This window comes from Pseudomonas citri (genome assembly GCF_025336485.1).
Classification (GTDB): domain Bacteria; phylum Pseudomonadota; class Gammaproteobacteria; order Pseudomonadales; family Pseudomonadaceae; genus Aquipseudomonas; species Aquipseudomonas citri.
In genome coordinates this window covers 57,672-114,816 of record NZ_JAODAB010000014.1, presented here as the reverse complement: position 1 = coordinate 114,816, position 57,145 = coordinate 57,672, and the positions used below count along the sequence as shown (strand labels likewise).

General features: G+C 63.3%; 50 protein-coding genes (2 of these 50 only partly in view). 21 read left to right on the top strand and 29 right to left on the bottom strand.

All coding sequences use genetic code 11. The annotated features are described in order from the left end of the window. The 16 genes from gltB to N4Q37_RS16715 all read left to right on the top strand — a co-directional run. Positions 1–3,582, top strand: the 3' portion of a protein-coding gene (gltB, locus tag N4Q37_RS16790; RefSeq protein ID WP_260959557.1) for a glutamate synthase large subunit. The gene continues 867 nt to the left of window position 1, outside the view; 3,582 of the gene's 4,449 nt are visible here — the last part of the coding sequence; its start codon lies off the left edge, out of view; the stop codon is at positions 3,580–3,582. Positions 3,583–3,615: 33 nt separating this feature from the next. Further along, positions 3,616–5,034, top strand: coding sequence for an FAD-dependent oxidoreductase (locus N4Q37_RS16785; protein ID WP_260959555.1), 1,419 nt, complete (start codon positions 3,616–3,618; stop codon positions 5,032–5,034). A 269-nt stretch (positions 5,035–5,303) separates the two neighbouring features. Beyond that, positions 5,304–6,371, top strand: a complete 1,068-nt coding sequence (hemE, locus tag N4Q37_RS16780) for a uroporphyrinogen decarboxylase (RefSeq protein ID WP_260959552.1) — start codon at positions 5,304–5,306, stop codon at positions 6,369–6,371. 343 nt (positions 6,372–6,714) lie between these two features. Then, positions 6,715–8,181, top strand: a complete 1,467-nt coding sequence (gene gbpA, locus N4Q37_RS16775; RefSeq protein WP_260959550.1) for an N-acetylglucosamine-binding protein GbpA — start codon at positions 6,715–6,717, stop codon at positions 8,179–8,181. A 68-nt stretch (positions 8,182–8,249) separates the two neighbouring features. Beyond that, positions 8,250–8,783 (top strand): cytochrome b, encoded by a 534-nt coding sequence (locus N4Q37_RS16770; RefSeq protein WP_260959699.1) that lies wholly within the window; start codon positions 8,250–8,252, stop codon positions 8,781–8,783. An 8-nt stretch (positions 8,784–8,791) separates the two neighbouring features. Next, the gene (locus tag N4Q37_RS16765; protein ID WP_260959545.1) at positions 8,792–9,319 is read left to right on the top strand and encodes a type II secretion system protein N; all 528 of its coding nucleotides are present in this window, start codon (positions 8,792–8,794) and stop codon (positions 9,317–9,319) included. 8 nt (positions 9,320–9,327) lie between these two features. Next, entirely contained in the window at positions 9,328–11,250 is a 1,923-nt protein-coding gene (gene gspD, locus N4Q37_RS16760; protein WP_260959543.1) for a type II secretion system secretin GspD, read from the top strand. After that, a complete protein-coding gene (gene gspE / locus N4Q37_RS16755; protein ID WP_260959541.1) occupies positions 11,247–12,719 on the top strand; it encodes a type II secretion system ATPase GspE in 1,473 nt (490 codons plus the stop codon). The genes gspD and gspE overlap by 4 nt, the downstream gene beginning before the upstream one ends. Positions 12,720–12,723: 4 nt before the next feature. Further along, positions 12,724–13,932 (top strand): type II secretion system inner membrane protein GspF, encoded by a 1,209-nt coding sequence (gene gspF, locus N4Q37_RS16750; RefSeq protein ID WP_260959539.1) that lies wholly within the window; start codon positions 12,724–12,726, stop codon positions 13,930–13,932. A gap of 3 nt (positions 13,933–13,935) precedes the next feature. After that, positions 13,936–14,391, top strand: a complete 456-nt coding sequence (gene gspG / locus N4Q37_RS16745; RefSeq protein WP_260959537.1) for a type II secretion system major pseudopilin GspG — start codon at positions 13,936–13,938, stop codon at positions 14,389–14,391. A gap of 2 nt (positions 14,392–14,393) precedes the next feature. Next, positions 14,394–14,861, top strand: a complete 468-nt coding sequence (gene gspH, locus N4Q37_RS16740; protein ID WP_260959536.1) for a type II secretion system minor pseudopilin GspH — start codon at positions 14,394–14,396, stop codon at positions 14,859–14,861. Next, positions 14,854–15,228, top strand: a complete 375-nt coding sequence (gene gspI, locus N4Q37_RS16735) for a type II secretion system minor pseudopilin GspI (protein WP_260959534.1) — start codon at positions 14,854–14,856, stop codon at positions 15,226–15,228. Before gspH ends, gspI begins: the two co-directional genes overlap by 8 nt. Further along, a complete protein-coding gene (locus N4Q37_RS16730; RefSeq protein WP_260959524.1) occupies positions 15,221–15,748 on the top strand; it encodes a type II secretion system protein GspJ in 528 nt (175 codons plus the stop codon). Before gspI ends, N4Q37_RS16730 begins: the two co-directional genes overlap by 8 nt. Further along, positions 15,745–16,590, top strand: a complete 846-nt coding sequence (locus N4Q37_RS16725; protein WP_260959522.1) for a type II secretion system protein GspK — start codon at positions 15,745–15,747, stop codon at positions 16,588–16,590. Before N4Q37_RS16730 ends, N4Q37_RS16725 begins: the two co-directional genes overlap by 4 nt. Then, the gene (gene gspL / locus N4Q37_RS16720) at positions 16,590–17,696 is read left to right on the top strand and encodes a type II secretion system protein GspL (protein ID WP_260959520.1); all 1,107 of its coding nucleotides are present in this window, start codon (positions 16,590–16,592) and stop codon (positions 17,694–17,696) included. Before N4Q37_RS16725 ends, gspL begins: the two co-directional genes overlap by 1 nt. Beyond that, entirely contained in the window at positions 17,693–18,148 is a 456-nt protein-coding gene (locus N4Q37_RS16715) for a type II secretion system protein M (RefSeq protein WP_260959519.1), read from the top strand. Before gspL ends, N4Q37_RS16715 begins: the two co-directional genes overlap by 4 nt. Positions 18,149–18,174: 26 nt before the next feature. Here N4Q37_RS16715 and N4Q37_RS16710 read toward each other — a convergent pair whose 3' ends face one another. Continuing rightward, positions 18,175–19,416 (bottom strand): MFS transporter, encoded by a 1,242-nt coding sequence (locus tag N4Q37_RS16710; protein WP_449301165.1) that lies wholly within the window; start codon positions 19,414–19,416, stop codon positions 18,175–18,177. A 147-nt stretch (positions 19,417–19,563) separates the two neighbouring features. Here N4Q37_RS16710 and N4Q37_RS16705 point away from each other — a divergent pair, with 147 nt between their 5' ends. Next, positions 19,564–20,451 carry a LysR family transcriptional regulator gene (locus N4Q37_RS16705; RefSeq protein WP_260959515.1) on the top strand — a complete coding sequence of 296 codons (888 nt, stop codon included), beginning with the start codon at positions 19,564–19,566 and terminating at the stop codon, positions 20,449–20,451. Between the two features lie 52 nt (positions 20,452–20,503). On the opposite strand, the gene N4Q37_RS16700 is transcribed toward N4Q37_RS16705, so the two are convergent. From N4Q37_RS16700 to N4Q37_RS16605, 20 genes are all read right to left on the bottom strand, one after another. Then, entirely contained in the window at positions 20,504–24,580 is a 4,077-nt protein-coding gene (locus N4Q37_RS16700; protein ID WP_260959513.1) for a dermonecrotic toxin domain-containing protein, read from the bottom strand. Positions 24,581–24,765: 185 nt separating this feature from the next. Beyond that, the gene (locus N4Q37_RS16695) at positions 24,766–25,992 is read right to left on the bottom strand and encodes a beta-ketoacyl-ACP synthase (RefSeq protein WP_260959511.1); all 1,227 of its coding nucleotides are present in this window, start codon (positions 25,990–25,992) and stop codon (positions 24,766–24,768) included. Beyond that, positions 25,992–26,720, bottom strand: coding sequence for a 3-oxoacyl-ACP reductase FabG (gene fabG, locus N4Q37_RS16690; protein WP_260959509.1), 729 nt, complete (start codon positions 26,718–26,720; stop codon positions 25,992–25,994). Before fabG ends, N4Q37_RS16695 begins: the two co-directional genes overlap by 1 nt. Continuing rightward, a complete protein-coding gene (locus tag N4Q37_RS16685) occupies positions 26,717–27,184 on the bottom strand; it encodes a hotdog family protein (RefSeq protein WP_260959507.1) in 468 nt (155 codons plus the stop codon). Before N4Q37_RS16685 ends, fabG begins: the two co-directional genes overlap by 4 nt. After that, positions 27,181–28,377: a beta-ketoacyl-[acyl-carrier-protein] synthase family protein gene (locus N4Q37_RS16680; protein ID WP_260959506.1), complete on the bottom strand. Its 1,197-nt coding sequence runs from the start codon at positions 28,375–28,377 to the stop codon at positions 27,181–27,183. The genes N4Q37_RS16685 and N4Q37_RS16680 overlap by 4 nt, the downstream gene beginning before the upstream one ends. Further along, on the bottom strand, positions 28,374–28,856 hold the full coding sequence (locus N4Q37_RS16675; RefSeq protein ID WP_260959491.1) for a DUF3261 domain-containing protein: 483 nt from the start codon (positions 28,854–28,856) through the stop codon (positions 28,374–28,376). The genes N4Q37_RS16680 and N4Q37_RS16675 overlap by 4 nt, the downstream gene beginning before the upstream one ends. Continuing rightward, complete coding sequence (locus tag N4Q37_RS16670) at positions 28,853–29,581, bottom strand: class I SAM-dependent methyltransferase (protein ID WP_260959488.1); 729 nt, start codon at positions 29,579–29,581, stop codon at positions 28,853–28,855. The genes N4Q37_RS16675 and N4Q37_RS16670 overlap by 4 nt, the downstream gene beginning before the upstream one ends. A 10-nt stretch (positions 29,582–29,591) precedes the next feature. Then, positions 29,592–30,839, bottom strand: a complete 1,248-nt coding sequence (locus N4Q37_RS16665; protein ID WP_260959487.1) for an NAD(P)/FAD-dependent oxidoreductase — start codon at positions 30,837–30,839, stop codon at positions 29,592–29,594. An 81-nt stretch (positions 30,840–30,920) separates the two neighbouring features. Next, on the bottom strand, positions 30,921–33,263 hold the full coding sequence (locus tag N4Q37_RS16660; RefSeq protein WP_260959485.1) for an MMPL family transporter: 2,343 nt from the start codon (positions 33,261–33,263) through the stop codon (positions 30,921–30,923). Then, complete coding sequence (locus tag N4Q37_RS16655) at positions 33,247–33,840, bottom strand: outer membrane lipoprotein carrier protein LolA (protein WP_260959484.1); 594 nt, start codon at positions 33,838–33,840, stop codon at positions 33,247–33,249. Before N4Q37_RS16655 ends, N4Q37_RS16660 begins: the two co-directional genes overlap by 17 nt. Continuing rightward, positions 33,837–34,262 carry an acyl-CoA thioesterase gene (locus N4Q37_RS16650; protein WP_260959482.1) on the bottom strand — a complete coding sequence of 142 codons (426 nt, stop codon included), beginning with the start codon at positions 34,260–34,262 and terminating at the stop codon, positions 33,837–33,839. The genes N4Q37_RS16655 and N4Q37_RS16650 overlap by 4 nt, the downstream gene beginning before the upstream one ends. Next, a complete protein-coding gene (locus N4Q37_RS16645; protein ID WP_260959479.1) occupies positions 34,255–35,799 on the bottom strand; it encodes an HAL/PAL/TAL family ammonia-lyase in 1,545 nt (514 codons plus the stop codon). The genes N4Q37_RS16650 and N4Q37_RS16645 overlap by 8 nt, the downstream gene beginning before the upstream one ends. Further along, entirely contained in the window at positions 35,780–36,724 is a 945-nt protein-coding gene (locus N4Q37_RS16640) for an LpxL/LpxP family acyltransferase (RefSeq protein ID WP_260959477.1), read from the bottom strand. Before N4Q37_RS16640 ends, N4Q37_RS16645 begins: the two co-directional genes overlap by 20 nt. After that, positions 36,721–37,455, bottom strand: coding sequence for a glycosyltransferase family 2 protein (locus N4Q37_RS16635; protein WP_260959468.1), 735 nt, complete (start codon positions 37,453–37,455; stop codon positions 36,721–36,723). Before N4Q37_RS16635 ends, N4Q37_RS16640 begins: the two co-directional genes overlap by 4 nt. Beyond that, positions 37,448–39,127, bottom strand: a complete 1,680-nt coding sequence (locus N4Q37_RS16630; protein ID WP_260959466.1) for an AMP-binding protein — start codon at positions 39,125–39,127, stop codon at positions 37,448–37,450. Before N4Q37_RS16630 ends, N4Q37_RS16635 begins: the two co-directional genes overlap by 8 nt. Beyond that, positions 39,124–39,669 carry a COG4648 family protein gene (locus tag N4Q37_RS16625; RefSeq protein ID WP_260959465.1) on the bottom strand — a complete coding sequence of 182 codons (546 nt, stop codon included), beginning with the start codon at positions 39,667–39,669 and terminating at the stop codon, positions 39,124–39,126. The genes N4Q37_RS16630 and N4Q37_RS16625 overlap by 4 nt, the downstream gene beginning before the upstream one ends. Then, a complete protein-coding gene (locus N4Q37_RS16620) occupies positions 39,666–39,920 on the bottom strand; it encodes an acyl carrier protein (protein WP_030140951.1) in 255 nt (84 codons plus the stop codon). The genes N4Q37_RS16625 and N4Q37_RS16620 overlap by 4 nt, the downstream gene beginning before the upstream one ends. 12 nt (positions 39,921–39,932) lie before the next feature. Beyond that, a complete protein-coding gene (locus N4Q37_RS16615) occupies positions 39,933–40,190 on the bottom strand; it encodes a phosphopantetheine-binding protein (RefSeq protein WP_260959455.1) in 258 nt (85 codons plus the stop codon). Next, the gene (locus tag N4Q37_RS16610; RefSeq protein ID WP_260959452.1) at positions 40,171–40,980 is read right to left on the bottom strand and encodes a lysophospholipid acyltransferase family protein; all 810 of its coding nucleotides are present in this window, start codon (positions 40,978–40,980) and stop codon (positions 40,171–40,173) included. The genes N4Q37_RS16615 and N4Q37_RS16610 overlap by 20 nt, the downstream gene beginning before the upstream one ends. Continuing rightward, positions 40,956–41,684, bottom strand: a complete 729-nt coding sequence (locus tag N4Q37_RS16605; RefSeq protein ID WP_260959450.1) for a beta-ketoacyl synthase chain length factor — start codon at positions 41,682–41,684, stop codon at positions 40,956–40,958. Before N4Q37_RS16605 ends, N4Q37_RS16610 begins: the two co-directional genes overlap by 25 nt. Before the next feature lie 351 nt (positions 41,685–42,035). Between N4Q37_RS16605 and N4Q37_RS16600 the strand changes: the two genes are divergently transcribed. Beyond that, positions 42,036–42,806, top strand: a complete 771-nt coding sequence (locus tag N4Q37_RS16600) for a ParA family protein (protein WP_260959448.1) — start codon at positions 42,036–42,038, stop codon at positions 42,804–42,806. Positions 42,807–42,832: 26 nt separating this feature from the next. Here the strand turns inward: N4Q37_RS16600 and trxC are convergent, their stop codons facing one another. Beyond that, complete coding sequence (gene trxC / locus N4Q37_RS16595) at positions 42,833–43,267, bottom strand: thioredoxin TrxC (protein ID WP_260959446.1); 435 nt, start codon at positions 43,265–43,267, stop codon at positions 42,833–42,835. 350 nt (positions 43,268–43,617) lie between these two features. On the opposite strand from trxC, the gene N4Q37_RS16590 reads away from it, so the two are divergent. Continuing rightward, positions 43,618–44,019: a helix-turn-helix domain-containing protein gene (locus tag N4Q37_RS16590; RefSeq protein ID WP_260959444.1), complete on the top strand. Its 402-nt coding sequence runs from the start codon at positions 43,618–43,620 to the stop codon at positions 44,017–44,019. 78 nt (positions 44,020–44,097) lie between these two features. On the opposite strand, the gene N4Q37_RS16585 is transcribed toward N4Q37_RS16590, so the two are convergent. The 5 genes from N4Q37_RS16585 to N4Q37_RS16565 form a co-directional block, all read right to left on the bottom strand. Then, the gene (locus N4Q37_RS16585) at positions 44,098–44,430 is read right to left on the bottom strand and encodes a DUF6124 family protein (RefSeq protein ID WP_260959442.1); all 333 of its coding nucleotides are present in this window, start codon (positions 44,428–44,430) and stop codon (positions 44,098–44,100) included. A gap of 418 nt (positions 44,431–44,848) precedes the next feature. Beyond that, entirely contained in the window at positions 44,849–46,312 is a 1,464-nt protein-coding gene (selO, locus tag N4Q37_RS16580; protein WP_260959439.1) for a protein adenylyltransferase SelO, read from the bottom strand. Between the two features lie 37 nt (positions 46,313–46,349). Next, positions 46,350–49,712 carry a mechanosensitive channel MscK gene (gene mscK, locus N4Q37_RS16575; RefSeq protein WP_260959438.1) on the bottom strand — a complete coding sequence of 1,121 codons (3,363 nt, stop codon included), beginning with the start codon at positions 49,710–49,712 and terminating at the stop codon, positions 46,350–46,352. Between the two features lie 34 nt (positions 49,713–49,746). Then, entirely contained in the window at positions 49,747–51,489 is a 1,743-nt protein-coding gene (locus N4Q37_RS16570) for a potassium/proton antiporter (RefSeq protein WP_260959436.1), read from the bottom strand. A 142-nt stretch (positions 51,490–51,631) separates the two neighbouring features. Beyond that, a complete protein-coding gene (locus N4Q37_RS16565; RefSeq protein ID WP_260959417.1) occupies positions 51,632–53,257 on the bottom strand; it encodes a methyl-accepting chemotaxis protein in 1,626 nt (541 codons plus the stop codon). A gap of 403 nt (positions 53,258–53,660) precedes the next feature. Between N4Q37_RS16565 and N4Q37_RS16560 the strand changes: the two genes are divergently transcribed. Then, positions 53,661–53,891, top strand: a complete 231-nt coding sequence (locus N4Q37_RS16560) for a hypothetical protein (RefSeq protein WP_260959415.1) — start codon at positions 53,661–53,663, stop codon at positions 53,889–53,891. Then, positions 53,888–54,190 carry a cell division protein ZapA gene (locus tag N4Q37_RS16555; protein WP_260959413.1) on the top strand — a complete coding sequence of 101 codons (303 nt, stop codon included), beginning with the start codon at positions 53,888–53,890 and terminating at the stop codon, positions 54,188–54,190. The genes N4Q37_RS16560 and N4Q37_RS16555 overlap by 4 nt, the downstream gene beginning before the upstream one ends. A 148-nt stretch (positions 54,191–54,338) precedes the next feature. Here N4Q37_RS16555 and N4Q37_RS16550 read toward each other — a convergent pair whose 3' ends face one another. Both N4Q37_RS16550 and putA read right to left on the bottom strand, forming a co-directional pair. Beyond that, positions 54,339–56,141 (bottom strand): acyl-CoA dehydrogenase, encoded by a 1,803-nt coding sequence (locus N4Q37_RS16550; protein ID WP_260959411.1) that lies wholly within the window; start codon positions 56,139–56,141, stop codon positions 54,339–54,341. A 212-nt stretch (positions 56,142–56,353) separates the two neighbouring features. Further along, a protein-coding gene (gene putA / locus N4Q37_RS16545; RefSeq protein WP_260959409.1) for a trifunctional transcriptional regulator/proline dehydrogenase/L-glutamate gamma-semialdehyde dehydrogenase crosses the window boundary here: on the bottom strand, positions 56,354–57,145 show its final stretch. It continues 3,162 nt past the right edge of the window; 792 of the gene's 3,954 nt are visible here — the last part of the coding sequence; its start codon lies beyond the right edge, outside the window; the stop codon is at positions 56,354–56,356.

Here is a 57,145-nt window from a genome sequence, read left to right as displayed (position 1 = left end):
CTCGAGCTGATGGTGACCGGCGGCATCGACCTGTTCCGTGGCGTGCGGATGCTGGTTCCACCGGCGTGGCAGAACGTCGAGACCATGGACCCGGACCTGCGGGCCTTCTACGAATACAACTCCATGCACATGGAGCCGTGGGACGGCCCGGCCGGTATCGTCATGACCGACGGTCGCTATGCCGTGTGCCTGCTCGACCGTAACGGCCTGCGTCCGGCGCGTTGGGTCACCACCAAGAACGGGTTCATCACCCTGGCTTCGGAAATCGGCGTCTGGAATTACCAGCCCGAGGACGTCATCGCCAAGGGCCGTGTCGGCCCGGGCCAGATCTTCGCCGTGGACACCGAGACCGGCCAGATCCTCGACACCGACGCCATCGACAACCGGCTCAAGTCCCGTCATCCGTACAAGCAATGGCTGCGCAAGAACGCCCTGCGCATCCAGGCGACCATGGAAGACAACGACCATGGTTCGGCTTTCTACGACGTCGACCAGCTCAAGCAATACATGAAGATGTACCAGGTGACGTTCGAAGAGCGTGACCAGGTGCTGCGCCCGCTGGGCGAGCAGGGCTACGAAGCGGTCGGCTCCATGGGCGACGACACGCCGATGGCCGTGCTGTCGCAGCGCGTGCGCACGCCATACGACTATTTCCGCCAGCAGTTCGCCCAGGTGACCAACCCGCCGATCGACCCGCTGCGCGAAGCGATCGTGATGTCCCTGGAAATCTGCCTGGGTGCCGAGCGCAACATTTTCCAGGAGTCGCCGGAACACGCCTCGCGGGTGATCCTCAGCTCGCCGGTCATTTCCCCGGCCAAGTGGCGCTCGCTGACCAACCTCGATCGTCCGGGCTTCTCCCGCCAGGTCATCGACCTGAACTACGACGAGAGCGTCGGCCTCGAAGCGGCGATCCGCAATGTGGCCGACCAGGCTGAAGAAGCCGCGCGTGCCGGTCGCACCCAGATCGTGCTCAGCGACCGTCATATTGCCCCGGGCAAGCTGCCGATCCACGCCTCGCTGGCCACCGGTGCGGTGCATCACCGCCTGACCGAGAAAGGCCTGCGCTGCGACTCCAACATCCTGGTGGAAACCGCCACTGCCCGCGATCCGCATCATTTTGCGGTGCTGATCGGTTTCGGTGCCTCGGCGGTCTATCCGTTCCTGGCCTACGAGGTGCTGGGCGACCTGATTCGTACCGGTGAAGTGTTGGGCGACCTCTACGAGGTGTTCAAGAACTATCGCAGGGGCATCACCAAGGGCCTGCTCAAGATCCTGTCGAAGATGGGTATCTCAACCATCGCCTCGTATCGCGGTGCGCAACTGTTCGAGGCCATCGGCCTGTCCGAAGAAGTCTGCGATCTGAGTTTCCGTGGTGTGCCGAGCCGCATCAAGGGCGCGCGTTTCGTCGACATCGAAGCCGAACAGAAGGCCCTGGCGGCCGAAGCCTGGAGCCCGCGCAAGCCGATCCAGCAGGGCGGCCTGCTGAAGTTCGTCCATGGCGGCGAATACCACGCCTACAACCCGGACGTGGTCAACACCTTGCAAGCGGCCGTGCAGCAGGGCGACTACAGCAAGTTCAAGGAATACACCGCGCTGGTGGACAACCGTCCGGTGTCGATGATCCGCGACCTGCTCAAGGTCAAGACTCTCGACACGCCGCTGGACATCAGTGAAGTGGAACCGCTGGAGTCGGTGCTCAAGCGCTTCGACTCCGCCGGTATTTCCCTGGGCGCCTTGTCCCCGGAGGCCCACGAAGCCCTGGCCGAAGCCATGAACCGCCTCGGTGCGCGTTCCAACTCCGGTGAAGGCGGCGAAGACCCGGCACGCTACGGCACCATCAAGAGCTCGAAAATCAAGCAAGTGGCCACCGGCCGTTTCGGCGTGACGCCTGAATATCTGGTGAACGCCGAGGTCCTGCAGATCAAGGTGGCCCAAGGCGCCAAGCCTGGCGAAGGCGGCCAGTTGCCGGGTGGCAAGGTCAACGGTCTGATCGCCAAGCTGCGCTACGCGGTACCGGGCGTGACCCTGATCTCGCCACCGCCGCACCACGACATCTACTCGATCGAAGACCTGTCGCAGCTGATTTTCGACCTCAAGCAGGTCAACCCGCAGGCGCTGGTCTCGGTGAAACTGGTGGCGGAAGCCGGCGTCGGTACCATTGCCGCTGGCGTGGCCAAGGCCTATGCCGACCTGATCACCATCTCCGGCTACGACGGTGGCACCGGTGCTTCGCCGCTGACCTCGATCAAATACGCGGGCGCGCCGTGGGAACTCGGCCTGGCCGAAACCCACCAGACCCTGCGCGGCAACGACTTGCGCGGCAAGGTCCGGGTGCAGACCGACGGTGGCTTGAAAACCGGCCTCGACGTGATCAAGGCCGCCATCCTCGGCGCCGAGAGCTTCGGCTTCGGCACCGCGCCGATGATCGCCCTGGGCTGCAAATACCTGCGTATCTGCCACCTGAACAACTGCGCCACTGGCGTGGCGACCCAGAACGAGAAGCTGCGCAAGGATCACTACATCGGTACCGTCGACATGGTGGTGAATTTCTTCACCTACGTGGCCGAGGAGACCCGTGAGTGGCTGGCGAAGCTGGGCGTGCGCTCGCTTGGCGAACTGATCGGCCGTACCGATCTGCTGGAAGTGATCGAGGGCCAGACCGCCAAGCAGCATCACCTGGACCTGACCCCGTTGCTGGGCAGCGACCTGGTTCCGGCGGACAAGCCGCAGTTCTGCGAGGTCGATCGCAACCCGCCGTTCGACAAGGGTGAGCTGGCCGAGAAGATGGTCGACATGGCCGCTACGGCGATCAACGACCTGAGCGGTGCCGAGTTCAACCTGGACATCTGCAACTGTGACCGCTCCATCGGCGCACGGATCTCCGGCGAAATCGCGCGCAAGCACGGTAACCAGGGCATGGCCCATGCGCCGATCACCTTCCGCTTCAAGGGCACTGCCGGCCAGAGCTTCGGTGTCTGGAACGCCGGTGGCCTGAACTTGTACCTGGAAGGCGATGCCAACGACTACGTGGGCAAGGGCATGACCGGCGGCAAGCTGGTCATCGTGCCGCCCAAGGGCAGCGCCTACAAGACCCAGGACAGTGCCATCATTGGCAACACCTGCCTGTATGGCGCCACGGGCGGCAAGCTGTTCGCCGCCGGCACCGCGGGCGAGCGTTTTGCCGTGCGTAACTCCGGCGCCCACACCGTGGTGGAAGGCACCGGCGATCACTGCTGCGAGTACATGACCGGTGGTTTCGTCTGTGTTCTGGGCAAGACCGGTTACAACTTCGGCTCTGGCATGACCGGCGGTTTCGCCTACGTGCTCGACCAGGACAACACCTTCGTTGACCGGGTCAACCACGAACTGGTGGAAATCCAGCGGATCAGCGGCGAGGCGATGGAAGCCTACCGCAGCCACCTGCAACGCGTACTGGATGAGTATGTCGAGGAAACCGACAGCGAGTGGGGTCGTGAACTCGCCGAAAACCTCGATGACTACGTGCGGCGTTTCTGGCTGGTCAAGCCCAAGGCGGCCAACCTGAAATCGTTGCTTTCCAGCACCCGTGCCAACCCGCAGTGATATGCGCCTGAAGAGTTTGATGAGGTTTTAACAATGGCTGAACGTCTGAATAACGACTTCCAGTTCATCGATGTCGGGCGCAAGGATCCGAAGAAGAAACTGTTGCGTCAACGCAAGAAAGAGTTCGTGGAGATCTACGAGCCTTTCAAACCCCAGCAGTCGGCCGACCAGGCCCACCGCTGCCTGGGTTGTGGTAACCCGTATTGCGAATGGAAGTGCCCGGTGCACAACTTCATTCCCAACTGGTTGAAGCTGGTGGCCGAGGGCAACATCCTCCAGGCCGCCGAGCTGTCCCACCAGACCAACACCCTGCCGGAAGTCTGCGGCCGGGTGTGCCCGCAGGATCGCCTGTGCGAGGGCGCCTGCACCTTGAACGACGGTTTTGGCGCGGTGACCATCGGTTCGGTGGAGAAGTACATCACCGACACCGCGTTCGCCATGGGCTGGCGCCCGGACATGTCCAAGGTCAAGCCGACCGGCAAGCGCGTGGCGATCATCGGTGCCGGCCCGGCGGGCCTGGGCTGCGCCGACGTGCTGGTGCGCGGTGGCGTGACCCCGGTGGTGTTCGACAAGAATCCGGAAATCGGTGGCCTGCTGACCTTCGGCATCCCGGAGTTCAAGCTGGAAAAGACCGTGCTGAGCAATCGCCGCGAAGTCTTCACCGGCATGGGCATCGAGTTCCGCCTGAACACCGAAGTGGGCAAGGACGTGACCATGGAGCAACTGCTCGAAGAATACGATGCGGTATTCATGGGCATGGGCACCTACACCTACATGAAGGGCGGCTTTGCCGGTGAGGACTTGCCGGGTGTCTACGACGCCCTGGATTTCCTGATCGCCAACGTCAACCGCAACCTGGGCTTTGAAAAGTCGCCGGAAGATTTCGTCGACATGAAAGGCAAGAAGGTCGTGGTGCTCGGCGGTGGCGACACGGCGATGGACTGCAACCGCACCTCGATCCGCCAGGGCGCCAAGTCGGTGACCTGTGCCTACCGTCGTGACGAAGCCAACATGCCGGGCTCGCGCAAAGAGGTGAAGAACGCCAAGGAAGAAGGCGTGAAGTTCCTCTACAACCGCCAGCCGATCGCCATTGTCGGTGAAGACAAGGTCGAAGGCGTGAAGGTGGTCGAGACCCGTCTCGGCGAGCCGGACGCCCGTGGTCGCCGCAGTCCCGAGCCGATTCCCGGTTCCGAAGAGATCATCCCGGCCGACGCCGTGGTCATCGCCTTCGGTTTCCGCCCGAGCCCGGCACCGTGGTTCGAGCAGTTCAGCATCCAGACCGACAGCCAGGGCCGCGTCGTGGCTCCGGAAAAAGGCCAGTACAAGCACCAGACCAGCAACCCGAAGATCTTCGCCGGCGGCGACATGGTCCGTGGTTCCGACCTGGTGGTGACGGCGATCTTCGAAGGCCGCAATGCGGCTGAGGGGATTCTGGATTACCTGCAAGTCTGACCGAGCGACACAAAACCCTGTGGGAGCGAGCTTTTGTGGGAGCAAAGCTTGCTCGCGATCCAGGCGCCGCGGTACTCAAGAGACCGCGGTGTTCTCATCGCGGGCAAGCCTTGCTCCCACAAAAGCTGCTCCCACAGTTGTTTTGTGGCGTTGCTGGATATTATGCGGCACCGCGACAAATTGCCCCGATAGATAAAAGGCACGGCTCTTGCCGTGCCTTTTGCGTCGCGCTCTGAGAAAATGCCCGCACTTTTTTTCCGGATGCCGACATGACTGCCCTGAAGAACGATCGTTTCCTTCGCGCCCTGCTCAAGCAACCCGTAGACGTCACCCCGGTGTGGATGATGCGCCAGGCCGGCCGCTATCTGCCGGAGTACCGCGCCAGCCGCGCCAAGGCCGGTGATTTCATGAGCTTGTGCATGAACCCCCAGTTCGCCTGCGAAGTCACCCTGCAACCGTTGGACCGCTACCCGCAACTGGACGCGGCGATCCTGTTCTCCGACATCCTGACCATCCCCGACGCGATGGGCCAAGGCTTGTATTTCGAGACCGGCGAGGGCCCGCGCTTCAAGAAAGTCGTCAGCACCCTGGCCGATATCGAGGCGCTGCCGATTCCCGATCCGCAAAAGGACCTGGGTTACGTCATGGATGCGGTCAGCACCATTCGCCGTGAACTCAACGGTCGTGTGCCGCTGATCGGTTTCTCCGGCAGCCCCTGGACCCTGGCCACCTACATGGTCGAAGGTGGCTCGTCGAAAGACTTCCGCAAGACCAAGGCCATGCTGTACGACAACCCGCAGGCCATGCACCTGTTGCTGGACAAGCTGGCCCAGTCGGTTACCGCCTACCTCAACGGCCAGATCCTCGCCGGCGCACAAGCGGTGCAGATCTTCGATACCTGGGGCGGCAACCTGTCGGCGGCGGCGTACCAGGAGTTTTCCCTGGCCTACATGCGCAAGATCGTCAGCGGTTTGATTCGCGAACATGAAGGTCGCCAGGTCCCGGTAATCCTCTTCACCAAGAACGGCGGCCTGTGGCTGGAAAGCATCGCCGATGCCGGCGCCGACGCCCTGGGCCTGGATTGGACCTGCGACATCGGCAACGCCCGCGAGCGCGTCGGTCATAAAGTCGCCTTGCAGGGCAACATGGACCCGACCGTACTGTACGCCAAGCCTGAGGCCATCCGTGCCGAAGTCGCTCGGATCCTTGCCAGCTATGGCAGCGGCAGCGGCCACGTGTTCAACCTCGGCCATGGCATCACGCCGGAAGTCGACCCCGAGCACGCCGGTGCCTTCCTGCGGGCAGTGCACGAGTTGTCGGCGCAATACCACGTCTGATTGCAGACCTGTCACCCAGCCTGTCCGGACTTGCGCCGGACAGGCTTTTTAATGTCCGCGTATTAATACGTCCTGCATGAAACCAGGTAGTTGTACTTGTCTGGTATGTCTGTTTGTGTGTGTTTGACAGCTATTTCTCTTTGTAAGAGTTTTCTCTAATTGTGTAAGACAAATAGATTAGGAGATCTTTCCTTCTATGTTGGACGATTTGTCCTACATAGGGATCGTTAAACTTTCTATAAGGTTCCGGGCACTTGAAAGGTCAGGCGCTGTGCCGGTCTGGCAGGTCTTTCAAGAAGACGGTGATACGTCGTTCTAATTTGATGACTAGTCTGGAACTTATATGAAAAACAACTTCAACAAGCGTCGAGTGCTAACAGGGTGTGCATCGTCGTTAGTTCTGTTTTCGGCCATGATGGCTTCCCAGGGGGCACTGGCTCATGGTTTCGTCGAAGTACCGCCTTCTCGTGCACTGTTGTGCCAGAAAGGGGTCAACAAGAACTGCGGCGGCGCGCAATACGAGCCGCACAGTACCGGCGAGACCTTCAAGGGCTTCCCGAATGGAGCAGGTGGCGGGCCGCTGCAAGGCCCTATCGACGGCAAGATCGCCAGCGGTGGCAACGCCAACTTTTCCGCTCTTGATGCGCAATCGGCTTCGCGCTGGCACCTGACCGAAATCAGGGACCGCAACATTACCTTTCAATGGAAATACGACGCAGCGCACCGGACGAGCAAACACGAATATTTCATCACCCGCGACGGTTGGATGCCGAACGAGGAGCTCAAGCGCGCCTCATTCGACAGCACGCCGTTCTGTACGGTGGATGGCGGTCATCAAATTCCGGTAAGCGGTGCCCCGCACAACTGCGTCATTCCTGACAGTAAATCGGGTCATCACGTCATCTTGGCTGTCTGGACAGTGGGTGACACTGATAACGCCTTCTACAACCCGGTGGATGTGAACATTCTCGCCGAAGCCGCATTGCCAGGCGGCTGGTTGCCGGTAGGCAACATTACCCCATCGACTCCGTTGCTGGCGGGTGACAAGGTCAAGGCCCGGGCATTTTCCGCCACCGGCGAAAATGCTGAGTACAGCGTAGAAATCAGCATCGACAACGCTGAAGAAGGCAAGCCTGAGAATTGGTCGTTCAAGCTGGCCGAAGCTATCAACAAAGCCCATGCTCTGATTCGTGCCGGTATTCGTGATGAAGACGGCAATATCACGCCGGTCAAGGGCAGCAACAGGCTGTACGCCCAGAAAGAAAGCGGTGTGACCGGCTATCAAGTGCAATTGGACATGCAGGAAGACGCCAGCGCCAGCCTGGAAATTTCTTCCCTGCAACCGGAGTACGTCCTCGACAAGGGCCGGGTCAGCATGGCGTTCACCGCGCAGACCAACCGCCGGATGAACCTGGAAGCCACACTGTTCGATGAGAAGAACAAGCAGGTCGGTGCTGTCGGCCAGACCGTGGGAGAGGGCGGTACCGGCCTGAGCCTGGACGTGCGCAGTGCCCCAGGCGCTCACACCCTGACGTTGGTGGGGACCACCGAAGACGGGCGCACCACGCGCCAGCAAACCCAGGCCGTCACCCTGACCGGCGAAGGCGCGGGCATCGAGTACGACTTCGTGTTCCCGGAAGGCATCGCTGAATACACCGCCGGCACGAAAGTGCTGCAACCCAAGACCGACGAAGTGTTCGAGTGCAAGCCGTTCCCGGCGTCCGGCTACTGCAAACAGTACAGCCCGACGGCGAATGGTTTTGAGCCGGGTGTCGGTGCTGCGTGGCAAAGCGCCTGGGACAAGTTGTAAGTCCTGACAGGCACGGCTCCAGGTGATCCGCATGGGTTGCCTGGAGCCTTCAGACGAGGGGCGCGGTGATGCATGTTCTTTATTCCGGGCGACGGGTGCTGCTGCACTGGTTGTCTGCAGTCATTATTCTGTGGGCGTTGGCGTCAGGTTTCTATGTGACGTACTACCCGGTGTCGGCTTCGACCGAGCACTGGGTCGGGTCACTCAATGTATCGTTGACCACCCTGTTCATTCCGTTTTTTTCCTGGCGGGCCTGGTTGTTTGTCCGCGAGTTGGAACCCCGGGGAGCGGCGCGTGCATCGGGTAAGGGATTGGCGACGTCGGTGCACGCGCTGATCTACCTGAGCATTGGCGTCGTGCTGGTGACCGGTGTGCTGATGATGAAAAGTGCCATCAGCGTCTTCGGCCTCGTTCGGATCCCCCAGCCGCTGAGCGATCTGTCGCTGATCGAGCTGGCCAATACCATCCATACCCTGTCTTGCGCGGTGCTTTCGGCGCTGATTGCGCTGCACCTGTGCGCGGTAGTCTGGCATGAGCTTTCCGGTCGCAGGGTGGTACGCCGGATGTCTTTGGCGAAGCGCCCCCGCGTGATGCTCCGGTGAGCATGAAGGTGAGTTTGTCTTTTGGCACCACCCACCGTCTGGCGAAGGTGGCGTGGGTGCTCGTGCCGTTGCTGTACGGGGTGTTCCTGGTGGGGCAAGAGTGGCGCTTTCGCCAGCAGTTGGGCCTTGATGTGCCGGTGTTCGTTGCGCCGAAAGTGGCTCCGGTGCGCGATCTGCCCAACGTGCAAGCGGTGGCGACGGTGCTGGGCCTGACGCCTGAAGATGCCCACGCGCCGAGTGCCGAAGCGCTGACGTTGCTGGCCAGTTTCGTCGCCGGCCCGGGTTTGTCGCGGGCCTTGCTGGCGGACGCCGCCGGACCGCGCATGTATGCGATGGGTGAGCGCCTGCCAGGCGGCAGCGTGCTGCGGCGGGTCGAGGCCGACCACGTAATGTTATGGCGCAACGGACGTGAGGAGCGGCTGGCCCTGCAACAAGCGGCAAAGCCCTTGCTGCGTCGCCTGGACCCCGCCGACGAACCTCCGGCGGCGCCTCATTCCTCGCAATACCTACGCCCGGTGGCCGGGCAATCAGAGTGATCGAATTGATGAACAGCTTTATCCGGGGCGGTGTATCGAGTGCCTTGTTCTGCCTTGCCGTGTTTTCTCCGCTGACTCTTCCCGGCGTCCTGCGCGCCGAGGAGGCCCAATGGCAACTGGCGATGAACAATGCGGAACTGCGCGATGTGGTCGATGAGTTCTCGGCGATCCTGGGCAAGACCGTGGTGCTCGATCCCCGGGTGTCGGGGCGCATCACCGTCATGTCCCGCCAGGCGCTGGACCGCGAGGGCGTGCGTCGGTTGTTCTACTCGGTACTCGATGCCCATAACTTCACCGTGATCGACGAAGGCGAGCGGATCCTGATTACCCCGGTCGGCGAAGCCAAGACGCGCGCCGGTAGCGGCGACGCGAAAAGCGCCATGCCCTCGCAGTTCGTCACCCAGGTCATCGAACTGCACTCGAGCATTGCCGCCGATGTGGCCGGGTTGGTGCGACCGCTGGTGTCGGGCAACGGTTACGTGGGGCCCTCGGTATCGTCCAATGCCTTGGTGGTCACCGACACCGCCGCCAATGTCCGGCGCATCGGCACGGTGGTGCAGCAGCTGGACTCGGGACGCAATCGCAACCATGTGGTGCTGCCCTTGCGGCATGCCCGGGCCGGGGATATCGCGCCGATCATCGAGGCCTCCACCGGCAAGCGCGAAGGGGATACCGCGGGGCTGGCCATCGCTGACGAACGCAGCAACCGCCTGGTGATCATCGGCACGGCGGCAGTGCGCAAACGCCTAGCGGATCTGGCCCGGACCCTGGACGTCGCCCCCACCGCCGCCGAGGACAACGCGCGGGTCATCCGCTTGCGCCACAGCGATGCCAAGCAACTGGCCGAGGTGCTGGAAGCCGTCGGGCAGGACAAGAAAACCACACCGGCGCTCGCCGGCCTGCGGGAAAGCGCCACCGCCAGTCCGTTCATGGTCAAGGCCGATGAAAGCCAGAATGCCCTGGTGCTGATCGCCGAGCCGGCCCAGGTCCGCACCATTGAAAACATCATCCGCGAACTGGACCAGCCCCGGGCCCAGGTGCTCATTCACGCAGCCATCGTCGAAGTGACCGGGGATATCTCTGAAGCCTTGGGGGTGCAGTGGGGTGTCAACAGGGGCGACGCGGCAGGGGCTGTCAACTTTCCGGGAACCGACATTCCGATCATCGGGCTGGACCTCGATAAACTGGACAAGACCAAGGAAAGCGCCTTCCTGCGTCTGGGCGGCGACCGCTTCAGCGCGCTGGTCTCGGCGCTGGCGAGCGATGCCCACAGCAACCTGTTGTCCACCCCCAGCCTGCTGACCCTGGACAATCAGGAAGCGGAAATCATCGTCGGCCAGAACGTCCCGTTCAAGACCGGTTCCTACGCCACCAACAGCAACGGCGCGGAAAATCCGTTCACCACCGTGGAGCGCAAGGACGTCGGCATCAGCCTCAAGGTCAAGCCCTATATCAACGAAGGCTCGACGTTGCGTCTTGAGGTCCAGCAAGAGGTTTCGGACATCGCGCCATCGGTCTCCGGCATCGACTCCTCGGACCTGATCACCAACAAGCGCGCCTTGAAGAGCACGATCCTGGCGGACGATGGCGAGATCATCGTGATCGGCGGGTTGATCCGCGACAGTGTCCGCACCCAGCAAAGCGGTGTGCCTCTGCTGCGCAGTATTCCGTACCTGGGTGCGCTGTTTCGCTGGACCCGCGACACCCAGACCAAAAGCAACCTGATGGTGTTCCTGCGCCCGACCATCGTGCGCAGCAACGAAGACCTGGCCGAGGTCAGCCGCCAGCGCTACGACGCGCTGCGGGAGCTGAGCAAACCCGGCTCGCGGGAAAATAATTCGCTGTTGCTACCCCGGGATCCTCGCCAGTTGTTCGATGCGTCCACGGAGGCGCCGATGGCCGATCCACAACCGCGTTCGGGTGCCCTGTGACGGATCTCCAGGTCGCGCTGCCGTTTGGTTTCGCCAGGCGCTGGGGCGTGCTGCTGGACGGCGAGGGCGCGGGGTTGAGCCTGGTGATACGCCGCGATACGCCGCTGACCGCCGTGGCCGAAGTCCGGCGTTTGTGTGGGCGCGAGTTGCCGATCCTGGTTCTGGAGCCGGCGCCATTCGCCACGCGCCTGGCCAGTGCCTATCGCCAGGGTCAGCGCGCCGCCGAGCAGGTGGCCCAAGGGCTGGACGAAGAGCTGGACCTGCTCAGCCTGGTCGATCAAGTGCCGCAGACCACCGACCTGTTGGAACAGCAGGGCGATGCGCCGATCATCCGCCTGATCAATGCCCTGCTCAGCGAAGCGGTGCGTGAACACGCCTCCGACGTGCACCTGGAAACGTTCGAGCAGTACCTGTCGGTGCGGATACGCGTCGACGGCCAGTTGCAGGAAATATTGCGCCCGCGCCGGGAGCTGGCAACGCTGCTGGTGTCGCGGATCAAGGTCATGGCGCGCCTGGATATCGCCGAGAAGCGCGTGCCCCAGGACGGGCGAATGGTTTTGCGCCTGGCCGGCCATGAAGTCGATGTGCGGGTCTCCACGCTGCCTTCGGCCCATGGCGAACGCGTGGTGTTGCGCTTGCTCGATAAACAGGCCGGGCGTTTGGACCTGCATCGCCTGGGCCTGCCCGACGACACCCTTGCCGGCCTGCGGCAATTGCTCGGCAAGCCCCACGGCATCGTGTTGGTGACCGGTCCCACGGGTTCGGGCAAGACCACCAGCCTGTACGCGGCCTTGAGCAGCATCAACGACCAGAGTCGCAACATCCTCACCGTCGAAGACCCCATCGAATATCACCTGCCGGGCATCGGCCAGATGCCGGTCAACCCGAAAGTCGACATGACGTTCGCCCGTGGCTTGCGGGCCATTTTGCGCCAGGACCCGGACGTGGTGATGGTCGGCGAGATCCGCGATCGCGAAACCGCCGAAATCGCCGTCCAGGCGTCCCTGACCGGTCACCTGGTGCTCTCGACCCTGCACACCAACACCGCTGTCGGCGCGGTCATGCGATTGCTGGACATGGGCGTAGATGCTTATCTGCTGGCCTCGTCCCTGGCCGGCATCGTCGCCCAGCGTTTGTTGCGGGCCTTGTGTCCCGCTTGCAAGACGCCTTACGTGGCCGACGCCGCCCTCTGCCGGCGCCTGGGGCTTGCCGCCGACGCCGCGCCACAGCTGTTCAAGGCCCAGGGCTGCGAGCAGTGCCAGAAAGGTTATCGCGGGCGTTTCGGCATCTACGAACTGGTGAATGTCAACGCCACGGTTTCGCAGCTGATTCATCAGGGGGCCACCGAGCAGGCGCTGGCCCTCGAGGCACGCAAGTCCACCCGCAGCCTGTTCCAGGACGGTCGCCAACGGGTGCTGGAAGGCCTGACCAGCGTCGATGAACTGCTGCGCATCACCCAGGAGGATTAGCGCGATGCCGACCTTCGACTATCGGGCGGAAGATACCCAGGGCCGGCGCTGCAAGGGCCGCGTGGAAGCCGATAGCCCCCGGCATGCGCGCCAGTTGCTGCGTGAGCGGGGCTTGTTGCCCAGCGAATTGCACGATGCCGCAGAGCAGCGCACCGCTGGCACGCGGCATGCCGGAGGGCGGCTGAGCCCGGCTGACCTGGCGTTGCTGACGCTGCAGCTGTCCACGCTGGTCCAGGCCGGTCTACCCCTTGAGGAGTCGCTGGGGGCCGTGGCGCAACAGAGCCAGAAGCGGCGTGTCGCCCACCTGCTGTCGGCGGTGCGCGGTCGGGTGATGGAGGGCCACGCGTTGGCGACCACCCTGAGGACGTTTCCGCGGGCGTTCCCCGAACTGTTCTGCGCCACGGTGGCGGCCGGTGAACAATCCGGTCACCTGGGCCAGGTGCTGGAACAACTGGCGGCCTACACCCAGGCGCGCCAGGCCTCGCGCCAACGCATTCAACTGGCATTGGTGTATCCGCTGATCCTGATGTTCGCCTGCATCGCGATCGTTGCGTTCCTGCTCGGCTACGTGGTGCCGGATGTGGTGAAGATTTTCGTCGACAGCGGCCAGCCATTGCCCGCGCTGACCCAGGCGCTGATCGCCGTGAGCGACGGCTTGCGCCGCCATGGCTTGGGGCTGCTAGGCGTGTTGGCCGCGATGGTTGGCCTGTGGCGCTGGAGCCTGCGCCAATCGCTGTGGCGCCTGCGCTGGCATCGCCTGTTGCTGCGCCTGCCGATGTTGGGCGAGGTGTTGCGGGCAATGGAAGCCGCCCGTTTCGCCAGCACCTTGGCGATCCTCAGCAAGAGCGCCGTGCCGTTGGTGGAGGCTCTGCACATCGCCGCGCAGGTGATCGGCAACCTGACGATCCGCGCCCGCATGGCCGACGTCGCGCGTTCGGTCCGCGAGGGCGGGACCCTGACCCGTGGCCTGGAGCTGAGCGGTGATATCCCGCCGCTGATGCTGCACATGATCGCCAGCGGTGAACGGGTCGGCGAACTCGACCACATGCTGGCCCGCGCGGCCGAACAGCAGGAGGCCAGCCTGGCGGCGCGCATTGCCCTGGTGGTGAGCCTTTTCGAACCGGCCATGCTGGTGCTGATGGGCGGCGTCGTGCTGCTGATCGTCATGGCCATCCTGCTACCGATCCTGAGTCTCAACCAATTGGTGAATTGATCCATGAAGCTTCAACACAACCGACCTTTGCGTCGTCAACGCGGTTTTACCCTGATCGAAATCATGGTGGTGGTGGTCATCATCGGCGTCCTCGGTGCCATCGTGGTGCCGCAATTCATGAGCCGGCCCGATCAAGCCAAGACCACCGCCGCCCGGACCGACCTCCAGGCGATTGCCACGGCCCTGGAAATGTACCGCCTGGACAACTTCCACTACCCCTCGACCCAACAAGGCCTGGAAGCGTTGAGCAAGCGTCCTTCCGGTACGCCAGCCGCGAAAAACTGGAACCCCCAGGGGTATCTGAAGAGCCTGCCGGTCGACCCCTGGGGTACGCCCTATCAGTACCTCAACCCTGGCCTCAAGGCGCTCGATGGCGGTTACGACCTGTACTCGCTGGGCGCCGATGGGGTGTCGGGCGGTGACGGGTTTGCCGCCGACATTGGCAATTGGGCCGAGTGAACATGGGACGTGAAAGTCGCGGTTTCACCTTGCTCGAATTGATGGTCGTTATCGTGTTGATCGGGGTCGTGGCAGGCATGGTCAGCTTCGCCATCGGGCCGAGCCCGACGCGCGAGGCCCGCCAGCAAGCCCAGGACTTCAGCCGGCTGGTGCAGCAATTGCGCGAACGGGCGGTGCTGGACGGGCAGGAATACGGTGTGCGCGTGCAGCTTCGCGGCTATCAGGCATTACGGCTGCAAGCCCAGGGTTGGAGCGAGGTGGCGGCTGCGCATCGGTTGCCCGGCGATCTGACGCTTGGGCTGGAGCAGGACGGCTATGCCGTGAGGCTCGACGATGGGCCGGGCGCACCGCAATTGCTGATGCTCAGCAGCGATGAGATCAGCCCGTTCAGGCTATCCATCAAGGTCACCGGCCAGACAATTTCGCGGGTATCGAGCGATGGCATCACAGAGCCGCTGATCGATGGCTAATGCGCGTGACAGCCAGGGCTTTACCCTACTGGAAATCATGGTTGCCCTGGCGATTTTCGCCACGTTGGCGGCGGCCGTGCTGTCGGCCAGCCAGTTCGTGCTCAAGCAAAGCGCCGGCCTGGAGGACCGTCTGTTCGGTGCCTGGCTGGCGGACAACCAGTTGAGCGAACTGCGCCTGCAAACCGCCACGCCCGTCGGGCAACAGCGATTGACCCGGCACCTGGCCCAGCGGGACTGGACGCTGCAACAGCGTATCGCCCCGTCGCGCGATCCGCGCCTGCTCCAGGTGGAGATCCAGGTCGATCGGGCCGCCAGCGGCTCTGTCGCGCACCGTACCACCGGCTGGATTCGCAACCGTGATGAATAGACAGTCGGGCTTCACCTTGCTGGAACTGGTGATCGCCATCGCCATTTTTGCCTTGCTCGGCCTGGCCGGTTGGCGGCTGTTCGATGGGGTTGTCCGTACCCAGCAGGGAACCGCCCAACATGAGCGCGACCTCAGGGCTTTGCAGCGTGCCGTGGGGGTGATCGAGCGCGATGCCTGGCAGTCCGTGACCGGCACGGTCGTGCTCGCGCCGGCAGGGCTGCAACTGCAGCGCAGTCACTGGCGCAATCCATTGGACCAGCCCCGCAGCGAGCGTCAGACCGTGAGCTATCGGCTCGAAGGCGCCGCGTTGTGGCGTGACAGTCGCGGCGAAGGCACGGACACCGCGCAGCGACAGAAACTGCTCGACGACGTGCGCGGTTTGAACTGGCGACTGTTCGATCCGCAGCGGGGCTGGCGCAGCGAGACCGTGGGCGAGCCGCTGGCGCTGGAATTGACGCTGTCGACAGGGCGTTTCGAGCAGATCCGCCGCATGCTGCTGTTGCCTGGATCGTTGCCATGAACCGACAACGCGGCGTGGCGCTGATCAGTGTGCTGCTGGTGTTGAGCCTGGCGTTGTTGCTCACTGGCGGCATGTTGCGCAGTCATCGCCTGTTGGTGCAGGGCAGCGCGCAGCCATTGCAACAGCTCCAGTTGCGCCAACTGGGGCTGGCGGCTGAAGCCTGGGCGCAGCAGGTGCTCGAAGGCAGCGCAATCACCCCCTCCGGGCCCGTCGACCTGAGCCAGGACTGGGCGCGGCTCGAACCTGCATTCACGCTGGAAGACGCGGAAATCGATATTGATATCGAGGACTTGTCCGCGCGCTTGAACCTCACCCCGCTGCTGGCCCAGGGGCAAGTCGATCAGGTCACCCTCGGTCGGTGGAGCCGGTTGTTGGACTTGCTGGATCTGCCGGCGCTGTCGTTGCCCCAGGTCGGCCCGGTGCAGGAGTTGAGTCAATTGCGGCTGTTGCCCGGCATCGACGCACAGACACTGAGGCACCTGGAGCCTTGGGTGGTGTTGCTGCCCAAAGAGGCGCGGCTGAACGTCAACACCGCGCCGCGGTTGTTGCTGATGACTCTCGATGGCATGGAGGCCGGGCCGGCCGAGGCGCTTGTCAACCAGCGCCGTGCCAAGCCTTACGCCAGCGTCCAGGCGTTTACCAACGACGCCTTGGTGTCCGGCCTGGGCCTCAGTAGCCACGGGCTCGGTGTGAGCAGCCGCTGGTTTCGCATCACCGTGAGCGTGACGCGCGCCGGCAGCCGTCTACGGCTGGCCTCGGATGTCGAGCGCGACGCTGCCAGCGGTCGCTGGACTGTGCGCCAGCGCCGTTTTCTACCCTTCAGTCCCAGTGAGCTTCCTTGATGAAAACCTGGCTTTACCTGACCGTCGAAGGCCTTGGCAGCCCGGGCGCCAATTGGCCGTGTTGCGTGTGGTCGCCAACGGGCGAACGGCGTCGCCTGCCCCTGCACGAAGCGGCTCGCGAATTGCGCGGGCGCGACGTCGACGTGTTGTTGCCGATGGAAATGTGCAGTTGGTTGCGCAGCGATCCGTGGCCGTCCCGACGCCAGCCCCGGCCTCAGGCCCTGGCATTCGCCATCGAAGAGCAACTGAGCGAGGACGTCGAGGTGCTGCACATCGGCAGTGGTCGCCGGGACCGCCAGCAGTGTTATCCGCTGATGGTGACGGACCGGGCCCGGTTCCAGGCATTGCTGGCGCTACTGGCGGTCGAAGGTGTGGATGTCCGTGCGGTGTATGTCGATGCGGACCTGCTGCCCGGCGACGCGGCCTTTGGTGTGCGCTGGTTCGGTCGCTGGTTGCTGGGCGGCGCATTGCCGGCGCGGGCGGCGTTGTCTGCCCAGGCTTTGGCGGTGCTCAAGCCCGACTTGCCGGAAGACATGCACTGGCTGGACGAGGGGAGCGACTGCCCGGGTATCGATGAGTGGCTGCTGAACGGTGGCGGACATCCCATCGATTTGTTGCAGGGGGAGTTCCGCCGGCGCCGCCGTCGTCTGCCCTGGCGCGGCGTGGCGATGGTCGCACTGGGTGTGTCGCTGCTCGCTTGGGCGTTCAGCGAAGTCCGCGTCCGCTATCTGGACAGCGAAACCCGGCTCCTGTATGCCCAGAGCGAACAGCGCTTCAGGTCGCTGTACCCCGAGCAGACGCGGATCGTCGACCTGGCCGCGCAGTTCCAGGCGTTGCAGGGGCGTCGCGGCCAACCCCAGGACACCCAGGTCGTGCGCCTGGTTCGCCTGGCGGAGCAGGTCATTGGCGCCAGCAACGTCGAGGTACAGCGCATCGATTTTCGTGAAGACGAGGGTTGGAAAATCCAGCTGACGGCCAACAGCTTCGTTGAGCTCGAGCAACTGCGTGAGCGCGGGCAACAGAACGGCTTGCTCCTCACCTTGGGCAGTGCCAGCAAACAGAACAACCGGGTACAGGCGACCCTCACGCTGGAGGACAAGGGATGAACGTCAATGCATGGCTGAGCCTGAAGCAAGGCTGGGGGAGACGTTCACACCGTGAGCAACAGATGTTGCTGGGGATGGTCGGGCTGGTGTTGTCGGTGCTGGTCTACCTGTCGATCTGGCAACCCGCCCGGCACCGGCTGGAGGTCGCCGAACGGCAATATCGACAGCAGGCCGAGTTGAGTGTCCGGATCCGGCACGCCGAGCCCGCTCGCGCCTCAGTGGTTGTCGAGGGACCGCTGTCGGTGCGAGTCAATGACAGCGCCACGGCGGCAGGATTGGACATCGCGCAGATGGAGGTCGATGGCGATTCGTTGCGACTCGCCATCAGGGGGGATGCGGGTTCGTTGCTTCACTGGTTGGATCAGCAAGAGCGCGAGGGCGCAATGTTGCAGTCGCTGACTCTGGAGGTGGAGAACGGCGTGTTGGTCGCACGGATGGTTTTGCGGCAATGAGGTCTGACCAGGGGCATGGGCGATGGCTAAACCTGCACATTCCCCGGCAACAACGGCAACTTCGCCAGTTTCACCGCCACCAGCAAGGCCACCATCAACAAGCCGCCAATGAACAGGCCGACGCCGTTCCACCCACCCAGGTGCCAGGCCATGCCGCCCGCCGTCCCCGCCACGCTCGATCCGGCGTAATAGCTGAACAGGTACAGCGACGATGCCTGGCCCTTGGCCTTGAGGGCGCGGCGGCCGATCCAGCTACTGGCGACCGAGTGGGCGCCAAAGAAACCGAAGGTGAACACCAGCATGCCCAGGATCACCAGCGGCAGCGGTGTGACCATGGTCAGGGCGAGGCCGGCCAGCATCAGCGCGATGGTCGCCCAGAGCATCTTGCGCCGCCCGAGCTTGTCGGCCAGCGCGCCGATTTTCGCCGAGCTGTAGATGCCTGACAGGTACACCACCGAGAGCAACCCGACAAAAGCCTGGTCCAGGTGATAGGGCGCGGCCAGCAGGCGATAGCCGATGTAGTTGAACAACGTCACGAACGCGCCCATCAGCACGAAAGCTTCAAGGAACAGCAACGGCAACCCGGCGTCGCGAAAATGCTGGGTGAAACCGTCCAGCAGGCTGCGCGGGTGCAGCGAGCGGGGCCGGAAGTTGCGTGATTCGGGCAGGATCCGCCAGAACACCGCCGCCGCGATCAGGGCCAGGCCACCGATCACCAGCAGCGCGGTGTGCCAGCTGACGAAGTCGATCAGCACGCCGGTGATCAGGCGTCCGCACATGCCGCCGATGGCGTTGCCGGCGATATACAGCCCCATCGCCAGGCCGATGTGCTTGGGATGGATCTCCTCGCTCAGGTAGGTCATCGCCACCGCCGCCAACCCGCTCAACGACAGGCCGACCAAGGCGCGTAGCACCAGTACGCCTTGCCATGTCGGCATCATGGCGCTGGCGATCGTGCACAGCGCGGCGGCGAACAATGCCGCGACCATCACCGGCTTGCGGCCGATGCGGTCGGAAATCGGACCGGTGATCAGCAGGCCGACGGCGAGCAGGCAGGTCGCCACCGACAGGATCAGGCTGCTTTGCGCCGCGTTGACGGAAAACTCCCTGGACAACAGCGGCATCATCGGTTGCACGCAATAGAGCAGGGCGAAAGTTGCAAAGCCACCGCAGAACAACGCCAGCACCGTGCGCATGAACATCGGCGTGCCTTTCTCGATGTAGACGTCTTTCAGTTCGACGACATCGTCTTGCACACGAGGGGAAATTTCATGGGCGAGTGGGGCGACAGCGGTTTTCACGATGGACCTCGCAGGAGCACGGCAGGCAGTGAAAAAAGCATATAGCCGGCTAATGTTTCTATCCAATATATTGTTCGACCTGTTTAAGACGTCTATCGACTTATTGGGTGTCCCATGGAATTGCGTCACTTGCGTTACTTCATCGCGGTGGCCGAAGAGCTGCATTTCGGTCGCGCTGCGCTGGCCCTGGGCATTTCCCAGCCGCCCTTGAGCCAGCAGATCCAGGCGTTGGAGCAGGAGATCGGTGCGCGGTTGTTCGAACGCACCAATCGTCGGGTCGAGTTGAGCGAGGCCGGACGCCTGTTCCTGGACGAGGCGCGCCGGGTGCTGGCCCAGGTGGACAAGGCTGCCGATGTGGCCCGCCGCGCGCAACTGGGTGAGTTGGGCGAATTGAAAATCGGCTTCACCTCTTCGGCGCCGTTCAATTCCACCATTCCCCAGGCGATCTTCTCGTTCCGCCAACGTTTCCCGGCGGTGCACCTGAACCTGCGGGAGATGAGCAGTACCCAAGTGGCGGACGCCCTGGTGGACGAAACGATCGAAGTGGGCATCATGCGACCGTTGCCGCTGCCCGACAGCCTGGTGGAAATCGAGCTCAGCCGCGAACCGCTGGTGGCAGTGCTCAGCGCCAAGGATCCCCTGGCCCAGGGCAATGAAGAGGGGCTGTTTCTCTCGGCCCTGGCCCATGAGCCGTTCGTGTTTTTTCCCCGCAGCTACGGCAGCGGTCTCTACGCCCAACTCCTGAGCCTGGCCCGTGACGCTGGCTTCAGCCCGCATTTCGCCCAGGAAGCCGGCGAAGCCATGACCATCATTGGCCTGGTCGCGGCAGGGCTGGGGGTTTCGGTGCTGCCAGCGTCTTACCAGCGCATGCGCATCGACGGTGTGGTCTACCGGCCGCTGCTCGATCCAGCGGCGGTGTCGGCAGTGTGGCTGGTGCAGCGCAAGGACCAGCGCTCGCCGATGGCGGCGGCGTTCGTCGCGTTGACTGGAAATACCCTATAGCGGCTTTGCCTTAGTGTGGGAGCAAGGCTTGCCCGCGATTTAGCAGGTGTGCTTAGCCTCCCCAAACCGTCGCAGGTTTATTGGTGTGATAGTCATAGAACCCTTGGAGAGTCCATGTATCGCCTTTGCGTTCGAACGCGGCGCGCCAGGCGCCTCTGCCACTGCCGGGCGACAATTGCGCCATGTCGTACCAGTAATAGCGGTTGATTTTTTTGGTTGTGGCCCTGCCGGCGCGAATGTCTTCCATGATTTCACTGATCTTGACCCGGGCCGCTTCGGGGAAAGTGTCATATGACATCTGTGTTTCAGCCAGTGAGCTGGTACTTACCGTGAATTTGTCGGTTGCGGTCGACGCTTCAGCGATAGCGGGGGAAGGCGTGGTTGCAGGCGTTTTGCCGAGGACTTTTTTCTTCGGGACCTGGGTCATGACCTCGATATCGAACGCCTCGTAGTTCGAGAGGTTGTTCGTGAAGTTTGTAATGTCCTCAGCGGTGACCAACAAGGTTTTTCGCTGCGACTTGCCCTTGTTGGCGATGACATAGGGAATCTTATTGTTGCGGATTTCCGTCAGCAGCCCAGGCTTGTGGCGTTTTTTCAGCTCGTCCCTGAAGAAGCTGAGCTTTTTCTTTTTGTATTCCAAGAAGTTCTCGGGATTTGTTTTGTATTTTTCCCTATTGGTTTCTACCTCGGGCCCCTCCCTTGAGTACAGGTCGCCCAGATCGCTCCAGACGCGCTTTTCCGCTGCCTTGATCACGTCATGAATGTCGTCCTGGATTTTGGTCATGGCGGCTTTCTTTTTTCCCTGCTCAGGGATGATGGTGATGAATAACGCGCCAGTGAGGTTGTCTGGCAGGGACGACATCATCATCTTGAAGTTGCCTTCGCTGTCGAAAAGTTCCTTCTTGAGCGGCAGGGTCATGTCGAATACTTTTATTTTTTGAGCGGCAGTCAGCTGGATCCCTCCTAGCTGCGTGCCGATGTCTTTGGCGCAATAATCGACGGCCTGCCATACGTTGAATTTATACATCAGGTTTTCGTGGGGCTTCTTATGTTGCGCGAGGCTCAGGAGCCCTTTGTTGATCTGGCTTATGCGCGAGCGATAAGCGTCCATGTCACGTACGTTGATGTCATTCATGCTCTCGCGCAAGATGCGCTCGGCCAGCTCATCGGGCATGGTATGGATGACCTTCCGGGTCATATTCACCACTTCCCGGGAGGGCCAATAATGGTCGACGAGTACGCTCTCTACCAACGTGTTATAGGTCTTTTGCTGCGGAGTTTCCGGGGGCTGCCTGAATAGACTCAGCAGGGCTCCACCACCGAGTAGTCGTTGTGGCGCTTCGATGTGCCAATGACCGTTTTTCCAGGTCACCGCTCGTTGATGGGTACGGTTATTCGGTGCGTAGACAATCCGCTGGTTCTCTTGGATCGCGGTTTTGCAGTAGTCATTTCCCAGCTTCAAATAACCTTGGCCGGTCGCGTCCCGGTACACATCACGACCTTCGGGTACGAGGCCCTTGCCGTCAAAGCCTTTCAGCAGGAACGGTCCCAGCTCCGGGTCAGGCATGCGGGGCAGGGAAGACAGTGGCGGGCGGGGGCTGCTCCGGCGTCGTGCCGCGCGGGCCATGATTACATCCTGTCCGGCTTCCGCCAGGACCTCGCCCAATCCGCTGAGAAAGTCTGCGGTCCACTGGCTCAAGCTGCCGCCCTCATCCTTGATGGCCGCCACCGCGGCGCCGCCAGCCATCACCGGCAGGACCGCCCGTCCCAGCACCCCGCCCAGGCGGCCGCCATAGAACATCGCCATCGCGCCGGTCAGCAGTGCGACGCCGCGTCTGCGCCCTTCCTGGGCCGCGGTGCTATCGCGCTCGGCGTTTGTCACCGTCAGCGCGTCAGCGGTCTTGAGCGCATGGCTGACCTGCGTCTCGTGCAGCGCTTTGAGCAGGTCGCCCTTGACCACGGGGGAGCTGACGTTCAACGCAAAATCATCCTGAACCCGGTGTCTTATCCACGAGAAAGTGGGCTGTGTCACCCTCTTGATTTTCTCATCGAGGGTCAGGTTTTCCGAAGCTGGCACCAGGCTCGCTAACTGATCGGCTTGTTCCATCAGCGGCCGTTGCGCAATCAGCCAGCGGGTCATGTCCAGCGTGGCGGTGAGCGTCGCGACCAGCGCGGCCTCCAACTCCCGGTCGCTTCCGGCGTCTACGTCCCTGAACACTTTTCCGTCCGGCGCGCCTGGCGTATACAGCGTCAGCGACGGTCGGCTGGCGAACTTCCTGACGCCGAAGACCAGCAGTTCTTTCAGCATGCTGTCGCCCCATTGGACCTGCCGGACGACCACCTCGTGTCCATTGACCTTGCGGCGCTCCTCGGGCGTTGGACTGTCCAGCGCGGCCAGCACCAGATTCAGGCCGGTGTTGTCCTTGTCGTGCCTGAAGTCGCCCGAGATATGCGCGGCCCACGCTTGTGCGCGCATCTGTTTCCCTTTCAGGGACATCCATTCGCCCTGCTGCTCCCGAGCGGCGAGTTGCAATGCGGCGGGCAGCCGGGAGCCGATGTTGGCCCGCTCGATGACTTCCACTATTTGCGCAAAGGTCAACGGCCCCTCCACGGTCGCGTGAGCGGCATTGCGTTCGTCCGGCGTGAGATTGGCCATCGCCCACTCCGTCAGGGAGCGACGATCATCGAATATGGCCTTTACCCGGCCCAGCGCGACCCCGGAGCCAAATGGCGATTCACCCGTCGGCGCGTGCGGGTCGGTGATTTGCTTGCGGATACTCAGGGAGACCTGGTCCGGGTCGATCGGGGCGTACCTGTCCTTGATGAACCCGGCCAGCAGGGTGCGGCTCCGGTCCCGAAGCGCGTCAGGGCTGGCCAGCGTCACCGGGTCCGGCGGTTGTGGCGTATCTTCCAGGGCTGCCTGCAGCGCTTGCACCGCTCTCCACCAGGCCACGCGATCACTGCCTGTGACGTTCGGGTTGCCGTGTAGCCAATCGTCCAGTTTTTTCTGATACAGCCGTAGCGCACGCTCGTCCATGGCGCCTGCCAGGTCCAGCCTGTCCCTGAGGCTTGCGGCGTCATCCACCCGGGTCATCCAGGCGTTGATCGCTTCGCCTTCTCCCGGTCCGTCCAGCAATGCGTCGCCCACGGCAGTCTTCTGCACCAATCGCAGGTCGGCGACCAGGCGGGCGAGAAAGTCTTCGTCCAACGAGGCGGTATTCACCTCGTCCCGGGCATTGTTCTCGTCGCTTGTCAGGTTGGTTTTTAGCGCCCTCAGATCGGCGTACGCCTCCAGCGGGTTTCCCGGGCGGTACAGCATCGTGCCGTCTGGGTCGTCAGCGTTGTCTCGTTGTGTCAGCACCACGGCGCCCGGCATCGGCACGCTGGACCACCATCCTTCGGGGGTGACGCTCAGGCTGAAAATCCCGGGCCGGTCACGCGCAGCCAACCTGGCGCGTGACGCTGCGTCCGGTGCTGACAACGCATGTTCCGTCGCCGCTTTGTGCAGGGGCTGGCCGAGGGTTCCGTCCAGCCGGTGGAGATCGGCCTGTGCCTTGAGTTGCGCTCCAAATTCATCGGCCAACCATTCGCTGACGCTGCGGTCCTGGCTGGGCTCGGGTGGGTTGTCCCAGAAGTCGTCCAGTGCTTGCGCCAGCAGCCGCTGACACGACGCCGGGGTGATGCTTACCAGTCGCTCGATGGCTTGCTTGGCGTCCCGGCTGTTCAGGTCGGCGGGCATCTGCGTGACGTTGTCTTGATCGGTGACGATGTCGATGTTGCCCAACTCATCGAAGAACTCGTGTGCATCGATATTTCCAGCCAGCACACGCCAGAAAAGTGTGTCGAGGGGAATCGTTTGCGTCACCTTGCGCTTGAAAACCGGCGCGTCGGTTGTTCGCTCGGATTGAGGGAGGGGTTCGTCTTGCAGCCGGCACACGAGTATTTCTTTGACGGCTACCTTGCCCGCCAGCGCGGGGAAGGCAGTTCTGAAGGCGTCATCCAAGTGTTGCGCAGCCACTTTCGTGGGCTGTGGAATGGCGTCGTTCAGGCGGATCATCTGCTGCTGCGAAACATTGAGTCGGTGTATCAACAGGTCACTTGCGGTCTGTAACGAGTAGTTCTCCAGCATGTTCTCTTCCTCAGAGATTTTCGGAAGGAACAACGTATTGAGTCAGTGCGAGGAGGGGGCGGTATATAGATACCGCATGCGCTGGTGTCAGATAGAGTACGGGTTACCTGAGCCTGACGGCAGCTCAGGTAACATCGCAGCAGGCAGACTTACCGCTATCGCGAGCAAGCTGTGCTCCCACAGGTTCAGCGCCAGCGCCGGAAGATCAACGAGGTGTTCACGCCGCCAAAGGCGAAGTTGTTGTTCATCACGTACTCATTGCTCATCGACCGGAACTCGTTGCGCAGGTAGTCGAGCTTGCCGCACTGCGGATCGACCTCGTCGAGGTTCAAGGTGTGCACGTAGCGGTCGCTGTTCATCATTTCGATGCTGAACCAGGACTCCAGCGCTCCGCAGGCGCCGAGGGTGTGGCCGAGGAAGCTTTTCTGCGAGCTGATGGGCATGTGTTCGCCGAACAGGCTGCTGGTGGCCAGGGTCTCGGCGATGTCGCCCTGCTCGGTGGCGGTGCCGTGGCCGTTGACGTAGCCAATGGCTGAGGGAGGCAGGCCTGCGTCTTCCAGGGCCAGTTCCATGGCCCGGCGCATGGTGACCAGTTCCGGGCGGGTGGCGTGCTGGCCGTCGGCGTTGCTGCCAAAGCCGACGATTTCGGCATGGATCCGCGCACCGCGCGCCAGGGCATGTTCCAGTTCTTCGAGCACCAGCATGCCGGCGCCTTCGCCGATCACCAGGCCATCGCGGTCCTTGTCGTAGGGACGCGGGCTGGTGTGCGGCGCATCGTTTTTCAGGCTGGTGGCGTAGAGCGCATCGAAGACCATCGCTTCGGTCGGGCACAGTTCTTCCGCGCCGCCGGCCAGCATCATCGGCAAGCGGCCGAACTTGATGGCCTCGTAGGCATAACCGATGCCATGGCTGCCGCTGGTGCAAGCGCTGGACGTCGGGATCAACCGCCCGGTCAGCCCGAAGAAGATGCTGATGTTGGCGGCGGTGGTGTGGGGCATCATCCGCACGTAGGAGTTGGCGTTCAGCCCTTCGGCCACGCTGTTGAGCAGCATGTTGCCGAAGGCCTTGATCTCGTCGGTGCTGCCGGTGGACGAGCCACAGGACACCCCCATGCGCCCATCCTTGATCGACTCGTCGCCCAGCAGGCCGGCGTCGGCCAGAGCCTGTTCCGCCGCGCTCACCGACAGGCGCGAGACGCGGCCCATGCTGCGCAGTTGCTTGCGCGTCCAGTGCGCCGGGACCTGGAAGTCGTCGATGGGCCCGGCCAGGCGGGTGTTCAATTCGCTGAACCGGTCCCATTCATCCATGCGCCGGATGCCGCTGCGGTTGGCGGCGAAGTTGGCGGCGATGGTCGGCCAGTCGCTGCCCACCGAGGTGATGCCGGCCATGCCGGTGACGACGACGCGCTTCATCAGCACAAGCCTCCGTTGACGGCCAGCACCTGGCGGGTGATGTAGCCGGCTTCGGCGGACATCAGGAAGTTCACCGCGCCGGCGACTTCTTCCGGGGTGCCCATGCGCTGGGCGGGGATCATTTTCATCAATTCTTCCACGGGTACGTTTTCATCGAGCATGGCGGTGTCGATCAGCCCCGGCGCGACGCAATTGACCGTGATCTTGCGCTTGCCCAGCTCGATTGCCAACGCCTTGGCCGCGCCGATCAGGCCGGCCTTCGAGGCACTGTAGTTGACCTGGCCGCGATTGCCGATCAGCCCGGACACCGAGGTGATGCAGACGATCCGGCCGGCGGCGCGCCGACGGATCATCGGCATCATCACCGGGTGCAGCACGTTGTAGAAACCGTCGAGGTTGGTGCGCATCACATTGTCCCAGTCGTCCTCGCTCAGGGCCGGGAAGGCGCCGTCACGGGTCAGGCCGGCGTTGAGCACCACGCCGTAATAGGCACCGTAGGTTTCGACATCGGTCTCGAGAATGGCTTTGCAGGCCGCGCGGTCGGACACGTCGAATTGCAGCACCCGGGCGTTGCGGCCCAGGGCCAGGATTTCGGCCTGCACGGCCTCGGCCTCGGCGCGACCGCTGCGGCAGTGCAGCACGATGTCGTGCCCGGCCTGGGCCAGGCGCAGGGCGATGGCGCGGCCAATGCCACGGCTGGAGCCGGTGACCAGTACGGATTCAGTCATGGCTGGGTTCCTGTTGCGGACGGTTCATGAAGGTATTGGGCAGCCTGGGGCGGACGGAACACGTTCAGCCGGGCCGAAGCGTGGATGCCCGGCGCGTGGATATGGCATTCGAACACGCCCATGCCGTTGTCGTCTTCCAGTGAGCGTACCCCGTGGATGGTCAGCTCGGTGCCGGCCGGGAACGCTTCGACGTTGCATTCGAACTTGCGGGTACCGAGCAGGAAGCCCAGTGCCACGGCATCGCCGCGCTGGCGGGCATGGCAACCGGCGAAGGCCGCGACGCTCTGGGCCATCAGTTCGATGCCGACCCACGCCGGCAGGCTGCCGTCGTCGAGGTTGAACAGGCCAGCGGGCTTGACGGTGGCGTGGGTGTGGATCTGTTCGTCATCGAACCCCAGGATCCGGTCGATGAGGATCATGTCGCCGGCGTGAGGCAGCAGTTCGGCGAGCGGCCAGTCAATCATGGGGCGTCTCCGATAATCAGGCTGACGTTATTGCCACCGAAGGCAAACGAGTTGCTCATCAGGCGGCGAGGTGAGATCGGGTTCAAGCGGGTGCTGGCGTTTACCCAGTCCAGTGCCGGCAATGCGGGGTCGGCCTGGCCGTCCCAGACATGGGGCGGCAGGGCCTGGGCAGTGTTGTCCGCACTCAGGCTCAACCAGCAGAACGCCGCTTCCAGGGCCCCGGCCGCACCGAGGGTATGGCCGGTCATGGGCTTGGTGGACGAGCAGGGCACCCCGGCCGGAAACAACCCGGCCACCGCCAGGCTTTCCATGGCGTCGTTGTGTTGTGTGGCGGTGCCGTGCAGGTTCAGGTAGTCGATCTGCTCGGGCGCAAGGCCTGCGCAGCGCAGGGCCTTTTCCATCGCCTGGCGCGCGCCGCGACCGCTGGGCTCTGGCGCGGAAATATGGTGGGCATCGGAACTGGCGCCGTCACCGAGCAAGGCAATCGGAGCCTCGTTGCCTGGCGTCTTGCTCATCAGAAACAGCACTGCCGCTTCGCCGATGTTGATGCCGCTGCGGTTCACCGAGAACGGATTGCAGCGTTCGCTCGACACGGCTTCCAGTGCCGAAAAACCGTTGAGGGTCAGCTTGCACAGGCTGTCCACGCCGCCGCAGAGCACCGCGTCGCACAGGCCCAGGTCGAGCAGGCGACGGGCACTCATCAGGGCGCGGGCGCTGGAGGTGCAGGCGGTGGAAATCACGTAGGACGGCCCGCTCAAGCCCAGCCAGTCGCAAAGGAAATTGGCCGGCGCGCTGAGTTCCTGTTGCTGGTAGTCGTAGCCGTCGGGAAACTGCTGCTCGCGCAGGTAGTGGGCAATGGCGTCGCTGGCCTCATCGATACCCGAGGTGCTGGTGCCCAGGACGATGCCGATGCGGGTGCGACCGTAGGCCTGGATGGCCTGGTCGATGTCGGCGCGAATCTGTAGCGCTGCCTCCAGCAGCAACTGATTGTTGCGGCTGCGCTGTGCGGCCAGGGCCAGGGGGATGGGCGCCAGTTCGCCCGACACCGCCGCGACCGGCAAGGCGCGTTCGGCCACCCAGCCTTCTTCGAGGCGCATGCCCGAGCAATCGCCGGCGAACAGGTTGCGGGCAACGCTGTGTTTGTCTCGGCCCAGGGCGCAGATCAACCCAAGGGCATTCAAATAGGCGGTCATGGGGCGCTCTCGCTCAACGGTGTAATGCGGTAGTGCAGCCCTTGGGCCAGGTTCATGTCGAAAACCAGTGGCTGCTGATAGCGCACCTGCCAGCGGGTTTCGAAGGTCCGTTGCGCTGCCTGCTGCCGGGCGACCGGGTAGTTGCCAGGCAGTTCGGCTTCGGGCGTGAGGGCGAACAGCAGCGCGGCGAACAGCTCACGGGCTTCGGCATTGGGCGGCAACAGGCCGTCGGCCTGCCACTGGCCGTCGACCAGGCGTTGACGGGCCACGGGAATACCCAGCGGGTCCATCATCGACCAGCGAATGCCTGCGCCTTCGCGCTGGATCACCAGCAGCCAGTCCTGGCGCTGGCCCGCCAGTGTCCGCTCGATGTGCAGTTGCAGGGGCAAGGCCAGGGTCGGCGTACGTTCGGGCAACGGCACGTGACTGGCGCAGGCACCGAGCAGCAACAGGCAGCCGATCAACAGAGCGCGGATCATGCGGCGCCCCCTTCGAGGGGCTTGCGCGCCACCACGTTGACCAGGGTTTCCTCGCGCTCGCCAAACGGCTTGGGACGACGCAGGCCAAAGCGTTCCAGCAGGCCGAAATCCTTGGCACGACTCCACCACAGATACGGGTAGGACACGTTGCGGGCGTCGAACTGGAAACCCTGTCCACGGATCATCTCCAGGTACTGCGCGGCGCTTTTCTGCACGTGCATGGGATGACGGAACAGCCAGCGGATCACCCAGGTATCGATGTAGGCCTCGGTGGACTCGGCGAACATCAGGTAGCCGCCGGGCTTGAGCACGCGATAGAACTCGGCGAGGGCCTTGTCCTGCTCCACCAGGTGATGGAAGGTCTGGTGGCAGAACAGCAGGTCGACGCTGGCATCGGGCACGGCCAACGTCGCGCAGTCGCTGCCGATCAGGTCCACGGCCAGATCCTGGCGCATGGCTTCCTCCCGGCTCAGGTCGAGGCTGTGGGGGTCGGCGTCCACGCCGATCAGGCGTTGCGGTGCGAACACCTGGCGCAGGTACTGGAACGACTTGCCCTGGCCGCAGCCGGCGTCGAGCAGCACCGGGCTGGCCGGCAGCGGCGTGTCGAACAGGCTGCGCAGGTCGTTGATCGCCACCCGCAACACGTGGTGCTGCCAGGTGTGGCTGCGCAAGAACCAGAAGCCGAAACGGGTCTCTTCGACGTAGCTGTCGCTCAGGTAGCTCATGGTCGTTCACTCATGGCGTCGGGCTCGCGCAGATATCCGAGAGCATGCGCAGGCGTCGCTTGGGTTCGCTGACGAACGGATTGAGCGTATCCCAGGCATAGCCGGCGAGGATCGAGCTGATCATGCGACGGATGTCGGCCGAGCCTTCGGTGTAGTAGATCACGTCCTGGAACGTGCCCGCGTACCAGCCCTCGACGTAGCAGCGGAAGGTGTCGACGCCGCGCTTGAGCGGCTCGGCGAACTCGCTCTGCCAGTCAACGCTTTCGCCCTGCAATTGGCGATGCAAAACGCCAGCGGCCATGCTCGCCGAGCGCATGGCGATGGTCACGCCGGAGGAGAACACCGGGTCGAGGAATTCGGCGGCGTTGCCCAGCAAGGCGAAGCCAGGGCCGTGCAGGGTCTTGACGTTGGCCGAGTAGCCGCCGATGGTCCGCGCCGGGGTGTCCCACAGCGCGTTTTGCAGCACGCTGGCCAGGCTTGGGGTTTCGTCGATGAAGCCGCGCAGGCAGGCGTCGAGGTCGTCGGTACGACCGGCGAAATGTTCGGCTGCTGCAACCACGCCCACCGAGCAGCGCCCGTTGCTGAACGGGATGGTCCAGAACCATATGTCGCGTTTGCTCGGATGGGTGGTGATCAGGATCTTTTCCCGATCGAACGCCGGGGTGTCGATGCGATCCTCGACGTGGGTGAACACCGCTTGGCGCACCGGGAAATTCGACGGTGCCTCAAGGTCCAGCAGGCGTGGCAAGACCCGCCCATAACCGCTGGCATCGAGCACGAACTGCGCTTCGACGCGGTACTCGCTGCCGTCTTCGCGCTGTACTCCCAGTCGTGGCTTGGCGAGGGTAAAGTCGGCGCTGGCAATCGCTTGGCCGTAACGGATTTCTACGCCTTGCAGCGCGGCTTGATCGGCCAGCAGTTTGTCGAAGTCGGCACGTTGCACCTGGAAGGTGGTGGGCTTGCCGGCGCTGAAGGTGTCGCCGAAATCGAACGCGCTGTAGCGCTCGCCCCAGGCAAACGCGGCGCCGTTCTTGCGCTGGAAGCCGGCGGCATTTACTGCATCGAGCATGCCGGCTTCTTCGACGAAATCCAGGCAATGGGACAGCAGGCTCTCGCCGATGGAGAACCGTGGGAAGTGTTGGCGCTCGATCACCAGCACGTCATGCCCCTTGCGCTTGAGCAGCGCGGCAGCGATGGCCCCGGAAGGTCCCGCACCGATGATGACGACCTGGCGATATTCCATTTCACTGCTTGGCATTTAAGCTCCTGGCCGGGACGGCAATCGAGGGGATACGGTGCAAGCCGGCCAGGACCGGCAGCAATGGGGTGATCCGGCCCATCAGCATGGGCTCGGCTGGGCGACGTCGGTCGCATGGGCCCGCTGCCCGGCCCATGGGGCCAGCATGAAACTGAACGCCAGCCCGAGGCTGACCGCCAGGCCGAAGTTGCTCACTGCTGGCGTGCTGGACAGCGCCAGCAGGCCGAACGACAACCAAGTGGTGAGCGCCGCCAGCAAGGTGCCCAGCAGGCTCACGGCGGCACCGCCGATCTGTTCGCGCATCAGGATCGCATAGTCGACACCGATGGCCGTCACCAGCAACAGGCCGAACAGGCTGAACAGCGTGAGCGGCTGCCCCAGCCAGCCGAGACTCGCCAGGCTACACAGGGCGGCCAGCAGCGGCAGGGCGACGATGCGCAGGGCGGCGCCGATGCCGAACGGCCAGATCAGCACCAGCACGATCAGCACGCAGGAGGCCAGCTTCAGCTCGGCGGCGCTGATTTGCGTGGCGGCAAAGACCCGGTTCAGGTCCCCCAGGCGATCCACCAGTTGTACGCCGGGCAGGTCCAGCGCTTGAACGCGCAGCAACGTGGCATCGTTCAAGCCTTGCAGGCTGACCACCGCCGCCACTCCTTGCGCCGTGGGACCGAGCCAGAGCGTGCGGTACGGTTCGGCCAGGGGCCCGGTCAAGGCGGTATCGATGTCTTGCACCGGCAGGGCCTGCAATTGCGCCAGCTCCGCTTGCAACGCGCTGAGCGGTACGCCCAGGTCCAGCAACGGTTGCCAGAAGGTCGGCAAGCGAGCCAGGGCCTCACGGACTTTCTGTTGTTCGGCGGGTGGGCTGAGCAGTTGGTTGAGCGACAGGTAGCCCTGGAGTTTTTCCAGGCCGATCAGTTGGTCCAATCGCTCATTGAGGGCGGTCTGGCGCTCCAGCAATTGTGCCTGGTCATCGGCGCGGATCAGGAAGAACTGGCTGGTGGGTTGGAACCCGGTGATACGCGCGACCTCGCGGGCTTCGTCGGTCAGGTGCTGGGGCGTGCCGATCCATTGGCGGATGTCGTTCTTCGTGGTCAGGTGCCAAAGTCCGCTGGCGCAGAAGGCCAACAGCAGCATCAGCAAGATCGGTGTCGGCACCCGGGCCAACAGCGCTTGGCGAAGCTTGAGCAAGCACTCACACAGCCGCAGCGGCCATTGGGCCGGGCGCAGGTCCGCGCCTTTGAGCAGCGCCGGCAGCAGGCAGGTCGCGCTCAGGTAGGCACCGGCCAGCCCGGCGGCGGAAAATACCGCGATCTGGGTCAGGGCCGGGAACGGCGTCCAGGCCAGGGCCAGGTAACCGATGCAGGTCGTCACCAGGCTCAGACTCAGGCCCGGCAGGGTCAGGCGCAGCGCCGGCCAGCTGCGCCACGGCTTGAGGCTCCAGCTCTTGGACAGGTAGTGCAATGGATAATCCACCGCGACGCCGATCAGGCTCGAACCCAGCACCAGGGTCATGACATGCATGCGTCCGAACAGCGCGACGCACGCCACCGCGCCGAACAGCATACCCACCAGCACCGGCACGAACGCCAGCCACACCCGCAAGCGCCGGAAGGCCAGCAACAGCAGCAGCAGGATGCCAACCGTCGCGCCGCCGCCGACCCAGGTGATCTCACGCGAGGCCTGTTGCTGGCCGCTGGCGGCGTACAGCAAGCCGCTGGCTGCCAGCAACTGCCCTTGGGCCTGCGCCGCCTGATCACGGTTGTGTTGCAACAGCTCGGCCACCTGCAACGGCAGGTTCATGTCGAAAGCGTTGCCACGGGAGCGGGCCCGCAGCATCACCCAGCTTTTACCGTCGGCCTCGGCGACCAGTGCGCCGCTGCCGATGTCGAACTTGATCGCGCCACGTTGTGGCTGGCTGTTCTGGATACGCCCGGTCAGGCCCAGCCAATCGTCCTGGCTGGGCACCAGGCTGAAGCCGTTGAACGGGTCGAACAGGGCCTGCACCCGTTGCTGGATGAAGGCCTGGGGCTGGTCGATCAGTTGTTGCCGGTCCGCCGCCGAGAGCATCGCCACGCGACCGTTGAGCAACTGTGTGCGCAGCGCCGGCAGGTCGGCCTGCAATGTCCATTGCACTTTGTCGAACAGGCCGCTGGCCTGCCATTGCTCACCCAGGGTTTGCGCCAGGGCGATGGCTTGCTGGCGGTCGGTGTGGCCGACGAGCACCAGTACCTCACGGTTGAGCGGTTCCTGCATGCGCTGTTCGGCGATGAGCTCCAGGGCATCGGGGGACGTACCCGGCACCAGTTCCATGAGGTTGGCCGACAGCGGCGCGCCGTTGCGCCACTGCCAGCCGGCCAGTGCCAGCACCGCCAGCAGCAGGACCAGAAACAGCCGGGGCAGCATCCGTTCACTCGGCAAAATCATGTTGCTCCGCGTCGTTCAAGGGTTGTGTGCCGGTGGCGTCCTGCATGCGCAGCACCGTGCTGTCGCCTTGGGTTTCCAGCAGTTCGATGCGTTGCACCAGTTCGCCGCCGTCGATGTTGATCTGGTTGAAGACCTGCTTGAGCAGCACCGAGCGCGGGGTCAGCGTCAGTTTCCAGTGCTGTGGTTCACCCGACAGGCTCAGTTCGAAATCCCGTTGCAAGCCGCTGCTGTCGCCCTGCAACACCGCCAGGAACAGTCGGTTCTGTTCGGCACCGGCGCTCTTGTTCGGCAGCATCTGCCAGGTGTCGCCATCCCGGCGGGCGATGCCTTGGCCGGTGATACGGTAGTCCTGTTGCAGCGGGGTTTGCAGCAGCCACAGCAGGCCATGGTTCTTCGCCAACACGAAACGGCCCTTGCTGATGAGCGGCTGGGGCAGGGCGCGCAGGTGTTTTTCCTGGATGAACTGGCCGTGGATCACGTCCGGGCGGGCCAGTTGCTCGCTCAGTTGCTGCAAGTCGAACGCCTGGGCCAGGGGCGCGAGGCAACACAGCAGAAACCAGGTGCACAGGCGTGTCATGGCAGTTTCCTTTCAACGGCTTCGACAAAGACCCGTGGCGAGGCCAGCAGCATTTCGCGACTGGCGACGTCCACCGCCACCTGCACCGAACTGGCGCGGGTCAAGCGCTCGCCCGTGACGGCGTCGCTGATCAGGTAGTTGATCTTCAGCCGGTTTTCCCACTCCACCAGGCTGGCGCGCACGGTCAGGGCCTGGCCGAACACGGCGCTGCGCACGTAACGCAGTTGCAGGTCGATCACCGGCCACGCATGGCCGGATTCGAGCATGTCGTTGTAGTTGTGGCCGATCAGGTCGAGCAACGCGCAGCGGGCCACTTCCAGGTATTTGACGTAGTGGCCGTGCCAGACCACGTTCATCGAGTCGACGTCGAAAAATGGCACCACAATGTGGGTGTCGACGTGCAAAACGCCATGGCTACGCATGCAACCTCCAGTGTTGCTCGGCAATGCGTTGCAGACACAGGCGCAGTTCGCCTTCGAGGGCGCGATCTTCGATGACGGGAGCGAAGTCCACGGCCAACGCTTCATGCATGGCGGCCAGGGCCGGCGGCAGTGGTCGCGCGTCTTCGGCACGGCTGCGCAGCCACACGCCCTGGTGGGCGGCCAACAAGGTGGCGGCGGCGACTTGTTCGGTCAGTTCCAACACGCGGATTGCGTCCCGGGCGGCGATGGTGCCCATGCTCACCTTGTCCTGGTTGTGGCACTCGGTGGAGCGCGAGAACACGCTGGCCGGCATCGTGTTCTTCAAGGCTTCGGCGGTCCAGGCGCTGGCGCCGATCTGCACGGCCTTGAAGCCATGGTTGATCATCGCCCGTTCGGCGCTGGCGCCGGACAGGTTGCTCGGCAGGCCATGGTTATAGCGTTCGTCCACCAGCAGCGCGAGTTGGCGGTCCAGCAGGTCGGCGACGTTGGCCACCAGGTTCTTCAGGCTGTCCATGGCGAAGGCGATGTGCCCGCCGTAGAAATGCCCACCGTGCAGCACGCGTTCGGCCTCGGCGTCGATGATCGGGTTGTCGTTGGCGCTGTTGAGTTCGGTTTCAACGAACGAACGCAGCCAGCCGAGGCTGTCGGCCAGCACGCCGAGGACGTGGGGGGCGCAGCGCAGGGAATAGCGATCCTGCAGGCGATGCAGCGGCGCGGTCGGCGCGTCGATCGCCAGATCCTTGCGCAGCCACGCGGCGACTTGCATCTGCCCCGGGTGTGGCTTGGCGGCGAACAGGCGCTCGTCGAAGTGCTCCGGGTTGCCTTGCAGGGCGACCACGTTCAGGGCGGTGATGCGGGTCGCCAGTTGCAACAGGTAGTCGGCGCGGGCGAAGGCCAGGCAGGCCAGGCCGGTCATCACGGCGGTGCCGTTCATCAGCGCCAGGGCTTCCTTGGGGCGCAGCACCAGCGGCGTCCAGCCCAGCTCGCGGTGCACATCGGCGGCCAGGCGACGTTCGCCGCGGAACAGCACCTCCCTCTCGCCGGACAGGGTGGCGGCGACGTAGGACAGCGGCGTCAGGTCGCCGCTGGCACCCACCGAACCTTCTTCCGGGATCAGCGGCAGGATGTCGTGCTCAAGAAAGGCCTGGAGGCGTTCCAGCAACTCCACCCGCACCCCGGACACGCCGTGGCACAGCGACTGCAAGCGCGCCGCCAGCACGGCGCGGGTGGCCGGGGCGTCCAGCAGCTTGCCCAGGCCGCAGCCATGGAAGGTGTACAAATGACGTGGCAGCGCCTCGACGTGGTGCAACGGCACGGCCACCACGCAGGAGTCGCCGTAGCCGGTGGTGACGCCGTAGATCACGCCTTCCTTGTCCAGCAAGGAATCGAGGAACTGCGCACCCTTGGCGATGCGCTGCCGGAATGCCGGGTCATCCTGCAGTTGCGTCGGTGCCTGACGGTTGGCCAGGGCCAGCACGTCTTCGATACGCAAGGGGCGTTCGCCGAAAATCACCGGCTCAAGAGTGGGCATCGTCATCGGTCTTCCAGAAAGGGTAAAAGTTGAACCACTGTTGGGGGCCCTGGAGGCAGTAGTGCGCCAGGCGATCGGCGTAGCGGCCGGTCCAGTGGGCGATCACGGATTCGCGCTCGTTGCGTTTCCACGTCACGGCATCGGCGAACGGTTCGAGGGTGACGCGGTAGCGCCCCTCATGCTTGAGGCACATCAGCAGGTTGACCGGGCATTTCAGCAGACCGGCCAGCAGCCAGGGGCCTTGGGGAAATGCGGCCGGGTGGCCCATGAAATCCACGGTCACGCTGCGCCCGCCGTGCAGCGGCACGCGGTCACCGGCAATCGCCAGCCACTCGCCGCGTTCCAGGCGTTCGCTCAGTTGCAACATGATCACCGGGTCCAGCTCGCTGACCTGGATCAGCCGCAGGTGGGTGGCACCGGCTTCGCCCAGCAAGCGGTTGAACTGCTCGGCGTGCTTGGTGTGTACCAGCACGTTCATGGTGACTTTTTCGCCCAGCTCGGCCAGGGCCCGGCACATCTCCAGGTTGCCCAGGTGCGCGCCCACCAGCATTTGTCCGCGGGCGTCGCGCAGGTGATTGCGCAGCAGCGCCGGGTCGACGATTTCGATCTGTTCGATGCTCAGCTTGCCGTTCCAGACGTCGAGCTTGTCCAGCAGCGAGTCGGCAAAGGCCATGAACTGCCCGAACACCCGCCGGTGCGTCGGGCGCAGCTCGGGGCGTGCGCTCCAGTCGGCCAGGCGTTGCTGGTATTGCCAGGCCGCGTGCCGGGCACTGCGGCCGAAAATGAAGAAATACAGGACGATGCCGTACAACAGCGGCGTCAGCAGGCGCCGGCCGAGCACCTTCGCGGCGAATGCGGTGAGTTTCATCAGCCAGAAACTGCCGCGCTCCTGGCGGTCGGCCCAGTGCTGCTTGTCTGCCTGAAGGCTCATGTCCGCCACCGTCGCCAGAGAATCAGGGGCAAACGCAGCAACATGCCGAAGAACAACCGGGTGTGCATGCTGGAAATCAGCACGTTGTCGTGGAACAGGCGAAAGTGCGAAACGCCGTCCTGGGGGTAATGCACCCGGGTGTGCAGCCAGCGCATCGGCTGGTTGCGCCAGGCCAGGCGCACGAGGATGTCGGAGTCGAAATCCATGCGCTTGCCGATGTTCGTCGAGTCGATCAGCGCCAGGGTCGGCGGCAGGGGGTAGACCCGAAAGCCGCACATGGAGTCGCGGATTTGCAAGGACAGGCTGTTGATCCAGACCATGACGTGGGTCAGGTAGCGGGCATACAGGCGGCCTTTCGGCACGCTGGCGTCATAGCGCGGATAACCGCAGATCAATGCATCCGGGTGAGCGCGCGATTGCTCGATGAAGGTCTTCACGTCGCCCAGGTCGTGCTGGCCGTCGGCGTCCACCTGCAAAGCGTGGCTGAAACCCAGGCGCGAGGCCTCGCGCAGGCCGGTCATCACCGCCCCGCCCTTGCCCTGGTTGACCGCGAGCCGGACCAGGTGAACACCTTCGTTCTCGGCCAGCCGCTCCAGCACGGCGGCGCAGGCCGGGCTGCTGGCGTCATCCACCAGCACGCATGGCAGGCCGTTGGCGAGCAACGCCTGGACCACCGCTGAAATGGCGGTTTCGTGGTTGTAGACCGGGATGACGGCGCAGGGGTTATGCATCACCCACCCCCAACACAATCCGCCCACTGGAACACGCCGCCGTGTCATTGCGATAGGCAAAGTACAACTTGCCGCGCTCGCGATCGAAGCGCAGGTGCAGTTGGATCTCGTCGCCGGGGCGGATCAGTTGCTGGAACTTCAGCGCTTCCATGCCGACGAAGCGGGGCGGCAGGTCCAGCAGTTGCCGGCCCAGGTTCACGGCCCAGTCGACCTGCACCACCCCCGGCAGCACCGGCGCGGTGGGGAAATGGCCGCTGAAGTAGGCCAGGTCCGGAGGCACGGCCAGTTGCAGGCTCCATTCACCGTCGGTTTCGACTTGCTCCAGCACATGCGCAGTCTTGGGGCGCGGCGCGAGCAGCAGGGCTTCTACTTCGGCTTGGGGCAGCTTGCCTTGGGCGTTGAGGGGCAGTTGCCGCAGCCAGCGCCAGCGGCGTGGCAGGGCCAGGGGCTCGCAATGCCCGCCCAGGTGTCGGCGCAGTGCCTCGGTCACCGCGCGTCGACCCAGGTTGCGCAGGGCATGCAGACCGGTTTCGCTCAGCACCACCAGCGCGCCGAGGGAGGCGCGATTTTCCTGCACCACCCCCAGCCGCGCTTCGCTGACCCAATCGTGGCTGATCAAGGCCTGTTCGAGCATCGGCAGGGAAATGCGTTTTTCCTCGAGCTTGACGATGCGGTCCAGCCGTCCGAGCAGTTCAAAGCGCCCGTCTTCGCTGATCCGTACCGCATCGGCGGTGTGTTCGATATGTCCGGCGGGCAAGTAGGGCGATGCGACCAGCAAGGCACCGTCGCTGTCCTGGCTCAGCTCGACGTTGGCAAAGGGGTGCCACAAGCCGCCGCCCTGGCGCCAGGCGATGCCGCCGGTTTCCGAGCTACCGAAAATTTCCGTCGGCCACTGTCCCAGGCGCTGCTGCAAGCTGTGCGCAGCCTCGGCCGGCAAGGCGCCGCCGGAGGAGAACACCCGGCGCACGCTGCTCAAGGCCGGCCAGTCGAGGTTGTCGCCCATGCGCTTGAGCAGTGCCGGGCTGGCGACCCAGCTGAACGCCGGGTGCTCGCGGCTGGCGCGTTGCAGGTCTTCCGGGAACGCCATTTGCCGACGTATGAACGTGCGCCCGGCGCACAGCGGCCACAACACGCGAAACAGCAGTCCGTAGATATGCTGGGCGGCCACGCTGCCGATCATGCAGGCCGGGCCCAGGTCGGCACCCCACAGTTGTTCCAGGGCGTGGACTTCGTTGTTCAACTGCCGCAGGGTTTTCTCGATACGCTTGGGTTCGCCGCTGGAGCCGGAGGTGCACAGGCTCAGCCAGCAGTGATCGAGGTCCAGTTCGGCGGGGGGCATGGGCGTTTGTTGCAAATCGCCGGGATGGGTGTCGCCGGGCTGGTCGGTCAGCCACAGGTCAACGTCCGCCGCCCAGCGTTGGCGGGTCTGCGCTTGCAGATCGGCCGGGAGCAAGACGCGCACCCCGGCGCGCCAGGCGCCCAGCAGGGCCACGGCCAGGTCGGCGGCGTCCTCCAGGTGCACGGCCACGTGCCGCACGCCACGGGCTTGCAGGCCCGCGGCCAGGCACAGCGCCGCTTCGCGCAGTTGCGCGTGATTCAACCCCGGCTCGACCGCGACCGCGCGCTCCGGCAGGGCCTTGAGCAGCATGCGCTCAAGCGGTATCCAATTCATGGGCGGCCTCTTACCCGTTGTCGTATGAGCCATTCAATGGCAAACATCAGCCCCATCAATCCGTAGGAAATCAGGCCGGTGTACAACATCCACCAGCTCAGCGGCGCCCACAGGGTCAGGGCGGCGGCAAGCAAGCCGTTGCACAGGAAAAATATGCTCCAGGCCACGGTGACCTGGCGGGTATACACCACGGCCTTGGCCGGCAACTGCGGTTCGCGCAGGCGAGCCAGGCGTTCGATCATCGGCGGGCCGTATTTCAGGCTCAAGCTGAACAACACGAGCATGAACGCGCTGATCAACACCGGATACCAGCGCAACAGCAGCGGGCTGTCGAACAACGCCAGCAATACACAAAAGGTGATGGCGGTCGCTGCCATCCAGCGCCCGCCGGGTCCGCCCTTGCCGAGCACTGCCCGGGCCAGCCACAGGCTACCCAGCAGCAGGCCAAACTGCCACGGGGCGAAGTGCTCCATGCCGAAATACACCGCAAAGGGGTACAGCAGGCCCGCCAGCAGCAGGCCGAGACCGATCAGCCGGGTCATGCGGCCGGTTGGACCAGACGATAGACCGCCTCGACCACGTCGTTGACGGTGCGTACCGACTTGAATTCCTCGGCGGCAATCTTCTTGCCGGTCTGGCGCTTGATGTGGTCGATCAGGTCGACGGCATCGATGCTGTCGATTTCCAGGTCCTGGTACAGGTTCGACTCCAGCGTCACACGCTCAGGGTCCAGCTCGAAAAGCTCGACCAGGGCATCGCGCAGGGTGTTGAAAATGTCGTCACGAGTTTGCATGGTCCGGTGTTCTCAGGGGCGTTTTGCAGTGACGAAGGCCGCAAGGCTTGCCACGTTGCTGAAATGGTTACGGGTGTCCTTGGCGTCGGCATCGATCTTGATGCCGTACTGTTTCTGGATCGCCAGGCCAAGCTCCAGGGCATCCACCGAGTCCAGGCCCAGGCCTTCGCCGAACAGGGTCTGATGGTCGCCGATGTCGTCGACGCCAATGTCTTCCAGACCGAGGGCGTCGATGATCAGCTGTTTGATGTCACGGTGCAGATCGCTCATCTTCGGCGAGCTCCTTGATGAAATAGTGATGCAAAAAGTCGTTGAGCCGGCGTGATGCCTGGGGTGGCGGGCCAAGCGCGGCGAACGCCTGTGGGTCTATATCGGCACCCACATGGAAACTGAAATGCACGCGGCGGCGTGGAATGCGATACCAGGGGTCGGCCTTGGTCAGGGTCGTGGGGCTGACCTTGATGGTCACCGGCGTCAGGGTTTTCGCGCCCCGCAGGGCGATGGCCGCGGCCCCCCGATGGAAGGCCGGTGCCTGGCCGGGCTGGGTGCGCGTGCCTTCGGGGAACACGATCAGGGTCTGGCCACTCTGAAGGGCCTCGCTGGCGGCATCGAGCATGTCCATGCTGCCATCGTTGCTGATGTATTGGGTCGAGCGCAGCGGGCCCCGGGTAAAGGGATTGTCCCACAGGCTTTGCTTGACCACGCAATTGGCGTCGCGCACCAGCCCGATCAGGAACACCACGTCGATCAGCGACGGGTGGTTGGCGATGATCATCTGGCCGGGGCGCCCGAGCCGTTCGGCGCCCTCGATCTGGTAGGTAAGCACCCCGGTGCGGGCCATGAAGCGGATGAAGAACCAGAACAACCGTCCGACCGTGCGGCGGGCCCGTTGGCGCTGGGCCTGGGCATCACCGGGCAGCCAGGACAGCAACGGAAACACCAGCAAGCGCAAGCACAGCCCGCCTAGCCCGAACAGGGCAAAGCTTGCGGCGGTCGCGAGCAGGCGCCAGTAGTAGGCGTCGCGATGTTTACCGGTCACCGGTTGCGTTGCCAGGTCCATACACGATTCTTCCAGGCATGTTGGCAGGTGGTTTCGTTGTTTAGCAGCGTACGCAACAGGTCCAGGGCATGGGGCCAGTCGCCGCCTGGCATTTGACCGTCCGGTGCGGACAGTTCCAGTTGCCAGTCGTCGCCTGGTGTCAGCAGCAGGCCCATCGCGTAGGGAAACGGCACGTCATTGACCCACGGTGCGTAGACTTCGGGAGGTTGCTCCTCGGTGATCACCAGCAACACCGCGGGTGAGCCTTCGTTCAATAGTGCGGCGGCTTCCAGCACGCCGTGCTCCAGCCCGTCGCCGGTGGCGGCCAGGGCCGTCATCTCGCTGGTTTCGCCACGCATGATCGACCACAGGCCGATCACGGCGTTGTGCACCGATAGGCTGAACTGGGTCGGCGACAGGGGCTGGTCGGCTGCCAGGTCCTTGAGAATCTCGAACGTGCGCGGGGTTTCACCGTGGCGGGAAATAAAGACCAACGGTAGGTCCGCGCGGCCCTCGGCCAGCGGCCAGCCGACACTGAAGGCCATCCGCGCCAGACGGCTGAGACGCCGACGCTGCATGGCGGGCAGGAACGATACGTCGGGGGCGGCATCGCTGGCCGGCAATACGACCGGCTGCCGGCTCCAGGCCTGCCAGTCGTCCACGCTTTCGAGCCCAGGGGCCCACGCGCGCCATTGGGCGATACTGAAATTGATCACAAACTTCATCCCACCCCTGCGGGCTTTTATTGTCACGGTCCAGTGGTTTGACCCGCGTCCAACCCTGCATGGTCTTGCGACCCAAGTGGCGCGCATTATCCCGGTGCGGTTGGCTTGTAGCAAATACTGGTTACATTTTGCCCAGCGAAATGTACTGGCTGGTTCGCTCTATGGGGGCATGGACCATTATTGCGATCCTCACGAGCCTGTCTGTCAGTTGTTTCTGTACTTTTCTGAGTGAATTGACGCCTGAGTCATTGGGAAAGCCACTGTTTGCCGTAGTCCTTCCTACGTAGAAGGTAGCGAAGCGGTATCGCGGCCTACTACACTCGGTAATCTTTGATACACGGAGGTTTTGTCATGCGACGTGTGGTGTTCAATCAGAAAGGTGGCGTGGGCAAGTCCAGCATCGCCTGCAATCTGGCGGCAGTCAGCGCCAGCGAGGGGTATCGCACGCTCCTGGTGGACCTGGATGCCCAGGCCAATTCCACCCAGTACCTGACGGGACTGACCGGCGATGACATCCCCATGGGGATTGCCGACTTCTTCAAGCAGACCCTGTCGTCGGGGCCTTTCTCGAAGAAGAACAAGGTGGATATCTACGAAACGCCGTTCGACAACCTGCACGTCATCACCGCTACCGCGGAATTGACCGATCTGCAGCCCAAGCTCGAGGCGAAGCACAAGATCAACAAGCTGCGCAAACTGCTTGAAGAGTTGGAAGAGGATTACGACCGGATTTACCTGGATACCCCGCCGGCCCTGAATTTCTATGCGGTTTCGGCGTTGATCGCCGCCGACCGTGTGCTGATCCCCTTCGATTGCGACAGCTTTTCCCGGCAGGCGCTATATGGCCTGTTGGCGGAGATCGAAGAGCTCAAGGACGACCATAACGAAGGCCTGGAAGTCGAAGGCATCGTGGTCAACCAGTTCCAGGCCCGTGCCAGCCTGCCGCAGCAGATCCTCGATGAACTGATCGCCGAAGGCCTGCCGGTCTTGCCGGTGTACCTGACCAGCTCCGTGCGCATGCGCGAATCCCACCAGGCCAGCCTGCCGCTGATCCATCTGGACCCGCGGCATAAACTGACCCAGCAGTTCATGGAGTTACATGGGTTGTTGGAAAACGCCTGAAGCAAAGATCGCAGCCAGGCTATTGTTCATATCCCCTGGCTGCGCAACCAGCCCATCAACTGCGGCAACGGCAGCGCCCCGCTCTGGCGTGCCACTTCCCGGCCATCCTTGAAGAGGATCAGGCTGGGAATCGACCGAATTCCCAACTGCGCCGACAACTGCTGATTGGCCTCGCTGTCGAGCTTGGCCAGCCGGCATTTGCCCGTCAGTTGCCTGGCCGCCTGTTCGAACACGGGGGCGAAGGATTTGCACGGCCCGCACCAGTCAGCCCACACATCCACCAGCAACGGCAGGTCACCCTTGATCTGGCTGGCATAGTCGCCTTGCTTGAGTTCGAACGGCGTGCTCAACAGCACCTGGGCTTTGCAACGCCCGCACTTGGGCTGGTCGCCCAGCCGTTCGGCGGGTATGCGATTGAGTCCGTTGCAATGGGGGCAGGGGATCAGCATCGGATCAGGCATGGTGGGCTCCTAAAGACAGTCATAGCCCTGATCTGGTGCCGCCGAGGCGGTTTATCAAGGTTGCCATTCATCAGATGCGCCGCACCGAAGTCCTCTGGTGGCCTCAAAAAACACAAATCGAGACGCCTGAGCAGGGGAACGATAAGGTCGGGTGAGTGAGGCACACGCCTTTTAAGGTTCAAACGTTAGGCGAGAGGTCTGTGGTGAGTTACAACCCCGAACCCGTGGCGAGGGAGCAAGCTCTCTCGCCACAAAAGCCACTTCAATCGAGCTTTTTGCGGATATCGCAATTTGCGATAGACCCCATTTGTGTTTAACTCATTCATAGCAAAGTGAGATGGGAAAAACGAATGAGTGCACTGATCGAACAAGTGGCCGCCCATTGGGAGTTTGTGTCGCCTCTGCTGCGCAAACCCAGGGACGAAGAGGATTATGACCGGCTGGCCGGTGCTCTTGATGAGCTATTGGAATTGGTGGGTGAAGACGAGGCGCATCCACTGATGAGCCTGGTCGACATCATCGGCGAATGGGTCGAGGCCTGGGATCATCAACACCGGCCGATGCCCAAGGCAAGCGGCGTTGAGGCGCTTCGGTATCTGATGCGCGAACACGGTTTGAGCCAGAGCGATTTGCCAGGTGTAGGCGCCCAGTCGGTTGTATCGGAGATATTGAGCGGCAAACGCCAGCTCAATTTAAGGCAGATCCGCTGGTTGGCTGAGCGCTTCGGTGTCTCGGTTGAAACCTTCATTTGAAATTTGCTGTAGCACTCTGCAATGCCAACCTGCTCTTGCGGCGAGGGGACAAGTCCTCTCGCCACAAGGGGGAGGTGGCTAGCGCGGTTCGGCGTTGTCCAGCGCGCGGTTCGCGAGCAGGCCGCTCAGTTCGATCAATTGTTGGATGCCCAGGGCTACGTGTCGTCGGGAACCTTCCAGGTTGAACGCCAGGTCGCTGACCATGGCATTGGCCGAGGCCAGGGTTTCGCTGAGGTTGGCGAGCAGGGACTCGGTGTCGATGCCCTTGACGACGGTGAAGAGTTGGCTTGGATCAGCCTCGGGCTCGGCGGGTCTGGGTTTGAGATAGAAGTCGAGGGCGCGGTCGGCGGCTTTGTCGAAGGCTTTTGAGTTAGGGGTTGTGTCGGGTGGGTTGGGGGTTGCTTTGAACATGGATGAAGCTCCTTGATGAGTGGAGTCGTCACCCGTCGCTGCTAAACGAAGAGGGTGGCGGCTGTACGCGGGTTAGCAGACCAGGCATCAAGGAACCCGGCGCACCGAAGTGCCCCACGCATAGCCGCCATAACGCTGTTGGAATGGCGACACTGGCGTGCCTTGATGTTGCTCGAGCTGCTAAACCCGATCGCTGATTTTCAGCGACGGGAAAACGATAAAGCCCGGCCCCAAGGCGCACAAGTCGGCGGATTCTGGCGCAGTTGTAGGCAGCGGCGCAAGGCGATGTAGCCGGGGGCTGAATGCGCCTACAGCGAAATAAACAGGGTGATTGCTGGGCTTTTGTGGCGAGGGAGCAAGCTCCCTCGCCACAGGGGCAGAAGGGCGGATGGCTTTGGCAGGAGGTTGATTCCAACCGTTACGACGAACAACTGATCTCCAAATGCTTGCCCCAGTCCGGTGGCCGTTGGGCGTAGCGGTCCATGCCCGGTTGTGCTTCGAACGGTTTGCTCAGTACGGCATGCAGGCGGCGGACTTCTTCGTAGTCGCCTGATTCGGCGGCCTCGATGGCGGTCTGGGCCAGGTAGTTGCGCAGCACATACAGCGGGTTGACGGCGTGCATGCGGGTGCGGCGCTGGTCCTGGTCCACGGGGCCTTTGCGGTTGACGCGGGCGATGTAGAGTTCGCCCCAGGCGTCGAAGCCCTTGAGGTCGACGAAGTCGTCGCGCAGGGTGGCGATGGCTTGTTCGGGGGCTTGCTCGCCCAATCGACGGAAGAACAGGCTGTAGTCGACGCCGCTGTTCTGCATCAATTGCAACAGGCGTTCCACCAGTTTCTGGTCGTCCTCCTCGGCGCTGGTCAGGCCGAGGCGGCGGCGCATCAGGTCCAGGTAATGAGCCTGGTACAGCGGCAGGTACAAGCCGAGGGTTTCGCGCAGCGCGTCGACGCTGATGAAGGGCGTCAGGGCCTGGGCCAGGGCGCTGAGGTTCCATTGGCCGATGGGCACCTGGTTGCTGAACGAATAGCGGCCCTGGTCATCGGAGTGGTTGCAGATGAAATTGGCGTCGAAATCGTCGAGGAAGGCGAACGGTCCGAAGTCGAAGGTGATGCCCAGGATCGACATGTTGTCGGTGTTCATCACGCCGTGACAGAAACCATAGGCCTGCCATTTGGCGATCAGCTCGGCGTTGCGCTCGACGATTTCGCGGAACATCGCCAGGTACGGTTCCGGCTGCTCGCGGCATTCGGCGAAGTGCAGGTTCAGCACGTGCTCGGCGAGGGCGGCCTGCAGCTCGGGCTTCTTGGTGTAGTAGAAATATTCGAAATGCCCGAAGCGTACATGGCTGGGGGCCAGGCGCAGCAACATGGCGCCGCGTTCCTGCTTCTCGCGCCACACCGGGGTGTCCGAGCCGATCACGCACAAGGCGCGGGTAGTGGGAATACCCAAGGCGTGCAGGGCTTCGGAGGCGAGGAATTCGCGGATCGAGGAGCGCAGCACCGCCCGCCCGTCGCCCATCCGCGAGAACGGTGTCTGGCCGGCGCCCTTGAGGTGCAGGTCCCAGTGCTCGCCAGCCGCGTTGTACACCTCGCCCAGCAACAACCCGCGGCCGTCGCCCAGTTGCGGATTGTAGTAACCGAATTGATGCCCCGAATACACCATCGCCCGAGGCTCGGTCTCGGCCCAGAGCTTGTGGCCGCTGAAGATCTCGGCAAACAGCGGTGTTTCGGCTTCGGCCGGATCCAGGTCGAGCAACGCCATGGCTGCCGGGCTGGCGACCACCAGCCGTGGGTTGTCGATGGGCTCGGGCAGCACATGGACCGAGAAACCGTCGCCCAAGCGGGCGAAGCGGTTATCGAAGGTCAAGGTCTCCAGGGTTTTCATGGCCGTCTCCGGCGCGATGCCTGTGGGCACCGCGCGATCAGTCGAGTATATCTTGCGGTGGCTCGGGCACCGGTTTGATGTTGGCTACGGTCGAGGGTACGGGCGTGATGGTTTTTTTATCCGGCTCGGCGGGTACCAGTTTGTATTCCTGGCCCTGGAGGTTCTTCAGATAGATTTCCATTTGCCGGAAGGAGATGTTGATGTGCTCCTTCTTGAACTCGCGATTGATGAAGCGGTTGATCTCGTCCAGCACCGGGTTGCGGTCGCCGAGGTCGCGCACGTGCATGCGCAATTCGTGGTCCAGGGTGCTTTCGCCGAAGTTCAGGAAGTACACGATCGGCTCCGGCTCCTTCAGCACCCGTGGGTTGTCGCGGGCGGCCTTGAGCAGCAGTTCGCGGACGCGGTCCAGATCGGAGCCGTAGTCCACCCCCAGTTTCAGGGTCACCCGGGTGACGGTGTCGGTCAGCGACCAGTTGATCAGTTGCCCGGTGATGAAGGTCTTGTTGGGGACGATGATGTCCTTGCGGTCGAAATCGGTGATGGTGGTCGCGCGGATGCGGATCTTGCTCACCGTACCCGAGAGGTTGCCGATGGTGATGGTGTCGCCGATGCGCACCGGACGCTCGAACAGGATCATGATCCCGGAGATGAAGTTGGCGAAGATCTCCTGCATGCCGAAGCCCAGGCCCACCGACAACGCGGCCACCAGCCATTGCAGTTTGTCCCAGCTCACGCCGAGGGTGGACAGGGTAGTGACGAAGCCGACCCCGGCGATGACATAGGACAGCAGCGTGGTGGTGGCATACGCGCTGCCCTGGGCCAGGTTCAGTTTCGACAGCACGAACACTTCCAGCAGGCCCGGCAGGTTGCGCGCCAGGGCGAAGGTGATGCCAATGATGATCAGTGCGCCGAGCATGTCGCCGATGCTGATGGGCACCATGCTCATGTTGACGCCGGTGCCGCTGGTGTATTCGTAGAGCGTGATGTTGTCCAGGTACGAGAACACGCTGATCAGGTCCGACCAGACCCAGTACAGCGCGGCGATGAAGCCGCCCAGCAAGGCCAGGCGGATCAGGCGCAGGGATTGCTCGTTGACCTTCTCGATGTCCAGGGTCGGTTCTTCGACCACCGTTTCACCGTCGCCGGCCTCCTTGGCGGCCTGGCGCTTGGCCAGGGCCCGCTGGTAAGCCAGGCGCCGCGCCGCGACCGACAGGCCGCGCACGAAGGCGGCTTCGACCACCAGCCAGAGCATCAGCAGGTACAGGGTGTTGATCAGCCGGTCGCTGAGCTTCAGCGCGGTGTAGTAGTAGCCGAAGCACACGGCCACGAACAGCGCGATGGGCAGCGCCGTGAACAGGACCCCGACAGCCTTGCGGAACAGCGAGGTGTTGCGGTGCGTCGGGCTGTTCAACAGCAGGCGGCTGAGCAGCCAGGCCATCAGTGCGTAGCAGGTCAGCACCACCGGCATGCCCAGCACGTCGTCGGCCAGGGCCGAGGGTTGCAGCTCGGCGACGGCAACGACGGCCACCAGGGCCAGCACCACCAGCCCGAGCCGGCGGATCCAGCCCTGGAGGAATTCGACCTGGGGTTTTTCCCAGCGGAAATGCAGCTCGGCCACACCGCCCGGTGCCAGGATCCGGTAGGCGGTGTAGAACATCAGCCAGGCCAGGCCGATCTGCAACAGCGCCGCACCGAGGTTGGCGTTCTGGCCGCGGGCGTCGATCTGCAAGGCATAGCCGCACAGGGCCAGCGCCAGGGCGACCGGCATCGCCAGCAGGATGTTGACCAGGATCGCCTGGGGCGTGTGCCACTGGCTGTCGCGCTTGAAGTGTCCGACATCCTGATGGAGCTTGAGGAGGCGGGCATACAGGTTCCTGCGGCGCCACAACAGCGCACCGATCAGCAGCGCCAGGGGCAGGAACAGCAGCGGACGTTGGGTCAGGCCGTCGGCCAGTTCACTGAGGCTGGAGGCCCAGGGCAGTGAGTCGACCTGTTTCTCCAGGCGGTTCGGCACGCCGCGCATCCATTCGAAATCCAGTGGCTTGTTGCTGGGAATCCAGAACATCTGTTCTTCGAGGGTGGCCCGCAGGCTTTGGGCCGTGCTGAGCAACTGCTTCTGGTTGAGCTGCAAGGTGATGGATTCGTTGAGCACCGCGCTCAATTCGCGGCTCAGGCGTTCCAGCAGATCGACCCGGGTCAGGGCCAGTTCCAGCAGGGTCTTGCGCAGTTGCGGCGTGGCTTGCTCCGAGGGTTGGGATGCCAGCAGGCTGTCGACGTAGGCGCCCGGATTGTTCAGCAACTCGCGTTGTTGGCTGACTTCGAACTGGTACAGGCGGATGTCGGCGATCTGGTCGGCCAGGTTCTGGTCGAGTTTCAGGCGCGGCAGGGTCTGGCGTTGCTTGTAGAGAATCTTGGAGAGCAACAGGCTGCCCTTGAGCACACTGATCTGCTCGTCCAGGGCGGCGTCGGTCTGGGTGACGCTGTCCAGCAACTGCTTGGTCTGCAAGTTCTGCTGGGTGACTTCGTTGAGGCGGTCGGTGCTCTTGAGCAGGTAGTCGGAGAGTTTCAGGTTGGCCGCGCTCTCGGTCGCCAGCAGGTTGCTGCCGCCGGCTTTCTGCGCTTCGATGGATTGTTGAGTCACCGTCTGCTGGGACTGGGCCAGGCGCTTCTGGTTGATCAGGTTCTGCAGGTCCTGGATTTCCTGCTCCATGCGGGCGATTTTTTCCATCAGCAAGTCGTGCTGGCCGTTGCCCAGGTCCTGCAACTGACTGTTGCCGGCCAGCTCCTGGCGCCGCAACGGAATCAGCGCATTGAGGGCCGCCAGTTCGGTGTTGAGCTGGTCGCGCTGCTCGGCGCTCAGCGGCTTGCCGGCGTCCCGGCCGGCCTTGAGGGTGGCGTTGATCTGCTGGATGCGGGTCTGGCTGTTGGAGATCTCCGCCTGGGCACGTTCGGGGCGGGTCTGGGCGGTGATGATCAAACTGTTGGCGTCTGCCAGGGCCTTTTGCAAGTCGCTCTGCTGGGTGGAGCGTTCGGTCAGCATCTGTTCGAGCTGGGGAATCGGCAGGTTGGCATAACGTTGCGCCACCGGCACCACCGTGGTGTTCTTGAGGCGCGCCAGCTCCCGCTGGTTCTCGATGTTCTGCTTGGGCGCGCTGGCCAGTTGTTGCTTGAGGCTGGCCAGCTTCTGTTCGTAGTCGGCCTTGTTGCCCAGCTGCGTCAACGTGCTTTGCAGTACGGCCTGCAAGGCCTTCTGGTCGGCCTCCGGCAGTTTGCGATCGGCGATCTTGTCCAGGCTGGCCTGCACCGAGGTGCTGGTGGGCAATTCAGCCGCTTGCAGCGGGCTGACGGACAGACTCAGGCCCAGCAGGGCGATGGCGAAAAAAGAGCGCAGGGTAGGCATAAAGACCGGTCGAGCAATTGAAAGTGGGAGCAGTTTAGAGGAACAAGCCGGGACCCGGGCGACTTCCTTCGGGGAATCTGACGCCCACTTTGCCAATCTTGTTCCCGTCCATGGCCGCGACGGTCCACAGGGTGTTGTTCCAGTCCACCTGGTCGCCGACCACTGGGGCGCCGCCGACTTTCTGGGCAATGAAGCGGCCCAGGGACATGTCCGGATCGATGCCGTCCAGCTTCAACCCGTACAGGGCCGCAACCGCCGCCAGCTGGGCGTCTCCTTCGAGGACGAAGTCGCCGAAGAAGCGCAGGTCCAGGCCCCGCTGTGGCGCCTGGCTGAACAGTTTTCCAAGGGCCGGTAAATTATGTTCATGGCCGATAACACACAGCAAATCATCGACTTCCAGCACCGTACTACCCGACGGATGGAGCAGTTGCTGCCCACGAAACAGGGCGGCGATGCGCGTGCCTTCGGGCATTTTCAGGTCGCGCAGGGGCGAGCCGATGCACCATTTTTCCGCGCCCAGGCGATAGATGAACAGTTCCCACTCGCTGGTGACGTGCACTTCCAGCGCCGCCCGGGAAATCGGCAGGGGCTCCGGCGGGACGGTGACGTGCAGCAGCTTGGCGACCCACGGCAGGCTCGTGCCCTGCACCAGCAGCGAGACCAGCACGATGAAGAATGCGAGGTTGAAATACAGCTGGGCGTGGGGCAGGCCGGCCATCAAGGGGAACACCGCCAGGATGATCGGCACCGCGCCGCGCAGGCCGACCCAGGAAATGAACGCCTTCTCGCGACCATGGAACGCCTTGAATGGCAACAGCCCCACCACCACCGACAACGGTCGCGCGAACAGGATCATCCACAAGGCCAGGCCTAGGGCGGGCAGGGCGATGGGCAGCAGGTCATGGGGCGTGACCAGCAGGCCCAGCACCAGGAACATGCCGATCTGTGCCAGCCAGGCCATGCCGTCGAGCATGTGCAAGATACCGTGGCGGCTGCGCACCGGGCGGTTGCCCAGCACCAGGCCGCACAGATAGACCGCGAGGAAGCCACTGCCATGCAGGGCGTTGGTCAGGGCGAACACGGCCAGGCCACCGCTGATCACCAGGATTGGATAAAGGCCGTTGGCCAGGTTGATCCGGTTGACCAGTTGCAGCATGAGCCAGCCACCGCCCAGGCCCAGCAACGAGCCAATGCCGAATTCCCGCACCAGATGCCCCAGCAGACTCCAGTGCAGGCCGGTTTCGCCACTGGCGAGCATGCCGATCAGGGTGACAGTGAGGAACACCGCCATGGGGTCGTTGCTGCCGGATTCGATTTCGAGGGTGGCGCTGACCCGTTCATTCAGGCCCTTGCCGCCGAGCAAGGAGAACACCGCCGCGGCGTCGGTCGAGCCGACGATGGCGCCGATCAGCAGGCCCTGGATCAGATTCAGGTTGAACAGCCACGCCGCCGCCAACCCGGTCAGCCCGGTGGTGATCAGCACGCCGACCGTGGCCAGCGACAGCGCCGGCCACAGGGCCACGCGAAAGCTCGAGACCCGCGTGCGCAAGCCGCCGTCCAGCAGGATGACGGCCAATGCGAGGTTACCGACCAGGTAGGCCGTGGCGTAGTTGTCGAAAAGAATGCCGGCACCGTCCACCCCGGCCACCATGCCCACGGCCAGGATGATTACCAGGATCGGAATGCCCAGGCGTGATGAAAGAGAACTGACCAGGATGCTCGCACCCACCAGCAACGCGCCGATCAAGAACAGGCTGTTGATGGTCGTCGCGGTCAAGGGAAGTACTCCGGAAAAACTGAAGGGCGGGCAGGCTGGCCATGCAGCCTGCGTGCCAGCGATTCTAACCTGTCGAAATGTGATGCTGTCAAAAAACGTTGGGGCTCTGTATGAGCCCCTCGCCACAAAGATCAGTCATGGCTTAAAGATGGAACCGCCCCACCATGCTGTTCAGGTCCACCGCCAGGCGCGACAGTTCGGCGCTGGCGGCGCTGGTCTGGTTGGCGCCGGCAGCCGATTGCACCGACAGGTCGCGGATGTTCACCAGGTTGCGGTCCACTTCACGGGCCACCTGGGCCTGCTCTTCGGCGGCGCTGGCGATTACCAGGTTGCGTTCGTTGATTTCAACGATGGCCGTGTTGATCGTGTCCAGGGACAGGCCGGCACCGCGGGCGATGTTCAAGGTCGACTCGGCGCGTTCGGTGCTGTTGCGCATCGAGTCCACGGCTTGCCCGGTACCGCTCTGGATGCTGCCGATCATGCGCTCGATCTCGCTGGTCGACTGCTGGGTGCGATGGGCCAGGGCGCGCACTTCATCGGCGACCACGGCAAAACCACGACCGGCTTCACCGGCACGGGCGGCTTCAATGGCGGCGTTCAACGCCAGCAGGTTGGTCTGGTCGGCCAGGCCGCGGATCACGTCCAGCACCTTGCCAATGTCGCGGGACTCATCGGCCAGGTTGCCGATCAGCGTAGCGGTGCTTTGCACGTCGGCGCTCATGCGTTCGATGGCGCTGACGGTTTCCTGCACCAGGTCGCGGCCGTCGCCGGCGGAGGTGGTGGCGTTCTTCGAGGCTTCGGAGGTGCTTACCGCGTTGCGCGCCACTTCTTCCACGGCGCTGGTCATCTCGTTGACCGCCGTGGCGGCTTGTTCGATTTCGTTGTTCTGCTGGGTCAGGCCACGGGCGCTTTCGTCGGTGACGCTGTTGAGTTCTTCGGCAGCGGAGGCCAGTTGCGTGGCCGAGCCGGAAATGCGTTGCAGGGTGTCACGCAGTTTTTCCTGCATGGTCGACATCGCCCGCAACAGACGGCCGGCTTCGTCCGTGCCGTCGACGACGATCGGTCGGGTCAGGTTGCCCTTGGCAATTTCCTCGGCGGCGGCCAGGGCGTTGGCAATCGGCTTGGTAATGCTGTTGGTCAGCAGCCAGGCGAATAGCAGCGTCAGGCCGGTGGAGATGACCAGCAACGTGACTACCCAGTTGAAGGCTTCCGAATACTGTTGTGCGGCCCCGACGTTGAACGCATCGGCCTGCTGGTTGTTGATGTCCATCAATTGGGCGAGGACAGTGTTCATCGCCTCGGAATTATCCAGCACTTCGCTGTTGATCAGTGTGCGCAACTCTTCGAGCTGATTATTGCGCGACAGGGTTTTCATCCGGTCTTCAAGCTGACGGTACTGACCCAGCAATTGCACCAATTGATCATAGTTGCTTCGCTCCTGCGGGGAGCTGATGAGTTTCTCGTACCCCGCCTGGGCCGTGCGGATCTGCTGGCCGCGTTGTTCGAGCAGGGCGCTGGTTTTCTGTTGGATGTCCGGTTCACGGTTGACCAGCAAGCGGTAAGACAACACGCGGGTGCGCAGGGTGAGTTGGGTGAGTTCATCCAGGGCCTTGAGGCTGGGGACGCTGTTGTCGACGATGTTTTCGCCGGAGCTGCGGATCTGGCTCATCTGGGCCAGGGCGAACACCCCAAGGGCCAACATCAGGGCTCCGATCAGGAGAAAGCCCAGGAACGCTCTTGGCGCGATGTTCATATTTCGTAGAGACATGGGGGGAATACCGGAAGGAAGTGTGTTCGTGCGGAGCGTTAACGGTTGCTTAGTGACTTATCGGTCATGCGACTAAAGTCTTGAGGGGGCTGTGCATTTTTGTCGCAGCGCAGGTTTTTTGACGCGACGAAGGGTAGGAACCAGATGCCCTCACCAGAGTCTTTACAACTCGCGAGCGAAGCACCGCCATCCGCAGGCTTTGTACGAAAAGTGCCTGCGCGACGATCATGCTGCGTTGAAAACAGGCTCGGAATGCTCATTGACAACCAGTCAACTGCGCTTCCTCGCCTGTTTTCGCCTTGCCTGATCGCCGCTCGGCGACTTTTCGTACAAACCCTGACCGTGGCATCGGCGATGACTTTTCTTTATCGTACGCGCCCCTTGAAAATGCCTGGAAATCAATATGTTGGAAGCATCCCTCAGCCAGCTGGAGCAACTGGTCAACGACCTGGTGCAACAGAACCGTCATCTCACCGGTGTGAATGAAACCCTGAACGCGGAACTTGCCAGGGCCAAGGATGAAAACGAGAGTCTGCAACTGAGCCTGATGGAGCAGGAAGAACTGCACGGTGCCACCGCCGCCCGGATCCAGGCGCTGATCGAGCGCGCCAGCAACGGGGCTGTCAGCGCATGAAGCACGGTGCCGATGGGGTAACGGTCCTCTCGATCCTGGGAGAAGACTATTCGATCAAGGCGCCGGCCGGACAGGAACAGGCCCTGCTGGACGCTGCTTCGATGCTCAAGGCCGCGCTGGCCGATACCAAGAGGAAATACCCGACGCTGATCGGTGACCGGCTGCTGGTACTGGCGGCCATGAACCTGTGCTCGCAACAAATCGAAATGCAGAAGCAGCACAAGGCCGAACTCGAGCGTTACGAAGAGCAGGTCAGCGCCACGGTCGAGGTGATTTCCAAAACAATCCAGCAGGCCTGAAGCGGGGCCGCGGCGATTAGGTTAACTGTGGGAGCAAGCCCGCTCCCACAGTCGATTTGTTGTGAACTCGGACTTTGTGTTCAAGCAGACCCGCTGTGGGAGCAAGGCTTGCCCGCGATGGGATTTCAGTCGCACCACAAGTCCTCGCTCAGAACCACTCATCCCGCATCCCCAGGCACGTATCGTCCCGCGCCTCAAGCAATGCCAGCTCCTGATGGCACCCCGGCACTTCCCACGTCAGGAAATACCGTGCCGCCTGCAACTTGCCTTTGTAGAAATCGTGGTCTGCGCGATTGCCGCGGGCCAACCCTTGCTCGGCGTGAATCGCCTGCTCCAGCCAGCGCCAGCCGATCACCATGTGGCCGAATACCTTGAGGTACAGGGCCGAGTTGGCGAGGCTGCTGTTGACCTGGCCTTGGGCAAGGTCTGCAAGCAGGCCGAGGGTGACGGTCTGCAGGTGCGCCACCAGTGTTTCCAGCGGCTGGCGCAAAGGGGTCAATGCCTCGAATGCCTGGGCACGCTCGCTGGTGGCGGCCATCAGGCGGATCAGTTGCTTGAGCCCGGCGCCGCCGTTCTGCGCCAACTTGCGCCCCAACAGGTCCAGGGATTGGATGCCATGGGTGCCTTCGTGGATCGGGTTCAGGCGGTTGTCGCGGTAATACTGCTCGACCGGGTATTCGCGGGTGTAGCCGTGGCCACCGAGAATCTGGATCGCCAGCTCGTTGGCCTTCAGGCAGAACTCCGAGGGCCACGACTTGACGATGGGGGTCAGCAGGTCCAGCAGTTCATGGGCGCGCCGACGTTCCACTTCACTTTCCAGGCTGGTGGTGTCGTCGAACAGTCGCGCGGCGTACAGGCCCAGGTCAAAGGCACCTTCCACATAGGCCTTCTGGGTCAGTAGCATGCGGCGCACATCGGCATGCTGGATGATCGCCACCGGGGCGGTGGTCGGGTCCTTGCTGTCGGGTACCCGGCCTTGCGGGCGTTCGCGGGCGTATTCAAGGGAATACAGGTAACCGGCGTAACCCAGCATCACCGCGCCCATGCCGACGCCGATCCGCGCCTCGTTCATCATCTGGAACATATAGCTCAGGCCGTGGTGCGGTTTGCCCACCAGGTAGCCGACACACTCGCCGTTATCGCCGAAATTCAACGCCGTTGACGTGGTGCCGCGCCAGCCCATCTTGTGGAACAGCCCAGCCAGCAGCACATCGTTGCGCGGGCCCAGGCTGCCGTCGTCGTTGACCAGGAACTTGGGCACGATGAACAGCGAGATGCCCTTAACGCCTGGCGGCGCATCCGGCAGTTTCGCCAACACCATGTGCACGATGTTTTCCGACAGCGGGTGGTCGCCACCGGAAATGAAGATCTTGTTGCCCTTGAGTCGATAGGTGCCGTCGGCTGCTGGCTCCGCGCGCGTACGAATATCCGCCAGCGAAGAACCCGCATGGGGCTCGGTCAGGGCCATGGTGCCGAAGAAGCGGCCGTCGATCATCGGTTGCAGGAAGCGTTGCTTCTGCTCCTCGCTGCCGAAACTCTCGATCAGGTTCGCCGCGCCCATGGTCAGGAACGGATAAGAGGTCGAAGCTGCGTTAGCCGACTGAAAATGCGCGAAACAGGCCTGGGACAGCAGCGTCGGCAATTGCATGCCGCCGGCGTCGAAACTGCGCGCAGCGTTGAGAAAGCCGGCTTCGAGGAAGGCCTCCACCGCCGGTTTCACCTCGGGGATCAGAATGGCCTGGCCGTTTTCGTAGCGCGGTTCGTTTTCATCGTTCTTGCGGTTGTGCGGCGCGAAATATTTTTCGGCGATGCTGCGTGCCGTGCCGAGGGCGGCGTCGAAGGTTTCGCGAGTGTGCTCGGCAAACCGCTCGCGCTGGGTCAGGCCCTCGGCATCAAGGACTTCATACAGCTCGAAAGCCAGATTGCGGGAACTGAGCAGCGTCTCGGACATGGCGGCCTACCTTTCTTTCTTTGGAATGGGCCGAGTCTAGGTCTGGGAAGGGGGGGTGAACAGGATGATTGATGACGGTGATGGAGGGGAGAGGCCGATGCTAATCCCGAATGTGGGAGCAAAACCTTGTGGGAGCAAGCTTTGCTCACAAAGCCCACTCCCACAGGGGGGGATTGCCGGGCACCCATTGCAGATGCCCGGCTTACAGCGGTTTAGCCAATAGTCATCAGGCTGGCGTTGCCGCCCGCCGCAGCGGTGTTGACGCTCAAGGCCCGCTCGATTACCAGGCGTTCCAGCGCGATGCCGGTTTCGCCTTGCGACAGGCCATGGACCCCGACGATAGCGCCGGCGCGCTTGGCCACTTGCTGGCAGACATTGCGCAATTGGTCCGAGTCGCCATGGTGCAGGACGGCGTCGAACAGCACGTCATCCTTGGCCCAGTCGGAAGCGCGCTGGATGCGTGCCTGGATCTCCTTCGGCAAGCGGGCGAACAAGGCTTTGCTCGCGTCGGTTTCCGGCCACACGGCCGAACCGCCCACGGCCAGGACCGCCGCCAGTTGCGTCAGCAGGTCGCCTTCCACTTCCGCCAGGCACAGCACGTGCTCGCGCGGCAGGATGGCGTAGCTGTTGCGTTCGCCGGTCGGGCCGGTCAGTTGGCGGGTAATGCCGCTTTGCGACTGGGCCGCGAACTGCACGCACAGGGCGCTCAGTTCCGCGAGTTTCTGGCTGTCGGCCCAGGTTTGCAGGGCTTTCAGCGGTTGACCCAGGGTTTCGCGCAAGCGCAGGTCCGGAGCGCTGAGGGCGTCGCCGCGGACGAAGGATTGCTGGATGGCATCGGTAGGACGTGTCGACAGCAGACGGTACAGGTACAGCGGACCACCGGCCTTCGGCCCGGTGCCCGACAGGCCTTCGCCACCAAACGGCTGCACGCCGACCACGGCACCGACGATGTTGCGGTTCACGTAGACGTTGCCGGCGTGAACGCTGTCGATCACCTTGGCAAT

Bases quoted from the DNA above. Each gene is read 5' to 3' on its own strand.
- N4Q37_RS16785 (WP_260959555.1), top strand. From the start codon at position 3,616: ATGGCTGAACGTCTGAATAACGACTTCCAGTTCATCGATGTCGGGCGC.
- hemE (WP_260959552.1), top strand. From the start codon at position 5,304: ATGACTGCCCTGAAGAACGATCGTTTCCTTCGCGCCCTGCTCAAGCAA.
- gbpA (WP_260959550.1), top strand. From the start codon at position 6,715: ATGAAAAACAACTTCAACAAGCGTCGAGTGCTAACAGGGTGTGCATCG.
- N4Q37_RS16770 (WP_260959699.1), top strand. From the start codon at position 8,250: ATGCATGTTCTTTATTCCGGGCGACGGGTGCTGCTGCACTGGTTGTCT.
- gspD (WP_260959543.1), top strand. From the start codon at position 9,328: ATGAACAGCTTTATCCGGGGCGGTGTATCGAGTGCCTTGTTCTGCCTT.
- gspF (WP_260959539.1), top strand. From the start codon at position 12,724: ATGCCGACCTTCGACTATCGGGCGGAAGATACCCAGGGCCGGCGCTGC.
- gspG (WP_260959537.1), top strand. From the start codon at position 13,936: ATGAAGCTTCAACACAACCGACCTTTGCGTCGTCAACGCGGTTTTACC.
- gspH (WP_260959536.1), top strand. From the start codon at position 14,394: ATGGGACGTGAAAGTCGCGGTTTCACCTTGCTCGAATTGATGGTCGTT.
- gspI (WP_260959534.1), top strand. From the start codon at position 14,854: ATGGCTAATGCGCGTGACAGCCAGGGCTTTACCCTACTGGAAATCATG.
- N4Q37_RS16730 (WP_260959524.1), top strand. From the start codon at position 15,221: ATGAATAGACAGTCGGGCTTCACCTTGCTGGAACTGGTGATCGCCATC.
- N4Q37_RS16725 (WP_260959522.1), top strand. From the start codon at position 15,745: ATGAACCGACAACGCGGCGTGGCGCTGATCAGTGTGCTGCTGGTGTTG.
- gspL (WP_260959520.1), top strand. From the start codon at position 16,590: ATGAAAACCTGGCTTTACCTGACCGTCGAAGGCCTTGGCAGCCCGGGC.
- N4Q37_RS16715 (WP_260959519.1), top strand. From the start codon at position 17,693: ATGAACGTCAATGCATGGCTGAGCCTGAAGCAAGGCTGGGGGAGACGT.
- N4Q37_RS16705 (WP_260959515.1), top strand. From the start codon at position 19,564: ATGGAATTGCGTCACTTGCGTTACTTCATCGCGGTGGCCGAAGAGCTG.
- N4Q37_RS16700 (WP_260959513.1), bottom strand. From the start codon at position 24,580: ATGCTGGAGAACTACTCGTTACAGACCGCAAGTGACCTGTTGATACAC.
- N4Q37_RS16695 (WP_260959511.1), bottom strand. From the start codon at position 25,992: ATGAAGCGCGTCGTCGTCACCGGCATGGCCGGCATCACCTCGGTGGGC.
- fabG (WP_260959509.1), bottom strand. From the start codon at position 26,720: ATGACTGAATCCGTACTGGTCACCGGCTCCAGCCGTGGCATTGGCCGC.
- N4Q37_RS16685 (WP_260959507.1), bottom strand. From the start codon at position 27,184: ATGATTGACTGGCCGCTCGCCGAACTGCTGCCTCACGCCGGCGACATG.
- N4Q37_RS16680 (WP_260959506.1), bottom strand. From the start codon at position 28,377: ATGACCGCCTATTTGAATGCCCTTGGGTTGATCTGCGCCCTGGGCCGA.
- N4Q37_RS16675 (WP_260959491.1), bottom strand. From the start codon at position 28,856: ATGATCCGCGCTCTGTTGATCGGCTGCCTGTTGCTGCTCGGTGCCTGC.
- N4Q37_RS16670 (WP_260959488.1), bottom strand. From the start codon at position 29,581: ATGAGCTACCTGAGCGACAGCTACGTCGAAGAGACCCGTTTCGGCTTC.
- N4Q37_RS16665 (WP_260959487.1), bottom strand. From the start codon at position 30,839: ATGCCAAGCAGTGAAATGGAATATCGCCAGGTCGTCATCATCGGTGCG.
- N4Q37_RS16660 (WP_260959485.1), bottom strand. From the start codon at position 33,263: ATGATTTTGCCGAGTGAACGGATGCTGCCCCGGCTGTTTCTGGTCCTG.
- N4Q37_RS16655 (WP_260959484.1), bottom strand. From the start codon at position 33,840: ATGACACGCCTGTGCACCTGGTTTCTGCTGTGTTGCCTCGCGCCCCTG.
- N4Q37_RS16650 (WP_260959482.1), bottom strand. From the start codon at position 34,262: ATGCGTAGCCATGGCGTTTTGCACGTCGACACCCACATTGTGGTGCCA.
- N4Q37_RS16645 (WP_260959479.1), bottom strand. From the start codon at position 35,799: ATGACGATGCCCACTCTTGAGCCGGTGATTTTCGGCGAACGCCCCTTG.
- N4Q37_RS16640 (WP_260959477.1), bottom strand. From the start codon at position 36,724: ATGAGCCTTCAGGCAGACAAGCAGCACTGGGCCGACCGCCAGGAGCGC.
- N4Q37_RS16635 (WP_260959468.1), bottom strand. From the start codon at position 37,455: ATGCATAACCCCTGCGCCGTCATCCCGGTCTACAACCACGAAACCGCC.
- N4Q37_RS16630 (WP_260959466.1), bottom strand. From the start codon at position 39,127: ATGAATTGGATACCGCTTGAGCGCATGCTGCTCAAGGCCCTGCCGGAG.
- N4Q37_RS16625 (WP_260959465.1), bottom strand. From the start codon at position 39,669: ATGACCCGGCTGATCGGTCTCGGCCTGCTGCTGGCGGGCCTGCTGTAC.
- N4Q37_RS16620 (WP_030140951.1), bottom strand. From the start codon at position 39,920: ATGCAAACTCGTGACGACATTTTCAACACCCTGCGCGATGCCCTGGTC.
- N4Q37_RS16615 (WP_260959455.1), bottom strand. From the start codon at position 40,190: ATGAGCGATCTGCACCGTGACATCAAACAGCTGATCATCGACGCCCTC.
- N4Q37_RS16610 (WP_260959452.1), bottom strand. From the start codon at position 40,980: ATGGACCTGGCAACGCAACCGGTGACCGGTAAACATCGCGACGCCTAC.
- N4Q37_RS16605 (WP_260959450.1), bottom strand. From the start codon at position 41,684: ATGAAGTTTGTGATCAATTTCAGTATCGCCCAATGGCGCGCGTGGGCC.
- N4Q37_RS16600 (WP_260959448.1), top strand. From the start codon at position 42,036: ATGCGACGTGTGGTGTTCAATCAGAAAGGTGGCGTGGGCAAGTCCAGC.
- trxC (WP_260959446.1), bottom strand. From the start codon at position 43,267: ATGCCTGATCCGATGCTGATCCCCTGCCCCCATTGCAACGGACTCAAT.
- N4Q37_RS16590 (WP_260959444.1), top strand. From the start codon at position 43,618: ATGAGTGCACTGATCGAACAAGTGGCCGCCCATTGGGAGTTTGTGTCG.
- N4Q37_RS16585 (WP_260959442.1), bottom strand. From the start codon at position 44,430: ATGTTCAAAGCAACCCCCAACCCACCCGACACAACCCCTAACTCAAAA.
- selO (WP_260959439.1), bottom strand. From the start codon at position 46,312: ATGAAAACCCTGGAGACCTTGACCTTCGATAACCGCTTCGCCCGCTTG.
- mscK (WP_260959438.1), bottom strand. From the start codon at position 49,712: ATGCCTACCCTGCGCTCTTTTTTCGCCATCGCCCTGCTGGGCCTGAGT.
- N4Q37_RS16565 (WP_260959417.1), bottom strand. From the start codon at position 53,257: ATGTCTCTACGAAATATGAACATCGCGCCAAGAGCGTTCCTGGGCTTT.
- N4Q37_RS16560 (WP_260959415.1), top strand. From the start codon at position 53,661: ATGTTGGAAGCATCCCTCAGCCAGCTGGAGCAACTGGTCAACGACCTG.
- N4Q37_RS16555 (WP_260959413.1), top strand. From the start codon at position 53,888: ATGAAGCACGGTGCCGATGGGGTAACGGTCCTCTCGATCCTGGGAGAA.
- N4Q37_RS16550 (WP_260959411.1), bottom strand. From the start codon at position 56,141: ATGTCCGAGACGCTGCTCAGTTCCCGCAATCTGGCTTTCGAGCTGTAT.